Origin of the sequence: Streptomyces alboflavus, assembly GCF_000716675.1 — a bacterium.
GTDB classification, from domain to species: Bacteria; Actinomycetota; Actinomycetes; order Streptomycetales; family Streptomycetaceae; genus Streptomyces; species Streptomyces alboflavus.
On sequence record NZ_JNXT01000014.1, the window covers coordinates 56,990 to 113,637 of the forward strand.

The following is a 56,648-nucleotide window of genomic DNA, read 5'->3' on the forward strand; positions in this document are numbered from 1 at the left end:
GTCCGACTCGGCCACTGACGGCGAGTCGGACGGCCGCTGGCCGGTACACACCTCACTGGTTGACATGCCCACGCCTATCTTGGTGGGTCGGAGCGGTCGTACCCCCCAGCAGTCCGCTCCGAGCCGAACCCCCACGGAGGCAACCGTGTTAAGACGCATCATCGTGGCCGCCGCACTGGTGGCTACGACTCTCCTGGTCCCCGTCGCCCCCACCGCGGCGGGCGACGCCTCGCCACCCCGTGCCGAGGCCGCTCCGATCCCCACCGTCGGCGAGGAGAAGGCGGTGGATCTCGTACTCGGGTCGTCCGGGAACCCCGCCCGGCAGCAGATCCGGCACCCCGGAGCGGCCTACGTCAAGGTGCACTTCGCCCGCCTCGACCTCGCCCCCGGCGACTACGTGACCGTGGCCGACCCGGACCGACGCGAGGTGCACACCTACCACGGCGACCCGACGCGCGGGTCCGCCGCGCGCGACGACGCCGGATTCACCCGGCATGGCCGCACCGGCTTCGCCGCGATGTCGGTCGACGGCGACACCGCCGTGGTCACCCTGCACACCCGCGGCAAGCGGGGCTCGACGGCCGCGATCGACGGCTACTGGCGCGGCTACAGCGAGACGGAGATCACCGCCAGGAACCCGCGCAGCGTGTGCGGCGCCGACGGCCGCAGGGACGCGGTCTGCTACCGCACCAGCCATCCCGCGCAGTACGCCGCGTCGCGCGGCGTGGCCCGCATGCTGAAGAACGGCGGCGGCTGGTGCACGGCCTGGCGCGTGGGCCGGGGCAACCACATGATGACCAACAACCACTGCGTCAAGAACCAGGCCGAACTCGACACCATGGAGGTGCAGTTCGACTACGACTGCGCCACCTGCGGCGGCAACAACCCGCGTCCCGGAACCAAGGTCGGCGCGAACGCCCTGCTCCGCACCTCGCCCGCGCTCGACTTCTCCCTGTTCAGCGTGGACAACTTCGACCAGATCACCCAGTTCGGCACCCTGTTCCTCGAGACCCGCGCGCCGATCGCGGGCGAACGGGCCTACATCGCCGGGCATGGCGACACCAAACCGAAGCGCATCTCCCTGTTCGAGGAGAACGACGGCGGCGCCTACTGCGGGATACGCGCCCCCCAGCTCGGCACCGAGGACGTCGGGTACAACTGCGACACCTCCGGCGGCAACTCCGGCTCCCCGGTCCTCGCCAACTCCTCGCACAAGGTGATCGCCCTGCACTGGGGCGGCTCCTGCCCCAACAACGTGGGCACACGCATGGACAAGATCTATCCGCAGATCCAGGACCTGGTGGACAACCGCCCCTAGCCGACTCTGCCGGACCGTGGCACTCCACGGTCCGGCAACAGGGCGGAACAAGCCGGTGTCCGGATTCTTCGGCTTGAGGGCGAGCACGGTCTCAGGGGTTACTTGCGTCAAGAGACACGGGCGCGACTCGCCCCGCGGCAACGGGTTCCACCCCACCGTCCAAAGGAAGACCGGCGTGACTGATGCTGACGCTGAGGATGTGTCCGACGTCCGTACGGAGTGCGGGACGGTCCGCGGGTGCCGGGAAGGCGGGGTGACGGTCTTCCGGGGGATCCCGTACGCGCGGCCGCCGGTCGGACCGCTGCGGCTCGCGGCGCCGGTGCCCGCCCTGCCGTGGGAGGGCACGCGGCACGCCGACGCCTTCGGCGAGTCCCCGCCGCAGTCCCGTGCCTTCGGCCCCTTGGGCGGGCCCGAGGACGACGCGGGGGCCGGGGACTGGCTGACGGTGAACGTCTGGACGCCCGACCCAGGCGCGGCGCGGCTGCCCGTGCTCGTGTGGATCTACGGCGGGGTCTATCTGTTCGGCACCAGCGCGGGACCGACCTACGACGGCACGGCGCTGGCCCGGCGCGACACGGTGGTCGTCACCTTCAACCACCGCGTGGGCGCGGAAGGGTACGGGCACTTCGAGGGTGCGGTGCCCAACCGCGCCCTGCTCGACCAGATGGCCGCGCTCCAGTGGGTGCGGGACAACATCGCGGCCTTCGGAGGCGACCCGGACCGCGTGACGGTCTTCGGGGAGTCCGCGGGCGCGGGTGCGATCGCCGCGCTCCTCGCCATGCCCCGCGCGGCCGGGCTCTTCCACCGGGCGGTGGCGCAGAGCGTGCCGGGGCCCTTCTGCAGCACGGCGCTGGCCGCGGACATCGGGACCGCCGTCGCGGCCGAGCTGGGATCGGCTCCCACCGCGGCCGAGGTGGCGGCGTCGACCCCCGAGGCACTGCGGGACGCGGCCGACGCCGTACTGCACAAGATCGCCCAGCACGAGCCGCGGTGGGGGCGGGCCGCCCGCGCACGGATGCCGTTCGCGCCCGTGGTCGACGGCGAGGTGCTGCCGCGCTCGCCCTGGGAGGCGCTCCGGGCGGGCGCGAGCGCCGGGGTGACGCTGCTGGCCGGTCATACCCGGCACGAGACACGGCTGTTCACCGCGCTGTCGGGTCAACTCGGCCTGGTGACACCGGAGGAGGCCGCGGACACCGTGGCGTGGTTCGCCCCCGGGGACGCCGGCCGGCGCGCCTACCTCGCGGCGCCGGCGGCGGCCGACCCGACCACGCTGCGGGACCTGGTGACGTCGGACTGGCTGTTCCGGATGCCCAGCCTCCATCTGGCCGAGGCGCACGCCGAGGGCGGCGGCACCGCGTACGCCTACGAACTCGCCTGGGAGGCGACCGGCATGGGAGGTGCACTCGGCGCCTGCCACGCGCTCGACGTGCCGCTCGTCTTCGGCACGCTGCGCGACGGGATCGGGACACTGCTCCTGGGCGAGGAACCGTCGGGGGAGGCCGTCGCGCTCTCGGACCGGATGGGGGCCGCGTGGACGGCGTTCGCCGCGACCGGCGACCCGGGCTGGGCGCCGTACCGGACGCGGGAGCGGCTGACCCGCGTCTTCGACACGGAACCGCACACGGCCCCCTACCCGGCGGAGGAGTCCCGTCTGATCTGGGCGGAGCACGTGTTCGCCACGCTCGATGTGGCCCCGGCGGCGGACTGGCGGCGGGTCAGGGCGCGTCCTTGGGCGAGGCCTCGGCCTGCCGCACCCGGGGCAGGCCCTTGAAGAGCGTCAACTGCGGGAGCAGCTCGGAGAGTTGGAGGTGGACGCGGGCGAGCTGTGCGTGACCGCGGTTCCGCTCCGCGACGACCGTGGCGAGGACCAGGGAGGTCAGGGCGGCGGAGCCGTTCAGGGCCTGCAGGACGAGCATGCGCGTCGCGACGTCGTGCCCGGCGAACGGGCCGGTGCCCGCCGCGGCCGCGGGGACGGCGAGCACGGACACCAGGAGCGCGCAGGCGACGCCGCCGACGATCTGGAAGCGGTAGGCGGCCCAGATGAGGAACGGGAAGACCAGGAACGACAGATTGAGGGACGTGCGCGTCGCGAGCAGCGTGACCGCGGCCGTGGCCGCCACGAGGGCCGCCGCCTCGGCCCAGCGCGCCACGGGGATCCGCCGCGGCCACGAGGAGCCGAAGAGCACGAGGAGCAGCGGGGTGACGAGGAGGACCCCCATCGCGTCGCCCGTCCACCACACCGACCAGGTCGCCCAGGTGCGGCCCGGACGCAGCGCGCCGGTGCCCGCCAGGACCGCCGTGCCGACGGTGGCGCTGACCAGCATGCCGGTCAGCGCGCCCAGGAAGACCAGGGACAGCGTGTCCCGCAGCGCCGTGAGCGTCGGGCTGAAGCGGACCTGGCGCAGCAGCAGGACCGCGCACACCGGAGCCAGCGTGTTGCCCGCGGAGATGCCGACGAGCGCCCAGAGGGACGGTCCGAAGGGCCAGTTGACGAGAACGGCGCCGAGCGCGATCGCGGGCCACATGCGCAGCCCCCACAACAGCAGTGCGGCCACGGCGATCCCGGTCGGCGGCCACAGGGGCGTGACCTGTCCGCGCACCACTTCCAGGAGCAGTCCGCAACGGCCCGCGGCGTAGTAGGCCGCCGCCACGGCGGCCAGGCGCAGGATGCGGTCGGCGTGGTGGCCGAGCGGGTCGGATGCGCTGCACCGCAGTGCCAACATGGGCTCCGGGGATGTGCTGCCGCCGGGCGGGGACCGAACCGGCGCTGTGCGTACGGGATGTGAGGATTCCACGCTAGCGCCCTTGTGAACCGTACTTCCCCACAATGCGTCGACCCGTCGCGGTTCGGCACGTACGGCGACGTGACGCGCCGGGTCGACGGACCGGTACGTTCACACGTCGCGCCGCCGCAGGCGCCAGGCGGCGAGGCCGAGGAGCAGCGCGCTGTAGACCGCCACCAGGACCAGGGACGGCCAGGCGCCCAGGGAGCCCACCGCCTCCGGTCCGGCGTCGGAGGTCTGGGTCAGCTTCTCCAGCGCGGCGGTCGGGGAGGCGCCCGCGACCCACCGGCGGGCGTCACCGAAGAGGGGGCCGAACAGGGAGGGCAGCAGCAGGACGGCGACCACGGTCGTCACCGAGCCGACGGAGGCCCGCAACAGGGTGCCGATCGCGAGGCCCAGGACGCCGACGACGGCGAAGAGCGCGGCGATCCCGAACAGCGCGGGCAGCGGTTCGCCGCGTGCGTACGCGCCGTCCTCGAGGATCGCGCCGCCGAGCAGGTACGCCACGGTGCAGGAGACGAACGCGACCCCGTACAGGAGGACGGCGAGCAGGACCGCCTTGGCCAGGAGGACCCGGCCGCGGCGGGGGACGGCGGTGAACGTGCTGGTGACGGTGGCGGCGGCGTACTCGCCGCACACGGTCAGGGCGCCCACCACGCCCGCGATCATCAGGGACACGATGCTGAGGGTGAGGCTGCCGCCGAGGACCGTGTCGTCGGGTTGCAGGCTCCCGCTGACGCCGACGAAGACCGCGCCCGCCACGGTGACCAGACCGGTCGCCGCCATGGTCCAGCGGGTCGAGCGGAGGCCGGCGAACTTCGTCCATTCGAAGGCCAGGGCCGTACGGAAGCCGGGTGTCCGGCCGGTGAGGGTGCTCATCCCGCCGCTTCCTTCCCGTGGGAGGTCGTGCCGGGGACCCTGTCCGCGCCCATGTCGCAGGTGGCTCCCCGGTACTCGACCGAGGACCGGGTCATGGCCGTGTAGACGTCCTCGAGGGAGGAGAGGACCGGGGTCAGCTCGTGGACGGCCAGATGGTGCGCGCGGGCCAGCTCGCCGATCTCGGCGGGCGGGATGCCGGCGACGCGCCAGCCGCCCCGCGCGTCCAGGCGCACCTGCGCGCCGTGCGCCTCCAGCAGAGCGCGCAGACGCTGTGCCTCGCCGTCGGGGGTCCGCACCCGGGTGCCGCCCTTCGAGTGGTCCTCGATGAACGTCCGCATGCCGGTGTCGGCGAGCAGCCGTCCCTGCCCGATGACGATGAGCCGGTCGGCGGTCAGCTCCATCTCGCTCATCAGGTGGCTGGAGAGGAAGACGGTGCGGCCCTCGGCGGCGAGCCGTTTGAGGAGGTCGCGGATCCAGCGGATGCCTTCGGTGTCGAGCCCGTTGACCGGCTCGTCCAGGATGAGGACCGCCGGGTCGCCGAGCAGCGCGGCGGCGATGCCGAGCCGCTGGCCCATGCCCAGGGACAGGCCCTTGGCCCGCCGGTCCGCCGCCGTCTCCAGGCCGACCTCGCCGAGGACCTCGTCCACGCGCCGCCGGGGCAGGGCGTTGGAGCGGGCCAGGCCGAGCAGGTGCCCGCGCACGGTGCGCCCGCCGTGCACCGCGCGCGCGTCCAGGAGCGAGCCGACCTCGCGCAGGGGCGCGGCGAGGCGGTCGTAGCGGTGTCCGTCGACGGTGACGGTGCCCGCGCTCGGGGCGTCCAGGCCGAGGATCGCGCGGATGGTGGTCGACTTGCCGGCGCCGTTGGGGCCCAGGAAGCCGGTCACGACGCCGGGTCGCACCGTGAAGGTCAGCCGGTCGACGGCGGTCCGCGCGCCGTACCTCTTGGTCAGTTCCCGTGCTTCGATCATGCGGCCGACGCTACGGACGCCGGGTGGCCCGGACATCCGCCGCGGGGAGTCGGCCGCTACTCCCCCGGGAGCAGCCGCTCGGTGTCAGTCTCGCCGGGCCGCACCAGGGCGGTCTCGTACGCGAGCACGACCAGTTGCGCCCGGTCGCGGGCGCCGAGCTTGGTCATGGTCCGGCTGACGTGGGTCTTCGCGGTGAGCGGCGACATCAGCAGGCGGGTGCCGATCTCGTCGTTGGACAGACCGCGTCCGACGAGCGCGAGCACCTCGCGCTCGCGGTCGGTCAGCGGCGCGAGCCGTTCGCGGGCCGCGGCCCGCGGGCCCTGCAGCCGGGCGAACTCCTCGATGACGCGCCGGGTCACGGCGGGCGCGAGCAGGGAGCGTCCGGCCGCGACCGTGCGGATGGCCTCGCGCAGGTCGTCCGGGTCGACGTCTTTCAGGAGGAAGCCGGCCGCGCCCGAGCGCAGGGCCTCGAAGACGTACGCGTCGGCCTCGTAGGTCGTCAGGACGAGGACGCGGACGCCGTCCAGGGAGGGTTCGGCGACGATGCGGTGGGTCGCCTCCAGGCCGTCGACGCCGGGCATGCGGATGTCCATGAGCACGACGTCGGGCCGGGTGGTGCGGGTCAGCTCGACCGCGGCCGCCCCGTCGGCGGCCTCGGCGACCACCACGAGATCGTCCGTGAGGTCGAGCAGCGCGCGAAAGCCCGCCCGGACGACGGTCTGGTCGTCGGCGAGCAGGACCCGGATCACGGCGCCTCCAGGGGAAGCACGGCACGTACGCGCCAGCCACCGCCCGGAACCGGGCCCGCAGCGGCGCTCCCGCCCGCCGCGGTGGCCCGCTCCCGCACGCCGATCAGGCCGTAGCCCTCGGTGGCGGCGGCCCGCGCGGGTGTTCCGTCGTCGGTCGCCTCCACGATCAGGGCGTCCCCGTCCGGGCGGCCCGCCGCCAGGACGACCGAGACGGCGACGTGCCGGGCCTCCGCGTGCTTGATCACGTTGGTCAGTGCCTCCTGGACGATCCGGTACGCCGCCAACTCCACCATCTGCGGTACGTCCCGGCCACCGGTGTCCACGTGCAGCGACACCTGAAGTCCCGCTCCCCGCACCCGCTCCACCAGGTCCGCGAGGCGTTCCAGGCGGGGCGCGGGCCCGCGTTCGGGCCGCTGTCCCTCCCGCAGCACGCCGACCGTGGCCCGCAGCTCCCGTACCGCTTCCTTCCCGGACGCCCGCACCTGCCGCATGGCGTCGCGCGCCACGTCCGGCCGCTTGTCCAGCGCGTCCAGCGCCAACCCCGCCTGCACGGTCATCGCCGATACCGTGTGCGCCACCACGTCGTGCAGCTCCCGGGCGATCCGCACCCGCTCCTCGCGCACCTTGCGCCGGCCCTCCCGCTCCCGCTCGGCCTCCGCGCGGACCGCCCGCTCGGCGTACTCCGCGAGGAGTTCCCCGCGCCCGCGCACCACTTCGCCGAGGAGCAGCGGTACGAGCGGCCAGAGCATCTCCAGGAGGGGCGCGCCCTGGGGCTGCGCCACGTCGATGCCCGCGACCACCGACACCACGCCCGAGGCGAGCGCGGCGACGGCCCCCGCCTTCAGCGTCCGGCGTCGGTCGCCGCGTACGGCGAGCGTGTACAGCGCCACCATCACCGGCAGGTTCAGGAGTTCCCCGATGTGCCCGTACAGCGCCCAGCCCGCGCACGCGGCCCCCGTGACGACGCTGACGGCCACCGGCCACCGGCCGCGCACGAGGAGCGCCACGACGGAGACGCCGAACAGGAGCCAGGTCAGCCAGTCGGCCTGGCGGTGGGAGGGGTCGTTGACCGCCGCGTCGGCGCCGGTGAGCACCGCGACCACGGCCGCCACCGCGAGGTCCGTCGTGCGCGGGGACAGCGGCCGCAGGGGCCACCGGACGCGGCGCGGGCCGGGGAGAGCGGGGCTCGGAGAGGGCACGTTCCGAACGATAGGCCGCCGGTCGGCGGCCCGCGTACGCCCTCAGGAGTACGCGTCCCCGGGCACGCTGTCGCAGCCGTACTCGGCGATGACGCCCTCCGCGAGCCAGCAGTGCGTCTGCCCCAGGCTCGGCCCGGGGGCGGTGGTGAGGACGTCCAGGTGCTGCCAGTAGCGGCGGACCAGGGGCACGGTGGTCCGTACGCCCGCGGCCATGAACGCACGGAAGTCGGCGGTGTCGTCCATGTCGAGGGCGCGGGCGCAGGCCCGGCAGAAGGCGTCGAGCGCCTCGCACCTGTGCGGTGCGCGCCCGGCGGCGACGGCGGGCGCGGCGCCGTCCGAGGCGTCGAGCAGCGCCGCGTACATCGATGCCTTGTCCCGTACGTGGGCCGCGGCCCAGTAGTCCAGGAACGCGGGCTCCGCCACGAGCAGGTGCAGCTCGGCGTAGGCCAGTACGGCGTCGGGGGTGGGATCGAGCGGCAGCTCGGGAACCGCCTGCGCGGTGACGGCGGCGGCCAGGCGCGGCGGCAGGCTCGCGGGCAGGGCGCGCTGCCACGCCCGGGTGAGGTCGGCGGTGTCCTGGGGCCGCCGCTGCACCCGGGCCAGCAGGCGAAGTCGTCGCAGCCGCTCCGGGCCCTGGCACTCCGCCAGCGCCCGCAACGCCGCCTCGCGCCAGCGCAGTTCCGCCAACTGGGTGCGGGTGCTGTCCAGTTGCTCGGCCACCAGGTCGCCGAGGCCGGACTCCCCCGTCGCCACTTCGGTGATGGCGGCGATCGGTACGTCCAGCGCGCGCAACTGCCGTACCAGCCGGAGTTGTTCGAGCGCCTGCGGCGGATAGCGGCGGTGGCCTCCCTGGCTGCGCGGGGCCGTCGGCAGGAGGCCGATGTCGGTGTAGTAGCGGATGGCCTTCACCGAAAGGCCCGTACGCCGGGCGAGTTCTCCGATCGACCAAGTGCCGTGCATCCCAGCCCCTTGAATCTCCCGTGCGGTGGAGGTCCTAGCGTACGAAGCACCGGACCACGCCTTTTCTCGGACCGAGCCGCACACATTGGAGGAGCCCATGGTGCTTCCCCCGGGCCAACGTGCCGTCGCCGGATTCCCGCGCTTCGGCACCCATCTCCATCATCCGCCGCCGCCCGTCCCCGCCGACCCGGTGATCACGATGGTCGGAGCCCTGTCCAAGGACGTCACCCTGTCCGTGGCCGACCTCGCGCTGCTGCCACGACAGGAGCTCGCGGCCGACTTCCACTGCGTCGCCGGATGGTCGGCGACCGGCCTGCGGTGGGAAGGAGTGAAGTTCGGGGCCGTGTACCGCAACCGGGTCGAGCCGCTGCTCACGCCGGACGCGGCCGTCAGCCACGTCGTCTTCGAGGGGCTCGACGGCCACCGGTCGGTCGTGTGGCTCGAGGACGCCCTGGCCGACGACGTCCTCATCGCCGACCGGCTCGACGGGCGGCCGCTCGACAGCGACCACGGTGCTCCGGTGCGGCTGGTCAGCCCCAGCCAGTACGGCTTCGTCAGCACCAAGCACCTCTGCCGCGTCGAGTTCCACACGTCCCGGCCCCCGGACCCCGACCGGTGGTCGCTCATCGCGGCGCACCACAGGGCGAGGGTCTGGCAGGAGGAACGGCACCGGCACCTCTCGGGACGTGTGGTGCGGCCGGTGTACCGGACGCTGATCCGGCCGATCCGCGCGCTCAGCGCGCGAGGCAGCCGGACCGGGACACGGGGATAGCGCTCACGCCGGTCGGTGCGCGACGAGCGGGCTCCGGAGGGGTTTTCACGTCCCGTTAGGATTCGATCACCTGAACCCCCCGGCCCGCCGCGCACCCGAACCGACTTCGTTCCTGGAGACGACATGAGCAGCGCCCTTCTCGTGATGGACGTCCAGCAGGCCATCGTGGACATCGTCGACGACGGCTCCGGGTATGTGCCACGGGTGCGCAGGGCCGTCGACGCGGCCCGGGCCGCGGACATCCCCGTGATCTACGTGGTGATCGCGTTCCGCCCCGGCTTCCCGGAAGTCGGCACGCGCAACAAGCCCCTCGCGGCCATCGCTGAGGCAGGTCTCTTCGTCGAGGGCGCCCCGGGCACCGAGATCCACCCCGGGGTCGCGCCGCGGCCGGGCGAGGTGGTGGTCACCAAGAGGCGGGCGAGCGCGTTCTCGGGCAGCGACCTCGACGTGGTCCTGAGGGCACGCGGCATCGACGGCCTCGTGGTCACCGGCATCGCCACCAGCGCCGTGGTGCTCTCCACCGTGTGCCAGGCCAACGACCTGGACTTCGGCCTCACCGTCCTGTCCGACGCCTGCCTGGACCCCGACCCGGAGGTGCACCGGGTGCTCGTGGAGCGGCTGTTCCCGCAGTGGGCGGACGTCGTCACCGTTGACGACTGGGTCAAGTCGACGGCACCGAAGCTATCGTGATCGCAGGTCGTCTCTACAAGGCGCCGCGGCACAGCGGCGTACCGCAGTGACAGTTCCTCACCATGCTCATCATGGGGAGTGCCCGTTGCCCCGTGCGGTTCTGGCCGCTTGCGGCACCATCTTGGCCGCGCTCACCGACGCCCTCCGCACGGCCTATGCGGTGACGACCGACACTCCCGCGTCCACGAACCGCGCGGCCATGTCCGCCGGGACCGCCGTGTCGGTCACGAGCGTGTCCACGCGTCCGGTCTCGCAGATGCGCGCGAACGCGCGGCGCCCGAGCTTCGTCGCGTCGGCCGCGACCACGACCCGTGTGGCGCTCTCGCACAGCAGCCGGTTGATGGCCGCCTCGTCCTCGTCGTGCGCGGTCGCTCCGTGCGCCACGTCGAAGGCGCCGACGCCGAGCACCGCGACGTCCATCGTGATCTGCCCGAGCACCCCGCCGGCGAGCGGGCCCGTGAGCTCGTAGGACTGCGGGCGGGCCACCCCGCCCGTCACCACGATCTTGAACTGCGGGCGCACGGCCAGCTCGTTGGCGATGTTGAGGGCGTTGGTGACGACGGTCAACGCCGGTGAACCGGTGGCCAGTTCGGGCCGCAGGGCGAGCGCCCGCGCGACCTCCGTGGTCGTCGTGCCGCCGGTCAGGCCGACCGCCTCACCGGGGGTGATCGAATCCGCCACCGCCTTGGCGATCCGCTGCTTCTCCGAGGCCTGCCGGGCGGTCTTGTAGCGCAGCGGCAGCTCGTACGAGACGCCGTGGACGACGGCACCGCCCCGGGTGCGCACCAGCATCTGCTGCTCGGCGAGCTGGTCGAAGTCCCGGCGGATGGTCGCGGCCGAGACGCCGAGCTCCGTCGCCGCCTCGTCGACGTCCAGGCGCCCCCGGTCGACCAGCAGTTCAAGGAGCGCCTGCCAGCGGGCATCGCGCGACATCCACACCCTCCACATCCGTTCCCACTCACTGTCCGTAGTGACCTTAACCCACAAGTTCATGCTTGATTGTGATTGAAACCTGGCTATAGATTGCAGAAAACTGCATCCTGGCGCCGAGGGGCGCCCGACCTCCAGGGTGGAAACCGGCCATGAGCCATGCCGAGAACGAACTGACGACCCAGCCCGAGTGCTGGATCCGCGCCGCCGACCTCGCGGTGCGCCACAAGGACGCGCTGGCCTCGCCCGGCGAGCGGGTCGCCGTGGTGGGCTGCGGGACCTCCTTCTTCATGGCGCAGGCCGTCGCCGCGCTCCGCGAGGGCGCGGGCCTCGGCGAGACCGACGCCTTCGCCGCCTCCGAGTTCCCCGCGGCGCGCTCCTACGACCGGGTGATCGCCCTGACCCGTTCCGGCACCACGACCGAGGTCCTCGACCTGCTCGCGCGGCTGCGCGGCAGCGTCCGCACCACCGCGATCACCGCCGACCCCGAGACCCCGGTGCTGCGCGCGGCCGACGACCTCGTGGTCCTGGACTTCGCCGACGAGCAGTCCGTCGTCCAGACCCGGTTCGCCACCACCGCCCTGACGCTGCTCCGCGCCCACCTCGGGCTGCACACCGAGCAGGCCGTCGCCGACGCCCGCACCGCGCTCGCCGAGCCGCTGCCCGCGGGGCTCGTGGAGTGTTCCCAGTTCACGTTCCTCGGCAAGGGCTGGACCAACGGCCTCGCGCAGGAGGCCGCGCTGAAGATGCGTGAGGCCTCGCTGTCCTGGACCGAGGCGTACCCGGCGATGGAGTACCGGCACGGCCCCATCAGCATCTCCACCGACACCACCGCGACCTGGATGTTCGGCGAGGCGCCGACGGGGCTCGCCGACGAGGTCCGGGCGACCGGCGCCCTGTGGATCGAGGGCGCCCTGGACCCGCTGGCCGAACTCGTGCGCGCCCAGCGCCTGGCCGTCGCGGTCGCCGCCCACCGGAACCTCGACCCGGACCGGCCGCGCCATCTGCGCCGCTCCATCGTCCTCGACACCCCCTGACCGGGACGGAGGAGACCTGATGCCGCTGGCACAGACCGGCGCCCTCGTCGCCGAGGCCGCCACCAAGCGCCGCGCCGTCGCGGCCTTCAACATCATCACGCTGGAACACGCCGAGGCAGTCGTCGCCGGCGCCGAGGCCGCCACGTCCCCGGTGGTGCTCCAGATCAGCGAGAACGCGGTCAGCTACCGCTACGGACGCATCCTGCCGCTCGCCCGCGCCGCGCTCGCGCTCGCCGAGGCGGCGACCGTGCCGGTCGCCCTGCACCTCGACCACGTCACGCAGGACGCCCTGCTGCGGCAGGCCGCCGACGCCGGTTTCAGCTCCGTGATGTACGACGCGTCCCAGCTGCCCTACCACCAGAACCTGACCGCGACCCGCGCCGCCGCCGACTGGGCGCACAGCCAAGGCCTGTGGGTCGAGGCGGAGTTGGGGCAGGTCGGCGGGAAGGGTGGCAAACCGCCGCTGGACGCGCACGCGCCCGGCGCGCGCACGGGCCCCGAGGAGGCCTGCCAGTTCACCGCCGAGACCGGCGTCGACGCGCTCGCCGTCGCCATCGGCAGCTCGCACGCCATGACCTCGCGCACGGCCGTCCTCGACCACGCCCTGCTCGCCCGCCTCGACGAGGCCCTGCGGGTGCCGCTCGTCCTGCACGGCTCCTCCGGCGTCCCGGACGACGAGCTGGCCCGGGCCGTCTCGGGCGGCATCGCCAAGGTCAACATCGGTACGGCCCTGAACGTCGCCATGACCAACGCGATCCGCGCGTACCTCGCCGACCACCCCAAGGCGGTGGACACCCGCAGCTATCTGACGGTGGGCCGCCAGGCCATGACGACGACGGTCACGCGTCTGATCGGGGTGCTGAACGCGGAAAGCTAACGGGCGTCGGCGACACGGCGGCGATGACCCACCACACCGGGACGGGCCCGGCGGACATGGCGGCGCCGACCCGGCTGAGGATCACCGCGGAGCCGCGCACCGACCGGTGACCGGTCGGTGCGCTCGGTCTACCGGTCGGCGGCTTCGCGAGAGGCGCTCGGGTTCGTGCGAACGACCGCGCGGCCCGCGGGCGAATGCCGCAACGCATGGACAGGTGAGGACCTGGGAGCGCCGTACGTCCGCGGGGGACCGGTTCCGGCCGCCCCGCGGACGTACGGCGCGAGCAGACTCACCGGACGGGCTCAAGCGAACGCCCGCCGGACGACGGGCGTCAGCCCAGTTCGCCCGCGGCCTTCTTGATGTCGGCCGCGAAGTGGCTCACCTCGGTGTAGACGCCCGGCTTGGACGGACGGGCGCAGCCCTCGCCCCAGCTCACGATGCCGACCTGGACGAGCTTGTCGCTGTCGTCCTTGCGGAACATGGGGCCGCCGGAGTCGCCCTGACAGGTGTCGACGCCGCCGGTGTCCATCTTCCCGGCACACAGCTCCTCGTCCGCGACCAGGTTGGAGTAGGCGCCCTTGCAGGTCGCGTCGTCCACGAACGGCACCTGGGCCTTGAGGAGGTGGCGCTGCTGGCTGCCGCCCTCCTTGTCGGCGCCCCAGCCCGCGATGGTGAAGTCGCCCTTGTCGAACGAGTTGTTCTCGGCTATCGGCAGCGTCGGCTGGTCGATGGCCTTCTCCAGCTTGATGACCGCCCAGTCCTTGCCGGTTCCGTTGTAGCCGGGAGCCTGGATGACCTTGGTGGCCTTGACCGTGACGGCGTCCGGCGACTCCAGGTCGACCACACCGCCGGTCGCCGTGATGTTGGGGTTGTCGCTGCTGCCGTCGACGCAGTGGGCGGCCGTCAGGACGACGTCCTTCTCCAGGAGCGAGCCGCCACAGCCCATCGAAAGCCGGACCATGAACGGGAATTCGCCCTGCTCGGCCGGGGTGCCGCCGACGACCCTGGTGCGGGGCCCGTCGCCGCCGGGACCGTCGGCGGGGACGGCCCAGGAGTTGGCGGGGTTCAGGCTGAAGGCGGCGAGGGTGACGGCGCCGACGGCGGCGGCCCTCTTGAGGTACGTGACCGTGTTCTTCAACGGACTTCCTCTCGGTGGGGGGATTAGCACCCTGATGGGCTCATGCCAACCCCAATGACCGGAGGCGCCCTTCGGAAAAACCGCGTGGAGAAGGGCAGTTGACCGCAAGGTGTCCGGGCCCAGTGGGGTGAGCCCGTGAAGTGCTTCCGTGATTATGGGGAACCACCGAACGGCACGGCAAGACCTTCTCGCACACCAGTCGCAGCCAACGCGGAGCGTCCGCAGGGCACTTCTGCCCCGGAAGCGCCGACTCACGCGTGCCCGGGAGGCGGTGGGTGACGCTCACCCGGGAGTCCGCGGGCCCGCGCACGGAAGGCGGTAGCCGGCCCTCGCCCGCGCGAACCGGGAACTTTGCTCCGCTCTGGTGCGCCCTGCCCGCGGCCTGCGCGTTCGTCCCGCACGGCGCTCCCGGCGCCGACGGCAATGTTCCCGAACCCTTCGATCTTCTCGCCGTCGGGGCGCGCGCGGCCCATGCTGGCTCGCAGTTCCTGGGGCGGGGGGCGCCGGTGGGCGTCACAGGAGCTGGTCCACGTACCAGGACGCACGACCATGACGTAAGCGAAGGAGCCTGATGCACAGGCCACAGACAAGCCCGCGCGCGGACGGTTTACGAACAACACCCCCGCCCGCGACCGACGCCGGGGAGGGCGCTCGGTGAGCGCACAGCCGGCGCCGAAAGGCGCCCGTCACCGACGCCCCGGGCGCAAGCTGGGGCCCATCGCCGAGGGCACCAAGCCGGCCCACCGGGCCTGGCTCGAGCACCTGCGCGGCGCCTATCACGACAGTGGCCTGACGTTCATGCAGCTGGAGAAGGAGGCGAACTGGCCACGTTCCAAGATCTCCGAGCTGTTGCGGGCCATCGGCCGCTATCCCCGCTGGCAGATCACCCGCGACCTGCTGGTCGCCCTGCGCCTGCCCGACCCGGCGCTCGCGGACATCAGGGCCCAGTGGGTGCGCGCCGCCCAGGAGGCCGACAAGCGCCTCAACTGGATACACAAGGCCCTGGCCAAGGAGCGGGAGAACGGTCTGCTCGGCCAGCGCCCCCCGCTGGACTTCCTCGCCTTCAGGGACATCCACCGCACGAACTACACCGCGTACGCGGCCACGTTCCAGCGCCGGTCCGGGGAGGCGAAGCGGTCCGTCAGCGACGTGTTCCACCTGCTCCTCATCCTCTGGCCGGACGCCCTCGCCAGTGAGCGGCCCGAGCAGTACGCGTGGCGGCTCCTGCGCCAGACCGTCATGGAGCGCGCCCCGCACTGCGACGGCCATCCCGCGCTCGCCGAGGCCGCGTTCGACACCCGCGCCCAGCGCGACGCGGCGGACCCGCTCACCCGGATCGCGAAGACCCTCGGCCTCTTCGACGCGATCCGCCGCCTGCCCGCCCTGCACCTCGACGTCATCGTGCTGCTGCACCTGCGCGGGCTGCGGGACAGCGACGTCGCCGAAGTCCTGGGCGTCCCGTGCGCCACGGTCCGTGCGGCGGACCGGCACGCCAAACGCCATCTGACGGCAAATCTCCGCACCACCACCTAGGAGGGACACCCCGGTGACCTCACCGATTGATGAGCTGCTCCAGGGCGCTCTGCTGCTCGACGAATCCCCTGCCCCCCACGACCCGGTGCCGACCCGACCCGCCCTGCCGCCGCGCCCGGCCGCGGCCGACGACCCCGGCCACACCACCGCCCGCGCGGCCGACAGCGATCTGCGGATCCTGTGCGAGGCCGTCGTGACCACCACGCCCCTGGCGTCCCTGACCGACTTCCTCACCGAGTTCCTGCCCACCCCGTCGGGCGCGCTCGTCCTCGGCTGCATGCTGCGCCTCAACGACAGCGCGCACACCGCCCGTTTCCTGTGGCAGTACGCCGCCGGGGCCGGGGAGACGGCGGCGGCCTACTGCCTCTATCTGCACCACCTCACGCTCGGCGAGACCGACGACGCGGCCTGGTGGAAACAGCAGACCCCGGACGCCGCCCTGCCCGCCCCGGAAGCCGACGCCCCCCTGCCCGGCCGCGCTCCCCGCCCCGAACGGGGCGCCCCCCTGCTGAAACTGGAGTGGCCCACGGAGCCGCCGGCCGTCAGCGTGGCAGCCACACTGCGGATGCTGGGCATCCTCAGGATGACCAATCGGGCGACGTTACGGTCCTGGCCTCCCGTCGCCCTCGCCGTCATGGAGTACGCCGCCCTGGCGGTGCGGTTCGTCGACGACGACGTCGAACTCCCCCTGCCCGTGGGCGGGTTCCACGACCGTGTCCGTCATCTGACCGCCCGGCCCGGTCACGCGCTCGACCCCGCGCCGCGCGCCGACCCCGCCCCCGACGAACGCGACGAACTCCCGCCCCGGCCCGCGCGGCCGGGCCCCTGGCTCCCGGGGCCCTGGCAACAGCACCCCACGTACCGCAGGCGAGGACGCGGCAACCGCGCCTACGTCGTCGAGTACAAGCTCAAGTGCGGCGCGTGACCGGCGACTTCGGGGCCAAGGTTCCCGGGGCCGTGCGCGGCGGTGACGCCGGACGCGTACGTGTCGTGGGCCTTCGGCCGCACGAGCGTGCAAGCGTCGCGCGGCTCCGGGCGCCCCCTGGACACACGGCGTCGACCAGTGATGGAGTCGCGGGCATGACCGGGAACACCCCAGCGGCACCGACGGGCCCCAGCCGGACGGAGCGGGTCCGTCTCGCCGTCTACCAGGGCTTCGCCCGCACCGGTCGCGCGCCGGGCGTGCCGGAGCTCGCCGCGCTCACCGGGCTCGCCCCCGACGAGGCGCGTCAGGAGCTGCGCGCCCTGCACGAGAGCCACGACGTGGTCCTGGACCCGCGGGACCACGACCGCGTCGTCATGGCCCACCCCTTCGCCTCCGTGCCGCTCGGCTTCTCCGTCATGGGGGCGCGCACGCTGTGGTGGGGCGGCTGCGCCTGGGACTCGTTCGCCCTGCCCCACCTGCTCCGGGACGAGCCCGACGTCCTAGTCGCCACCCGCTGTCCGGCCTGCGACACCCCGCACGCCTGGGTGGTGGGCCGCGACGCGCCCCCGGACGGCGGCCAGGTGGCCCATTTCCTCACCCCCATGGACCGGGTCTGGGACGACGTCGTGCACACCTGCGGCAACCAGCGCCTGTTCTGCTCCACCGACTGCGTCGAGAGCTGGCTGCGGCAAACAGGCCTGCGACGCGGTCACGTCATGGATCTGGGCACCCTGTGGCGCCTCGCCGGCGACTGGTACACCGGACGCCTCGACCCGGGCTACACCCGCCGCGACCCGGCCTCCGCCTCCGCCTACTTCGCCGGGGTCGGCCTGCGCGGATCCTTCTGGGGACTGCCCGACTGAGGCCCGGGCCCCCGCCCGCCCCGGCGCGACGCCGTCAGGGTGACCCGGCGGCGGAGCCCCTGCCCCGTCACCTGCGGAGCCAGGCGCCGGCCGCCTCCCGCCACTCCTGAAACAGCTCCCGGTCCCCCACGATCTCCACCGCGTCGTCCAGGACGGAGTCCCGCTGGTACATGAGCATCAGGAGCGCCGCGGCCGAGCCGCGCAGGCTCACGGCCGCTTCCCCCGGGGTACGCTCCCCCGCCCCGGAGCGCCGCACGGCGGGGGCGTCGCCGGTGAGGTCGATCAGCCAGTCGCCCTCCGTCCCGGGGGCCGTGTCCGTGGTGTGGAAGTGGACGGTCCTGCCGGGCCCGAGCAAGGCGCGCATCGCCTCGACGGACTCATAGACCTGCGGCAGTTCGAGGAAGCCGAGCCACTCGGCCAGGGCGTCGAGGGCGACGTCGTGGTCCAGGGTGTACGTCCCGTCGACGGCCCCGACCGCGTCCGCGCGGTGCACCACCGTCTCCACCGTCATGCGGCGCGCCCAGAACACCGGGGTGCCGCCGGGCGCCACCGTCCACACCTGCGCGTCCGGTCCCGCCTTCCGCAGGGCGTCCGCGTACAGCGCCGCGCCCTCGGTCAGCCAGGCGCCGAGCGCGGCGACGTCCGCCCGGTCGTCGCCGGACACGTCGTTCACCTGGTCGTCGGGGACCGGGCCCGTCGCCCGGGTGCGGACGATCTCCTCGGCCCAGCGGTGCGCGCCGCCCAGGTGCCGCAGGAGGTCGCCGAGGCTCCACCCCGCGCAGGTCGGTACCGGGGCGGCGAGGTCCGCGCCCTTGATCGATGAGGTCAACTGCTCTGTCTGGGCGACGATTTCGGCGGCGTAGCGATCCAAGGTCAAGTCGGTCATGGGGTCACGATAGCGAGGGGTCGGCGCCGGGGCCCGGCAGTTTTCAGGGGCGTGGGGCGTCGGGTTCCGGGGGTCGTGGAGCGCAGCGTTCCGCGAGCTCGGAGTGCCGCGTGCGCCGCGCGCGGGGCGCCGCCCGCACCGGGCCCGTGGGCGCGGCGGGGCAGGGCGGCCGCGTGCGCCGCGGCCGCCCTGCCCGCACCGGTCAGGTCCCGTCCACGCCCCCGCTCAGGACGACGTCGCCAGGAACTGCGTCGCGGCCAGCTCCCCGTACAGCGGGTCCCCCTCGACCAGTTCGTCGTGCGTGCCGACCGCGCGGACCCGGCCCGCGTCCATGACCACAATCCGGTCGGCCAGCGTGACCGTCGACAGACGGTGCGCGACGACGAGGACCGTGACGGTCTTCGACACCTCGGCGACGACGTCGCGCAGCGCCAGCTCGTTCACGGCGTCCAGCTGCGAGGTCGCCTCGTCGAGGAGCAGCAGCCGGGGCTTGCGCAGCAGGGCGCGGGCGATGGCCACGCGCTGGCGCTCGCCGCCGGAGAGCTTGGAGCCGCGGTGGCCGACCACGGTCTCAAGGCCGTCGGGAAGCTTCGCCACGAGGCCGTCGAGGCGTGCCTGCACGAGGACGTCGTGGACCTCGGCGTCCGTGGCGTCCGGCGCGGCGAACAGCAGGTTCTCGCGCAGGGTGCCCGCGAGGACGGGGGCGTCCTGCTCGACGTACCCGATGGTCGCGCGCAGTTCGGCGAGCGGCCAGTCCTGTACGTCCCTGCCGTCGACGAGGACGCGGCCGCCCGTCGCGTCGTAGAAGCGCTCCACGAGTCCGAAGACGGTGGTCTTGCCCGCGCCGGACGGGCCGACGAAGGCCGTCATGCCGGGGCCGGGGACGGCGAAGGTCACGCCGTGGTGGACGTGGGGCAGGTCGGGGCGGTAGCGGAAGGTGACGTCGTCGAAGAGGACGGACGCGGGCCGCTCCACGGCGGCGCGACGGCCCGCCGCCCGCCCCGGCACACCGGCCTGGTCCTCGACGACGGCCGCTTCCTCGGTCTCCATCCGCTCCGCCTGCACGATGCGGGCCACGGCGGCGGAGCCCACCTGGTACTGGGTGACGGCGTCGACGAGACGGCTCACCGGGTCGATCAGATAGAAGAGCAGCATCAGGAACGCCACGAGGGTCGCGACGGAGATCGCCTCGGAGGCGACGCGGGCGCCGCCGACGCCGAGCACCGCGAGGAATGACACCTGGATCGCGAAGCCCATCGAACTCCACGCCACCGCCTGCCACTTGGCCGACTTCACGCCGTGCCGCCAGGCCTCGCGCGCCGCCGCCTCGACCTTGACGACCTCGCGCTCCTCCGCGCCGGACGCCTTCAGCGTGCGGAACGCGCCGAAGGCCCGCTCCAGGGCGGTCGAGATCATGCCCACGGCTTCCTGGGAGCGCTGGGTGGCCTTGGAGATCTTCGGCATGACCAGGCCGGTGGCGGCGCCGATGAGGACGATCACGCCGAGCGTGACGCCGAGGAGCACCGGGTCCATGAAGGCCATCATCACGATGGTCGCGACGACGGTGAGCGCCCCGGAGAACGCGGACACCACGGCCTGCGTGGTGACGGCCTGGAGCAGCGTGGTGTCCGAGGTGACACGGGACATCAGGTCGCCGGGCTGCACGCGCTCGATCTCCGCGACCTTCAGGCGCAGCAGGCGGCCGACGAGAGCGCGACGGGAGTCGAGGACGACGGACTGCGCGGTGCGTTCCAGGATGTAGCTGCCGACGGACTCGACGGCCGTCCCGATCACCAGGAGCCCCGTGAGCAGCACGAGGATCGAGGTGATCGACTCGTCGTCCTGGAGCCGGCTCACCAACTGCTCGACCGCGACCGGCTGCGCGAGGCCGGTGGCGGCGCCGACGAGCGTGAACAGCGCGCCGAGCGCCACGATGCCGCGGTGCGGCTTGAAGTGGCGGTACAGGACGGTCCAGGTCTCCCGCGCGGGAAGCCGCTCGGGCCCGCCCCCCTTCTCGGAATTCTCGGAGTTCTCGGAATTCTCAGAGCTCTCGGGGTTCTCGGATTCCTCCGTGTTCTCGGCCGCCTCGGCGTCCACCGGCTCCTTGGCCGGGTCCGTGTCGGGTCCGGCCCCGCGCGGGCCGGTGGGGTCTCTCTCCGCGTGAGGTTGTTTGTCGAACGTTGGTTCTGAACTGGTCACACACGACAGGACGCGTCAGGGCGCGTTCTGCCTGACTGGATTTCGCGGTCGGCCGCGGGGGCTTCGGGCGGGGACGTGCGGGTCAGGTGTTGGTGCCTCGTGCGGTGACCTGCCAGCGGTCGACCACCTCGCGGTCCCGGACGACCAGCAGCTCGTCGGCGAGGTTCACCGGCGTGCAGATGTGGTTGGGGACGACGGCGACCGACGACCCGAGGCGCGGCCCTCGCACCCCCTCCGGGAGCCGCACCACGGCGTGGTGCTCCCACAGTCCGGTGACGGTCCCCTCGGGGAACAGGGGCAGGTATCCGTGGCCCGTCACCCAGGGCGACCGGTCGGAGCCGAGGACCTTGCTGCCGACGTCGAGGACGAAGCGTTCCGGGGCGGGAACGCTGATGACCGTCGCCACGGCGGCCAGCGCGAGGTCCTCCACCCCGCAGGTGCCGATGGCCAGCTGGGTGGCGTCGTTGAAGACGTAGACACCGGGCCGCAGCTCGTTCACCGCGCCGGGCCGCCACTGCCCCACGGTCGGGGTCGACCCGCCGCTGACCACACGGACGTCGAGCCCGATGTCCCGCAGCCCCTGCGCGGCCTCCCCCAGCGTGCGCTCCTCGTCCCGTGCGGCCCGCTCCCGCGCGCGGGCGTCGTGGCCGTAGCCGTGCCCCGGGAAGGTGAAGACGCCGACCACGTCCAGGCCCTCGTCGGCCGCCGCCTTGCCGACCTCACCGGCGGCGTCGGGCCGCACCCCCGTCCGACGGCTCCCGCTGTCGACCTCGACGAGCACCCCGACCGCCCGGTCGCTGCCGCGCAGGGCGTCCCCAAGACGCCGCGCGCCCTCGACCGACTCCACGCCGACCCTCAGGGCGACGTCGTCCGCCAGTCGCCGCAGCCGCCGCGCCTTGTCGGCGTCGAGCCACACGGGGTAGGCGATGAACAGGTCGTCCACGCCCGCGCGGGCGAACGCCTCGGCCTCGCCGATCGTGGCCACCGAGAGTCCGCGCGCGCCGGACCGGAGCTGACGGTCCGCGATCCGCGCGCACTTGTGACTCTTGGCGTGCGGACGCAGGGCGAACCCCTGGGCGCGCGAGGCCTCGGCCATCCGCGCGATGTTCCGGTCCAGCACGTCCGGATCGACGACCAGCGCCGGTGTGGCCAGCCCGTCGGGCAGCGGTATCGCCATTTCTTGCCTCCCACCTCGGAACACGACGGGATGATCATGACAGGTGGGCGCACGCCGGCCGCAGGGCCACCGCCGACGGCCCCCGCACCGGTCGGGAAGAGCGCCTAGGACCGCCGCCCGCCCAACTCCGCGGCCCGGGCCCCCGCGTTCACCGTGATCCTCCGCAGCGCCCCCTGCAGCGCGGCGATCTCGGCCTCGTCCACGCCCATCGCCTCGCCGATCGCCGCGGGCACGTGGGCCGCCTGCTGCCGCATCGCGCGCCCGTCGGCCGTGAGGACGACGGCGACCGAGCGCTCGTCGTCGGGGCGGCGGCGGCGCTCGACGAGACCCCGCGCCTCAAGGCGCTTCAGGAGCGGGGACAGCGTGTTGTAGTCGAGCCGCAGCTCCTCCACCAGCTCCCGGACCGTGCTCTCGTCCCGTCGCCACAGCACCAGCATCACCAGGTACTGGGGGTAGGTGAGACCCAGCGGGTCGAGGAGCACCCGGTACACGGACGTGACGCTGCGCGAGGCCGCGTAGAGGTCGAAGCAGAGCAGTTCGGCCAGCGGTGACGTGTCTTCCCTCGTGCCTTCCATGAGGACCACTGTAAGGCAGAGCACAGCGCAGACGATTGCATCGTGTGCGAGGTAATCGTGTACGCTGCTTCTGCGTCGGCAAGCGAGACGACCAGAGGGAACGAACGAGAGGGACTGCCATGCCGTACATCACCGTCGGTACCGAGAACAGCGCGTCGATCGACCTCTACTACGAGGACCACGGCACCGGCCGCCCCGTGGTGCTCATCCACGGCTACCCGCTGGACGGGCACTCCTGGGAGAAGCAGGTGCCCGCGCTCCTGGAGTCGGGGCACCGCGTCATCACGTACGACCGCCGCGGCTTCGGCCGGTCCAGCCGGCCGACGACCGGCTACGACTACGACACGTTCGCGTCGGACCTCGACATCCTGATGCGGACGCTCGACCTGCGCGACACGGTGCTCGTCGGGTTCTCGATGGGCAGCGGCGAGGTCACCCGCTATCTGTCGGCGTACGGCACGGAGCGCGTCGGCAAGGCCGCTTTCCTGGGTCTGCTCCAGCCCTTCCTGCTCAAGACGGACGACAACCCGCGCGGCGTCGACCAGTCCGTGTTCGACGGCATACTCGCCGCGGTGAAGGCCGACCGGTACGCCTACTTCGACGCGTTCTACGCCGACTTCTACAACACCGACGAGACCCTCGGCTCCCGCCTCAGCGAGGCGGCGCTGCGCGCGAGTTGGAACGTGGCCGCGGGCTCGTCCGCCCACGCGTCGGTCGCGGCCGTCCCGACGTGGACCACGGACTTCCGGGCCGACTCGGCCGCGATCGCCGCCTCCGGTGTCCCCACGCTGCTGCTGCACGGCACCGCCGACCGGATCCTGCCGGTCGACGCCACCGCCCGGGCGTTCCGCGAGATCCTGCCGGACTCCACGTACGTCGAGATCGAGGGCGCCCCGCACGGCCTGCTCTGGACGCACGCCGAGGAGGTGAACGAGGCGCTGGTCGCCTTCCTGGCGAAGTGAGCGAGCCCGTGCGGAGATGACCGGGCCGGGGGTCGGGTCAGAGCGCCGCCCGCGCCGCCGGGCCGAGCAACGGCCCGGCCCCCGGCGCCTCCCCGGTCTCCTCCCGCCGCCGCCCGCCCCGCGCCAGGAAGTCCGCGAGCGGCAGCGTCGCCGCGCCCACCGTCACCGCGTCCGGGCCCAGCTCACCGAGCACCACGGTGACGCGGGCCGCGGGGTGGCGCAGGGAGTACGCGGCGGCGTGCTCGCGGACGGCGGGCAGCAGGTGCGGGCCGAGGGCGAGGCCGGCCCAGCCGCCGACGAGGACCCGTTCGGGGCCGAAGAGGTTCACCAGGCCGGAGATGCCCGCGCCCAGATACTCGGCGGTCTCGTCGAGCACGGCCCGTGCCACGGGGTCCCCGGCGCCGCCGCCCTCGGGGTGGGCGGCCGCGAGCAGCGCGGCGACCCCGCTCTCCTCACCGGTCGCGGGCGGCTCGCCCCCCGCCTCGCGCCAGCGGTCGAGCAGCGCCTCCGCCCCCGCGTACGCCTCCAGGCAGCCAAGAGCACCGCACCGGCAGCGCCGCCCGCGGACGTGGACGGTCAAGTGCCCCCATTCGCCCGGCCCACCGTGGGCGCCGCCGTGGATGACGCCGTCGGTGACGATGCACGCGCCGACGCCGGAGCCGAACAGGACGATGACGGCGTCGCGCACGCCGCGGCCGCCGCCGAACCACATCTCGGCCTGGCCGAGCGCGCGGGCGCCGTTGTCGATGAAGTACGCCGTGTCCGCCGGGAGTCGGACGGCCTCGCGGAGCAGGGACTCCAACGGCACCGCGTCCCAGCCGACGGTCTGGCCGTGGACGAGGGCGCCGCCGGGGGCGGTCGTCTCGACGATGCCGGGGACGCCGACGCCGACGCCGATCAGGCCCTCGCCCGCCGTGAGCCCGGCGGCGGCGGTGACTTCGGCGATGCCGTCGCGGATGTGACCGACGACGGCCTCGACGTCATGGCCGGTCGGGGTCAACGGGCGGTCGGTGCGGGCGAGTTCGGTGAGGGCGAGGTCGAAGGCCTCGACGCGGACGCGGGTCTCGCCGACGTCCACGCCGATGAGGTGCCCGCTGCCGGGGGCCACCCGCAGCAGGGTGCGGGGGCGGCCGCCGTCGGACTCGACGACGCCGGCCTCCTCCAGGAGGTGGTCCGCGGTGAGTTCGGCGACGACGTTGCTGACGGAGCCGGAGCTGAGCCCGGTCGCGCCGCCGAGCGCCTGGCGGCTCATCGGCCCGTGAAAGTACAACCGGCGCAGCACCGAAGCCCGGTTGCCCAGGCGCAGGTCACGCACGGTTCGGCTGTTCCGCTCGGCCATGTGGCTCCTCTCCCCGTTCGCAACATACCCGTGCCGAACCTCTTGACGCGACTTGTCTTCAGGATTTAACTCACGTCCTAAATTAAGTCGTGAAGCTCGTTCAAGCACTGAACACAACCGTCACGGGGACCCCTCGCGCCACTCATCGGGTTCCCCGACACGGCCGTGCTCGCAGGGACTTGGGCGCAGCCACCGCCGAGATCCTCCCCGGAAAGGGGCGTATCCGTCATGCGCAGACTCCGAGCCGCAGCCGCCGTCGCCGCGCTCACCGCTCTCACCGCCACCGCGTGCGGCGGCGGCACCGCCACGGGCGGCGGGAGCAACGACTCGCCGAAGACGCTCACGTACTGGGCGTCGAACCAGGGGCCGAACATCGAGGCCGACAAGAAGATCCTCACGCCCCGGCTCGAGAAGTTCGAGGAGCAGACCGGGATCAAGGTCAAGCTGGAGGTGATCCCCTGGTCCGACCTGCTCAACCGCATTCTGACCGCGACCACTTCGGGCCAGGGCCCGGACGTCCTGAACATCGGCAACACCTGGTCGTCCTCGCTGCAGGCGAGCGGCGCGCTCTTGCCGTGGGACGCGAAGCGGTTCGGGCAGATCGGCGGCAAGGACCGGTTCGTGTCCGCCGCGCTCGGCTCGACGGGGGCGCGCGGCAAGGATCCCGCCGCGGTGCCGCTGTACTCACTGGCGTACGCCCTCTACTACAACAAGAAGATGTTCGAGGACGCGGGCATCGAGAGGCCGCCCGCGACCTGGGAGCAGCTGGTCGCCGACGGCAAGAAGCTCTCCAAGGGCGGCAAGTGGGCACTGGGGGCGGAGGGCTCGAACCTGGTGAACAACATTCACCAGGTCCATGTCCTCGGCAAGCAGCACGGCGCGGACTTCTTCGACGCCGCGGGGAAGCCGACGTTCACGTCCCCCGGCGCGGTCGCCGCCGTGAAGCAGTACGTCGACTTCATGGCCAAGGACAAGATCATCGCGCCGGGCAACGCCGAGTACGCGCGCAACCAGTCCCTTCAGGACTTCGCCAAGGGCAGGACGGCGATGGTGCTGTGGCAGGCGGCCGCGACGACCTTCGCGTCGCACGGCATGAAGCCCGCCGACTGGGGCGTGGCACCGGTGCCGGTGCCCTCGGGGACGCCGGGCGTCGGCAAGCAGGTCAACTCGATGGTCGCGGGCATCAATCTGGCCGTCTTCAAGAACACCGACAACCTCGACGGCGCGGTGAAGTTCGTGAAGTTCATGACGAGCGACGCCGAGCAGACCGGGCTCAACAAGGCATACGGCTCGATCCCTCCGGTGAAGGCGGCCCAGTCGGACCCGGCGTTCGCCCGCCCGGAGACCGCCGTGCTGCGCGACACACTCGCCGAGAGCGCGGCGCCGCTGCCCCAGGTGCCCCATGAGTCGCAGTTCGAGACGACGGTGGGCACCGCCGTCAAGGAGCTGTTCGCCGACGCCGCCGAGGGCCGTCCGGTGACCACGGACTCGGTCAAGTCGGCGCTCACCAAGGCGCAGCAGCAGATGCCGAAGGGCTGAGCCGCGCCATGACCGCTCTGACCACCGCCCACGACGAGCACGACAAGCACGACGAGCACGACAAGGCTGTCGCGGCGCCCGTGCGCAAGGAGGGCCCCGGTACGCGACCGCGCGCACGCCGTCCGCGTGGACGGCTGCGCCGCCTCGCCCTGCCGTACTTCCTGCTGCTCCCCGCGCTCCTTCTCGAACTGCTCGTCCATCTGATCCCGATGGCCGTGGGCATCTTCATGAGCTTCAAGGAGCTCACGCAGTTCTACATCCGCGACTGGGGCGCCGCGCCCTGGGCCGGGCTCGACAACTACTCCCTGTCGGTCGACTTCGACGCGCCCGTCGGCGAGGCGCTGCTGCACTCGTTCTTCGTCACCTGCGCGTTCACCGTGGTGTCGGTGGGCCTGTGCTGGCTGATCGGCACGGCCGCCGCGCTGTTCCTCCAGGACCACTTCCGGGGCCGGGGCCTGCTGCGCGCCCTGTTCCTCACGCCGTACGCGCTGCCCGTGTACGCGGCCGTGATCACCTGGGCGTTCATGTTCCAGCGCGACAACGGCCTGGTGAACCACGTCCTGCACGACCAGCTCGGGATCACCGACGGCCGGCCCTTCTGGCTGATCGGCGACAACAGCTTCTTCGCGCTCGCCACCGTGTCGGTGTGGAAGCACTGGCCGTTCGTGTTCCTCATCGTCACGGCCGGGCTGCAGAACATTCCCAAGGAGCTGTACGAGGCGGCCGCCATCGACGGCGCCGGGATGTGGCAGCAGATCCGCCGCATCACGCTGCCCTCGCTGCGGCCGGTCAACCAGGTCCTGGTCCTGGTGCTCTTCCTGTGGACCTTCAACGACTTCAACACGCCGTATCTGCTGTTCGGCGATGCGGCGCCGGAGTCGGCGGACCTCATCTCGATCCACATCTACCAGTCGTCGTTCGTCACCTGGAACTTCGGCACGGGCGCCGCGATGTCGGTCCTGCTGCTGCTCTTCCTGCTCGTGGTGACGGCCGCGTACCTGCTCCTCACCTCCCGTGGAAGGAGGGCCGTTGATGGCTAGCGCGACCAAGGCCCCGCCGGTGCCCGCCACCGCGCGACGGCGCTCGCCGATGGCGCCGCCCCGCTCGTTCCTGTGGCTGCGCCGCGTCTTCCTCACGCTGCTCGCCGGGTTCGTCCTGGTCCCGGTGTACGTCATGGTGTCCAGCTCCCTGAAGCCGCTCCAGGACGTCGCGGGGAGCTTCCGCTGGCTACCGTCCACCGTGACGTTCCGCCCGTACGCCGACATCTGGACGACGGTGCCGCTCGCGGACTACTTCATGAACTCGCTGATCGTGGCGGGCGCGGCCACGGTGTGCTCGGTCGTCGTCGCGGTGTTCGCGGCGTACGCGGTGAGCCGCCACCGCTTCCGCGGCAAGCGCGTGTTCACCGTGACCGTGCTGTCCACGCAGATGTTCCCGGGCATCCTCTTCCTGCTGCCGCTGTTCCTCATCTACGTCAACGTGGGCAACGCGACGGGCATCGCGCTGTTCGGCTCCCGCGCGGGGCTCATCCTCACCTATCTCACGTTCTCGCTGCCGTTCTCCATCTGGATGCTGATCGGCTACTTCGACTCGGTGCCCAAGGAGCTGGACGAGGCGGCGCTCGTCGACGGGTGCGGTCCGCTGGGCGCGCTGTTCCGGGTCGTCGTCCCGGCCGCGGTCCCCGGGATCGTGGCCGTCGCCGTCTACGCGTTCATGACCGCGTGGGGCGAGGTCCTCTTCGCCTCGGTGATGACCAACGACACCACCCGCACCCTCGCCGTGGGCCTCCAGGGCTACTCCACGCAGAACGACGTGTACTGGAACCAGGTCATGGCCGCCTCGCTGGTCGTCAGCGTGCCGGTGGTCGCCGGATTCCTGCTGCTCCAGCGCTACCTCGTCGCCGGGCTCACCGCCGGAGCCGTCAAGTGACCGCTTCCGCGCCCGTCCCGCCCCGCACTCCCCCTGCCGAAAGGACCTCCGTGACCGACGCCTCCGACCTCGCCGCGCTCCCCCACCCCTTCACCTGGGGGGTCGCCACGTCGGCGTACCAGATCGAGGGGGCCGCCGCGGAAGACGGCCGCTCCCCGTCCATCTGGGACACCTTCTCCCGCACCCCCGGCAAGGTCGCGGGCGGCGACACCGGCGACGTGGCCTGCGACCACTACCACCGCTGGCCCGAGGACATCGCCCTGATGCGGGAACTCGGCGTCGACTCCTACCGCTTCTCCGTGGCCTGGCCGCGCGTCGTGCCGGGCGGCGACGGGCCGGTCAACGCGGCCGGGCTCGCCTTCTACGACCGGCTCGTCGACGCCCTCCTCGAAGCGGGCATCACGCCGAACGCCACCCTCTACCACTGGGACCTGCCGCAGGCCCTCCAGGACCGCGGCGGCTGGCCCGCGCGCGACACCGCCGGACACTTCGCCGCGTACGCCGCCGTGGTCGCCGAGCGCCTAGGCGACCGCGTGCCGCAGTGGGCGACGCTCAACGAACCGCTCTGCTCGGCCTGGATCGGCCATCTGGAGGGCCGCATGGCCCCCGGACTCACCGACATCAGCGCCGCCGTGCACGCCTCGTACCACCTGCTGCTCGGCCACGGCCTCGCCACCCAGGCCATCCGCGCCGCCGCACCCGAGGCCGAGGTCGGCATCGTCAACAACCTCTCCCCCGTCGAGCCCGCCACGTCCCGCCCCGAGGACGTCGCCGCGGCCCGGCGCGTCGACGGCCACACCAACCGCTGGTGGCTCGACCCGCTGCACGGCCGGGGCTTCCCCGCGGACATGCGGGAGGTGTACGGCGTCGAACTCCCGGAACAGCAGGGCGACCTGGACGTCATCGCGCGGCCCCTGGACTGGCTGGGCCTCAACTACTACTTCCCGGCCCACGTCACCGACGACCCCGCGGGCCCGCCCCCGCACGCCCACCAGATCCACCGCCCCGGCCGGCGCCACACCGGCATGGACTGGGAGATCGACGCGAACGGCCTGGAGACCCTGCTCCTGCGCCTCACCGAGGACTACGGCGCGCGCAAGCTGTACGTCACCGAGAACGGCTCGTCCTACCCGGACGTGGTCCGCGCCGACGGCTCCGTCGACGACCCCGAGCGCGCCCGGTACCTCCGCGAACACCTCGCGGCCTGCGCCCGCGCCGCCCACCGGGGCGCGCCCCTCGCCGGGTACTACGCCTGGTCCCTCCTGGACAACTTCGAGTGGGCGTACGGCTACGACAAGCGCTTCGGCCTCGTCCACGTGGACTACGCGACGCAGCGGCGGACGGTGAAGGGCAGCGGGCGCCTGTACGCGGACCTGATCCGGCGGCACCGGCTGCGGGCGCGGCGGGCGGCCTGAGACTCAGGAAGGCCCGGGGCGGGCCGCGTCGGTGAGGGCGGTCGCGGTCTGGGTGAGGTGCTGCGCCAGGACCTCGGCCGCCGTGTCGGCGTCGCGGGCCAGGGCCGCTTCTTCGAGGCGGCGGTGTTCACCGAAGCCGTCCCGGTCGGGGTCGCGCAGGGCCGACCAGCGGCGGGCCAGCTCGCTCGCGGTCCACATGCGGTCGAAGGTCTCCAGGAGGACGCGGTTGCCGCAGCCTTCGAGCAGGGTGCGGTGGAAGACGCGGTGGGCCTCGGACCAGGCGCTGCTGTAGTGCTCGCCCTCGCCCGGTTCGTACGCCGGGGTGCGGGCGAGGCGGTGGTGGGCGGCCCGTACGCGGGCCTCCCAGTCGACGTCGCCGCGCTCGATGGACATGCGCAGGACGACGGGTTCGACGGTCCTGCGGGCCTCGGCGATCTCCTGCCAGCGGTGGTCGGAGAAGGCCGGGACGGCGAAGCCGCGGTTGTGCAGGCGGTCGGCGAGGCCTTCGCCGACAAGGCGCACGAGCGCTTCGCGCACGACGGCCAGGCTCACGCCCTGGTCCTTGGCCAGGTCCTGCGGTTTGAGGGCGTCGCCCGGGGCGAAGTCCCCGCGCATGATCGCGTCCCGCAGGTGTGCGTGGACCTGCTCGGAGAGCATCTGCTTCCCGGGCGGGGGTGAGGTGGGGGCCGTCTGCGTCATGCCGTCAGCATAGACGATCCCTTCAATAATCGATTATCGGTGCTATGGTCGATTCATCGGCGGCGAGAAGCGGCGGCGCGTCGGCACGACGCCGCGTGCCCTCCGCCTGCCACCTCGTCGCCATCCCCAGCACGGCTTGAAAGGAACGACGCGATGAACGCCAACAACCCGTTCGCCCGCCTCCCCGAGGCGGCCACCTTCACCGTCACCAGCGCCGACGTCACCGACGGCGCCGCCTGGTCGCCCGCGCAGCTCTCCGCCGGTGTCCCCGGCGGCAAGGACGTCTCCCCACAGCTGTCGTGGAGCGGCGCCCCGGAGGGTACGAAGAGCTACGCGGTCACGGTCTACGACCCCGACGCCCCCACCGGGTCCGGCTTCTGGCACTGGGCGGTCGCCGACATCCCCGCCACCGTCACCGAGCTGCCGGCGGGCGCGGGCGACGACACCGGCTCGGGCCTGCCGGAGGGCGCCTTCCAGCTGCCCAACGACGCCCGCCTGGCCCGCTACATCGGCGCCGCCCCGCCCGCCGGGCACGGCCCGCACCGCTACTTCGTCGTGGTGCACGCCCTCGGCGTCGAGTCCATCGGCGTCCCGGCGGAGGCCACCCCGGCCTTCCTCGGGTTCACCATCGCCGGCCACATACTCGGCCGCGCGGTCCTGACCGCCACCGCCGAGACGTCCGCCTGACGCACGGCATGACCCGACTCATCGACGCCACGGAGATGTACCTCCGCACCGTCCTGGAGCTGGAGGAGGAAGGTGTGGCCCCGCTGCGGGCCCGCATCGCCGAGCGGCTCGACCAGAGCGGCCCCACGGTCAGCCAGACCGTGGCCCGCATGGCACGCGACGGGCTGCTGCGTGTGGCCGCCGACCGGCGCCTCGACCTGACGGAGGAGGGGCGGCGCGTCGCCACACGCGTGATGCGCAAGCACCGGCTCGCGGAGTGCCTGCTCGTCGAGGTGATCGGGCTCGACTGGGAGCAGGCCCACACCGAGGCCTGCCGCTGGGAGCACGTGATGAGCGAGGCCGTGGAACGCCGCGTCGTGCGGCTGCTGCGGCACCCGACCCAGTCGCCCTACGGCAACCCGATCCCCGGCCTTGAGGAGCTGGGCGAGGGGGGCGCCCCACGGCCGGCCACCGACGCCGGCATGGTCAGCCTCAGCGACCTCGCCCCCGGTCCTGACGGCGCGCGTGCCGTCGTCCGGCGCATCAGGGAACGCGTCCAGACCGACCCGCAGTTGATGGACACCCTGTGGCGTGCGGGGGTGCGGCCCGGCGCGGTCGTGAGCGTGACCTCGGCACCCGGCGGCGTGCTGGTCGGCAGCGGCGGGGCGACCGCCGAACTCCCCGCGCGCACTGCCGCGCACGTCTTCGTGACGGAGCACTGAGCCCGGCGGGGCACCGCCGCGGACGCACACCGGGATGGCTCCCGACCACCGTGGTGGTCGGGGGCCATCCCTGTCCCTGGCCGAAGGCTGTCCGTCTCCGGCTCAGCGCAGGACGCGCAGCCGAAGCTCACCGACCCTCAGCAGCCGCGCGAGCAGCACGTATCCGGCGATCAGGGCGGCGGCACCCGCCGCGAGCGCGAGGGCCGTCGTCGCCGTGTTCGCGGCGCCCGCCCGGTCTGCGCAGGCACGGGCCACCAGCCAGGCGAGGGCCCCGGCGGGGGCGGCGGCCAGGGTGAGCTTGCCGTACGTGCGCACCAGGCGTTTGCCGTCCATGCGGCCGTCGAGACGCCTGCGCAGCAGGCGCGCGGTGAGCAGCAGACCCGCGGCGTACGACAGCGTGTACGCGGCGGCCATGCCGACGACCGCCCAGCGTGCGGGCAGGAGCTGATAACAGGCGGCGGCCAGGGCGATGTTCACGGAGGCGATCCAGGCCACCGTCCAGAACGGCGTGCGGGTGTCCTCGTACGCGTAGAAGCCGCGCAGCAGCAGGTACTGGGCGGAGAACGGGATCAGGCCGAGGCCGAAGGCCTGGAGCATCTGGCCGAGCGGGCGTGTGGCCGCCGCGTCGGCGGCTCCGTGGCCGAACAGCAGCGCCGCCGTCTGCGGGCCGAGCGCCAGGAAGAAGAATCCGGCGGGCACGATCACGACTCCGGTCAGGCGCAGCGCGCGGGACAGTTCGCCGCGCAGGTCGTCGGTGCGGCCCTGCGCCGCGGCCTTGCTGAGCCGGGGCAGGAGCGCGGTGACCAGCGAGACCGTGACGATGGACTGCGGCAGGAGCCAGATGGTCTGTGCGTACGTGTACGCCGTGTACCCGGCTCCCGCGTGCGGAAGGCGCTGGTCGGTGGCGTTGGCGTAGTTCGAGACGACGGTCAGGGCGACCTGGTTGACGAGCACGAACAGCAGGGTCCAGCGGGCGGCCCGGGCGCTCTTGCGCAGGCCCGTGCCGCGCCAGTCGAAGCGCGGCCGGAAGCGGAACCCCGCCTCGCGCACGTACGGCACGAGCGCGAGGGCCTGCAGCGCGATGCCGCAGGTGGTGCCGACACCGAGGAGCCTGACCTGCTCGGCGGTGATGTCGCCGACGCTGTCCGGCGTCGCCATCAGCCCCAGGTAGGCGCCGAACATGGCGATCAGGACGACGTTGTTGAGGACGGGCGTCCACATCATCGCGCCGAACTTCTCGCGGGCGTTGAGGACTTGGCCGAGCATGCCGAACATGCCGTAGAAGAAGATCTGCGGCAGCAGGAAGCGGGCGAAGACGACGGTGAGTTCGAACGCCTCGTGGTTCTCCGCCGTGTCCCGCATGTACAGGCCGACGATCTCCGGCGCCGCCCACACGGCGAGCGCCGTGCCCGCCGCGAGGACGCACAGCACCAGGGTGACCAGGCGCTGTTCGTAGGCCCGGCCGCCGTCGGCCTGGGTGGCGCGGGCCCGGACGAGCTGCGGCACGAGCACGGCGTTGAGCGCGCCGCCGATCAGCAGGGTGTACAGGCCGGTGGGCACGGTGTTCGCGGTGTTGTACGTACTGGCGAGCAGGCCCGTGCCGAGTGCCGCCGCCTGGAGGACCTGCCGGATGAGGCCGGTCGCCCGCGAGACGACGGTCCCGGCTGCCATGAGCAGCGAGGACCGCGCGAGGCTGCCCTCTTTCGCACTGTTCTTCTTGTGTTTCGCGATGGTGTTCCCCTCCCCGATCCCGCCACCCTAGGCGGTGAAGATCAAGTACGGGCAAAGGGCGCATCGCCCTCAAGGGCTGCTGAGACGGACGGTGTCGCCCCCTTTCCCACCCCCGATCACGGTGATCCGCGCCCCGGCGTCGGGGTCGGTGAAGGTCTGGCCGGGGGTGTGGGCGGCCAGGTCCAGTGGTGTGCAGCCGGGCGGCGGGGTGGTGGCGGGTGCGGCGTTCATGACGCGGACGGGGCCCTCGCCGGTCGGGGTGGCGGAGTCGACCTTGTAGATGAGGACACCGGTGGAGCAGGCGTTCCGGTCGTGGCCCTCGGCGCGACGGGACTCGGCGACGTACGCCGTCGTCTCGCCGGTGCGCAGGACGGCGATCTGCGTGCCTCCCCCGCGCTCCACAGGGGTCAGGCGCACCGTGCGCCGCCCGGCTCCGGGCAGGCAGGCCACCTGCCGGTCGCGGATCCAGCCGAGCTTCCAGGAGTGCCAGCCGAGGTACTGCGGCGCGCGTCCCGCGATGTCGCCCATGACGTCCCAGCCGCCGGTGTACCGGTGGGTGTCGCCCGTGAACGCGTAGAGGTCGGGCAGGCCGAAGGTGTGCCCGGTCTCGTGGGCGGCGACCTTGTGCCCCCAGCGCCACAGGTCCTGGCCGAAGGTGACGCCCCACTTGACGCGCCTGCCGTCGGCGCTGACACCGGACGTGTCCGGGTCGAAGAGGTAGGTCGGCGAGAAGGTGATGGCGGCGGCCGCGCGGGTGGGGACGACATAGACCATGTCGTAGCGGGAGAAGTCCGCGTGCGGGTCGGCGGCGGCGACGGCGTCGCGTACGTACTTCTCGTGCGCCTCGAAGGTCAGACCGCGCTCGAACCCGTACGAGGTGGAGTCCGCGGGCATCCGGATCCAGCGGTGCAGCGAGGTGAGGGCGAGCCGGGAGCGGCCGTGGCTGGCCTGCTTCAACCATCGTGCGGCAGGCGCGAGTTGAGCGGCGTAGGCGCGCGTCGAGTCAGTGGCGGGCGCGTCGGGGAAGTCGACGAACAGGGTCAGGACCTTGCGGGTGCCGGTGGCGCGCTGGAACTGCCGGGTGTCGGTGTCGTGGCCCTCGTCCGTCCAGCCGGTGCGGCCGGGCAGGGCGCAGTCGGCGGCGGGGGCGGCGGGCCGGTGCGGGGTGGCCGCTTCGGCGGCGGTGGGGGCGGCGAGGCAGGCGACGAGGGCGAACGCGGCGGTCAGCGGCAGCGGGCGGAGGGGCTGTGCGGGCATGGCTCTCCCGAGGGTGCGGAACGGCCCGAGGGCGGAAGGGGACGGCGTGCGTGGGGGGGGGCGGCACGTACGGGGGGTGGGGCGGAGCGTGCCGAACGGGCGGAGCTAGGCGCGGCCTGCGGCCATCGCCGTCAGGCGTTCGAGGACGCGGCCACCGGAGGCGGTCACGCCGTCGTGCTCCCACTCGTTGGTGACCCAGACGCGGGCGGCGCCGACCTGGCACGCGGTGCGCAAGGAGAGTCCGGCGTCCACGTACATGTCGTCGTGGTAGACGATCGCGGCGAGGGGGACCTGGTTGGCCGCGAGGCGGTCGAGGTCGTACAGCGGGGGCCAGTCGGCGCGGTCGGCAAGGAGGTCGGCGGCGGCCGCGAAGGGGCGCAGGCCCGCGATGTCGCGGAACATCCAGGGGTAGATCATCTCGCCGGTGAGCAGGAGCGGGTCGGCGTCCTCGGTGAACTCGGCGAAGTCCGCGAGGGCGCGGGACGCGGCCCATCCGGTGGGGCCCGCGCCCTGGCCGTACAGGGTCTCCTGCATGACGGCGAACAGGGGGTTGTCGGTGAAGCCGGTCACGGCCATCACCGCACGCAGGAACGTGTCGCTCAACTCCCCGTCGTCGTCGAGGGAATCCTCGAGCAGCCAGTGGATCCTCTCGTAACCGTCGCCCATGCCCAGGGCGAGCCCGAGCGTGCGCAGTCGGCGGACGGTGAGGCGGTCGCCGTCGGGCAGGCGGACGTCCTTGACCGCCAGGAGGTCCGCGATCCGGCGCAGGCGGGTGGCGTCCTGCGGATAGCGGGCATAGAGGCCGTGGACGCGGTCGCGCACGCGCGGGTAGGTGCGGGCGTAGACGTCGTCGGCGGTGCCGGTGAGCCCGGGCAGGCCCCCGGTGACGTAGCAGGCCTTCAGACCCTCGGGCGCACGGGACAGATAGGTGAGGGTGATGAAGCCGCCGTAGCTCTGCCCGAGGGTCTCCCAGGGTTCGTCCTCGCAGAGTTGACGACGTATCAGCTCGGCGTCGGCGACGATCGCGTCGGCCCGGAAGCACCCGAGGTACGCGGCGAGCCGGGCCGGGTCGGCGAAGCGGGCGGCGACCCGCGCGGTGACAGGAGTGGAGCGGCCGGTGCCACGCTGGTCGAGCAGAAGCACCCGGTGGGTCTTCAGCGCCTCGTCCAGCCACCCCGGCGAACCGGCCGAAGGACGCGGCGACTTGCCACCAGGACCACCCTGGAGATAGAGCAGCCACGGCAGCCGCTCATCCGCACGGCCCGGGTCGACGACCTCGCGGGCGAAGACCTGAAGGGTCTCCCCGCCGGGAGCGGAGTGGTCCAGGGGGACGGTGAAGAAGTGGTCGACGGTCGAGTAGGCGGGGTTCATGGACCTTCTCCTGGAGGGGACGGCGCTGGGCGCCGTCGGGGACGCGGGGGCCGAGGGGACGACACCGGGACCGGGCCCCGTATGGGGCGCGGGGAACTGCGCGACCAGCCCCCACCGGACCCGCAGGAGACACACCACGGACCGCGGCGTCACGCCACCTTCGCGGGCGCCAACGTGTAGGTCCGGGTGGCCGCATAGAACTCCAGGGCCACCCGCCCCTGCTCACGCGCCCCATGGCTGGAAGCCTTCGTCCCACCGAACGGCAGGTGGAAGTCGACCCCGGTGGACGGAGCGTTGATCCGCACCATGCCGGTGTCGAGCCGGTCGAGCCCACCCAGGGCAGCGTCCAGGTCGGCGGTGTGCAGCGAGGTGACAAGACCGTGCGGCACGGAGTTGCTGATCCGGACCGCGTGCTCAAGGCTCTCCGCGGGCAGCAGAGCCGCGACGGGCCCGAAGACCTCCTCGCACAGCAGCCGATGACCGGGGGGAGCACCCTCCACCAGGGTCGGCGCCGCGTGCCACCCGGCCCCGTCCGGCACGGTACCGCCCGCGAGCACCCGCAGGCCGTGCACGGCATCGACGACCTGATCGCGGGCGCGCGCGTCGATGAGCGGCCCGCACACGGTCGCCACGTCGGCCGGGTCACCGACCGGCACGGCCCGCAACGCCTCGGCGAGAGCCTCGCGCAGCGGGTCGAGCGCCGCGCCGACGGCGATCACACGGCTCGTGGCGGTGCACTTCTGACCCGCGTACCCGGCGATCGCGGCGGCGATGTGCGCGGCCGCCCGCTCGACGTCCGCGTCCGGCAGGACGACGGCCGCGTTCAGGCCGCCCATCTCGGCCTGGACGGGGATGCCACGGGCGGTGGCGGTGCGCACGACGGCCTGTCCGACGGTGGTGGAGCCGGTGAAGGAGACCACGTCGGAGGCGGAGACGAGCGCGTTGCCCTCGGTGGCGTCGCCGGGCAGGACGGTGAACACCCCGGCGGGCAGCGCCTGTTGGACGATCTCGGCGAGGCGCTGGGCGCAGGCCGTGGCCTGCGGGGCGGGCTTGAGGACGACCGCGTTGCCGACGGCGAGCGCCGGGGCCGCCTTCCAGCTCGGGATGGCGAAGGGGAAGTTCCACGGGGTGATGAGTCCGGCGACGCCGTGCGGCCGACGGCGGCTCAGAAGGAGCCCGGCACCGGCGGCCGTCTCGTGGACGGCGCCGACGGGGTCGTAGGGGGTCTGGGCGTAGTACCGCCAGATCGCGGCGGTGCGCGCGACCTCGGCCCGGGCCTCGGTCAGGGGCTTGCCCACCTCGCGCACGGCGAGCGCGGCCAGTTCCGCCGCCGCGGCCTCGACGGCGGCGGCGACGGCGCCGAGGGCGGCCGAGCGGGCGGCCGCCCCGGCGAGCAGCCAGCCCGCCTGGGCCGCGCGGGCCCGCTCGACGGTGTCGACGGCGGCGAAGGCACCGGGGGCGCTGAAGCGCAGGACCACGTCGTCGGGGTCGGCCGGGTTGACGGAGCGGTACGCGGTCGCGGACAGCGGGGACACGGCGGTCACAGCAGGAATCCTCCGGGGAAGGGGTCGTCCGGGTCGAGGAAGTACTGGGCGGTGCCGGTGACCCAGGCGCGCCCGGTGATGGTCGGTACGACGGCGGGCACCCCGCCGACCTCGGCCTCGGCGACGAGCCGGCCGGTGAACCTCGTACCGATGAAGGACTCGTTCACGAAGTCGCGGTCCAGGGGCAGTTCGCCGCGTGCGTGCAGCTGGGCCATCCGGGCCGAGGTGCCGGTGCCGCACGGGGAGCGGTCGAACCAGCCCGGGTGGATGGCCATGGCGTGCCGCGAGTGGTGGGCGTCGGAGCCGGGCGCGGCCAGGTAGACGTGCTTGACCCCGGCGATGTCGGGCCGCTCGGGGTGGACGGGGCGGTCCGGTGAGGCGTTGATGGCGTCCATGAGGCCGAGCCCCGCGGCGAGCAGGTCGTTCTTGCGGGCGCGGTCGAACGGCAGGCCCAGGGCGTCGAGTTCGACGAAGGCGTAGAAGTTGCCGCCGAAGGCGAGGTCGTAGGTGACCGTCCCGAAGCCCGGGACCTCCGCCTTGTGCTCCAGGCCGACGCTGAACGCGGGCACGTTGGTGAACGTGGCGGACCGGGCGACGCCGTCCTCGACGCGCACGTCGACCGGGACGAGCCCCGCCGGGGTGTCGAGGCGCACCGTGGTGACGGGTTCGGTGACGGGGACCAGGCCGGTCTCCACCAGGACGGTCGCGACGCCGAGGGTGCCGTGGCCGCACATCGGGAGGAGGCCGGAGACCTCGATGAACAGCACGCCGTGGTCGGCGTCGGGGCGGGTGGGCGGCTGCAGGATCGCCCCGCTCATCGCGGCGTGGCCGCGCGGCTCGTACATGAGGAGCGTGCGGAGGTGGTCCATGTGCTCGATGAAGTGCAGCCTGCGCTCGGCCATGGTGGTGCCGGGGATGACCCCGACACCACCGGTGATCACGCGCGTGGGCATGCCCTCGGTGTGCGAGTCGACGGCGTGGAAGACGTGACGCGTACGCACGGAAGGTCCTTTCGGAAGCGGGCGGTTGCGGTCGGCTCGGAGCCGGTCGGTCGAGGCCGGTGCCGCGCCGTCACGGTCAGCGGTGGCCGTGCGCGACGGCCTTCTCGGTGGCCTCCCGCACGCGCCTCGCGTCCTCGCCGGAGAGCGGGGAGCGCGGCGGGCGCACGGGGCCGCCGGGGCGGCCGACGATGTCCATGGACAACTTGATGGCCTGGACGAACTCGGTCTTGGAGTCCCAGCGGAGCAGGGGGTGCAGGGAGCGGTAGAGGGGCAGGGCCGTGGCCAGGTCACCGGCGACGGCGGCGTGGAAGAGCTCCGCGCAGGAGGCGGGCAGGGCGTTGGGGTAGCCCGCGATCCAGCCGACCGCCCCGGCCACGGCGAGTTCGAGCAGCACGTCGTCCGCGCCGATCAACAGATCGAGTTCGGGGGCGAGTTCGGCGATCTCGTAGGCCCGGCGCACATCGCCGGTGAACTCCTTGACGGCGACGATCGCCCCGTCCCGGTGCAGTTCGGCGAGCAGGGCGGGGGTGAGGTCGACCTTGGTGTCGATCGGGTTGTTGTACGCCACGACGGGCACCCCGGCCTTGGCGACCTCGGCGTAGTGGGCGCGCACGGCGCCTTCGTCGGCGCGGTAGGCGTTGGGGGGCAGGAGGAGCACCGAGCCGCAGCCGGCCGCGGCGGCCTGCTCGGCCCAGCGCCGGGCCTCGGCGCTGCCGTACGCGGCGACGCCGGGCATGACGCGGGCGGCGTCACCCGCCGCCTCGACGGCCGTGTGCACCACGCGGGCGCGTTCCTCGTCGGTGAGGGTCTGGTACTCGCCGAGCGAGCCGTTGGGGACGACGCCGTCGCAGCCGTTGTCGATGAGCCAGCGGACGTGCTCGGCGTACGCGTCGTGGTCGACGGATCGGTCGTCCCGGAGCGGCAGGGCGGTGGCGACCATGATGCCGCGCCAGGGGCGGGTGGTGTTCCAGGCGGTGTCGGTCATGACGGACGACCTCTCTATAGTGTGTGACATTTTATTGAGGGAAGTGCGGTGGCCACAAGGGGGTGCGGGCAGTGGGTGGGCGGTCCGGCGGCGGTTGTCGCCGCCGGACCAAGTGACGGTTCTCGCCGCCGGGGCAGGTGACGGTTCTCGCCGCCGGGGCAGATGGCGGGCCGGTCGGCGGGTCAGGCGGCAGGCCCGTCGCCGGGTCCGGCCGAGGGTCCTTCGCCGACCGGCCCGACGGCGGCCCCGTCGAGCGCGGCAAGCGCCCCCAGCGGCACCGGCACCGCCAGCGGGCGGCGCTCGGCGGGCGGCTCCCCCGGCCCCGCGCCCGCCGCGAGGCAGGCCACGCCCGCCCCGCACATCCGCCCCTGGCACCAGCCCATGCCCGCGCGGGTGAGGAGCTTGACGGTGCGCGCGTCGCGGGCGCCGAGGTCGGCGACGGCCGCCCGGACGGTGCCCGCGGTCACCTCCTCGCACCGGCACACGTCCGTGTCGTCGGTGAGCCAGCGCGACCAGCCGGGACCGGGGGCGTGCGCGGCGGCCATGGCGTCGGCGAAGGCGCGCATGCGGTCGCGGCGCCGCTGGAGCTTCCCGACGCGACCGCCGCGGGCGGGCCGCCCGCGCAGCCGGGAGACGATCGCGAGACCAGCCAACTCCCCCTCGGCACGCGCCAGTTGTGCTCCGCCGATGCCGCCGGCCTCCCCCGCCGCCCACAGGTCCGGCACCGAGGTCTCCTGCAGGTCGTCCAGGACGAGGGCCGTGGTGCGGTCGGGGGTGGCGCGGGTCGCGCAGCCGAGGGTCGTGGCCAGTTCGATCTGCGGTACGAGGCCGTGGCCGACAGCGAGCGCGTCGCACGCGATCCGGCGCGAGGTCCCCGGCAGCGGCCGCCAGTCGCGGTCGAGCCGGGTGACCGTGACGGCCTCCACCCGGTCGCGGCCGTGCACCTCGGTGACGGCGCTGCGGGTGCGGAGCCGCACCCGGTGCCGCAGCAGGATGCCGCCGTGAAGCGCCGCCTCGGCCAGCTTGTGCGGGTTGGCCGCGAGCACCCTCGGGTGCCGTACGTACGCCAGATAGCCGGACGCCTCGACGACGGCGGGCACCCGCGCCCCGGCGGCGGCCAGCGAGGACGCGACCGCGAGCAGCAGCGGACCGCTCCCGGCCACGACGACCCGCTTGCCGGGCAGCACGAGGCCGGACTTGAGCATGGCCTGCGCTCCCCCGGCGCCCACCACGCCCGGCAACGTCCAGCCGGGGAAGGGGAGTTGACGCTCGTACGCGCCGGTGGCGAGGAGTACCGCACGGGCCCGCACCCTCACCGGCCGCTCGGCGCACCCGTCGGCGCCGGTGACGGCGTGCACGGTCCACGGCCCCTCGCCGCCCGCAAAGCCGCCCGCAGGGCCGCCCGCGGAACCGCTCTCCCTGGAGTCGGAGCCGCCCTCCCGGGACACCGTCCACACGTGGTGCCCGCCGAGGCGGGTCACCGTGCTCGCCTCCAGGCGTCGGCGGAGCCCGGCGTAGGCGGACCAGTCGTGGTGCAGGGCTTCGGGACGCAGGGCTCCGGCGGCCGGTGCCGGGTGGCGGTAGAACTGCCCGCCGGTTCCGGTCGCGGTGTCCAACAGGGCGACGGACAGGCCGAGTTCGGCGGCGGTGACCGCCCCGGCGAGACCGGCGGAGCCCGCGCCGATCACCGCGAGGTCGTACAGACCGGACGGCTCGGCGGGCCCGGCCGCTTCCGGGGCCGCCGCCGGGTCAGACGCCGAGGTGCTCATGGCCGTGTCCTTCCTGGGTCGTGATCGCGTCGCCGGGGCGTGCGGGCACCAGGCACGCCCGGCGGTTGGGCGAGCCGTTGATGGTGGCGAGGCAGTCGTAGCACTGTCCGATGCCGCAGAAGGCGCCGCGCGGCCTGCCGCCCACGCGGGTGGTGCGCCAGGCGAGGATGTCCGCGGCCCACAGCGCGGCGGCGACGGACTGCCCCGGCAGCGCGGACACGGGGCGGCCGTCGAAGGTGATCTCGAACGGCGGTCCTGGCTGCGCGCCGACCAGGTCGGCGGGGGTACGGGCACGGGCCACGGCGGGCCTCCTCTCGACGTGGTGACGGCTCAGGTGGTGGGCATGAAGCGGCCGGGGTCGAACGGGCTCGCGTCCAGGGGCGGTCGGCCGCCGGTCAGACAGCGCGCCACGATCAGGCCGGTCGCCGGGGCGAGCCCGATGCCCGCGCCCTCGTGCCCGCAGGCGTGCAGCAGGCCGGGGACGCGCGGGTCGGGTCCGATGGCGGGCAGGTGGTCGGGGAGGTAGGGCCGGAACCCCGCGTACGTACGCATCGCCCGGACCCCGGCGAGGACCGGGAACAGGGCGGTCGCCTGGGCCGCGAGGCGCCGCAGGACCTCCGTGGACAGGGTGCGGTCGAAGCCGACCCGCTCCCGGCTCGCGCCGATCAGGACGGGGCCCGCCGCGGTGCCCTCGACGACCGCCGAGGTCTGAAGGGCCGCCGAGCCGCTGGCGACGTCGGCGACGTAGTCGGCCGCGTACACCTTGCGCCGCACCACGCGCGGCAGCGGTTCGGTGACGAGGACGAAGCCGCGGCGGGGCAGGACCGGCAGGTCCACGCCCGCGAGCGCGGCGACCTCGCCGCCCCAGGTGCCCGCGGCGTTCACCACGTACCCGGCGTACAGCTCCCCGGTCGTCGTCGCGACCCCCCGCAGTTCGCCGTGGCCGCCGGCGAGCAGGCCGGTGACCTCCTCGCCGAGCCTGAGGCGCACCCGGTCGCCGCCCGCCTTGAGCAGGTGGGCGGCGGCCAGGGCGGGCATGACCTGGGCGTCCTGGGGATAGAGGAAGCCACCCGCGAGGCCGGGGGCCAGATGCGGCTCCAGGTCGTGGAGCCGGTCCGGCGCGACCTCCTCGGCCCGCACCCCGGCCTTCTCCTGTCCGGCCGCGAAGTCGCGCAGGGCGCGCATCCCGTCCTCGTCGGCGGAGACGACCAGGCCGCCCTTGGTCTCGTACTCGATCTGCGGCGGGAGCAGTCGGGTCAGCTCCCGCCACAGCTCGGTGGAGAGCAGGGCCAGTTCGAGCTCGGGCCCCGGCTCCTTGTCGGAGACGAGGAGGTTGCCCTCGCCCGACCCGGTGGTGCCGCCCGAGACCGGGCCGCGGTCGACCACGGTGACGGTGAGACCGGCCTGCGCGGCGTAGTAGGCGCAGGCCGCGCCGACGACGCCCGCGCCGACGACGATGACGTCCGAGGAGTTTCTCGTGAGCACGTCAGTAATATTTCACATGGCACTGACGATGCCAAGGGTTTCGCACGAGCCGTCCCCGGTTCGGCCGTCCGCCCCGGGGCGCAGGGCCGCCCCTGCGCCCCGGCGACCGTTGAGCCACCCGGCCCCCGCCGCCCCTGTCTCAGCCCTCCATCAGCGCACCCATCCACTCCTCCACGCCGTCCGGTGTCCGCGGCAGCGCGCCGGACATCAGGCGGGCCCCGTCCGCCGTGATGACGAGGTCGTCCTCGATGCGCACGCCGATGCCGCGCAGTTCGCGCGGCAGGGTCTCGTCGTCCGGCTGGAGGTAGAGGCCGGGCTCGACGGTGAGCACCTGGCCCTCCTCGAGCACCCCGTCGAGATAGGCCTCCGCCCTGGCCTGGGCGCAGTCGTGCAGGTCGATGCCGAGCATGTGGCCGCTGCTGCACAGGGTGTAGCGCCGGTGGAACTCGCCCTCGGCGTTCTTCAACACCCCCCATTCCGCGAGCCCTTCGGCGATGACGCGCATCGCGGCCCGGTGGAAGTCGCGGAAGGCGGCGCCGGGCCGCAGCGCGGCGATGCCCGCGTCCTGCGCGGCGAGGACGAGTTCGTAGACCTGCCGCTGGACCGGGGAGAAGCGCCCGGACAGCGGCAGGGTGCGCGTGATGTCGGCGGTGTAGAGGGTGTCGGTCTCCACGCCCGCGTCGAGCAGCAGCAGTTCGCGGGCGTCCAGGGGGCCGTCGTTGCGTATCCAGTGCAGGACGCAGGCGTGGGCGCCGGACGCGGCGATGGTCTCGTAACCGGTGCCGTTGCCCTCGGCGCGGGCGCGCAGACCGAAGACCCCCTCGATCCAGCGCTCGCCGCGCGGCTTGCCGAGGGCGCACGGCAGGGCGCGCACGACGTCCTCGAACCCGGTCGTGGTGTGGTCGACGGCGAGCTGCAGCTGGCCCACTTCCCAGGGATCCTTGACCAGGCGCAACTCACTGAGCACGGTGGCGAGTTCGCCGTCGGAGGCGGCGTTCCTGCCCGGCGGCAGTTCGGCGAGCGGCACACAGCGGACGCCGGTCATCCGCTCGGCCTCCGCGAGGTCGGCGCGCCGGCCCACCCAGAACTCGCCGTAACGGCGGTCCCGGTAGAAGCCGTTGTCGGTGCGCGGCGACCGGGGACGCAGATGAAGCACCGCCTCGTGGCCGCGCGGCCCGTCCGGTTCGAGGACCAGTACGTGACCGGCCTGGTCCTCGCCGGTGAGCCCGGTCAGCCAGGCGTACGCGCTGTGCGGGCGGAAGCGGTGGTCGCAGTCGTTGGAGCGGACCCTCAACTCCCCTGCCGGGACGATCAGTCGCTCGCCGGGGAAGCGGGCCGAGAGGCGGGCGCGGCGGGCCGGGGTGAGGTCGGCGGCGGGCAGCCGGATGCCGTCGGGCAGTGGGCTCGGGGCCCAGTCGCCGGCCATGAAGGACGCGAACTCGGGGGATTCGGGAAGGTCGTGGCTGACCGTGCGGATGCCGGTCGACGCGGGCTCGTTCACTGGGACCCCTTCGGACACAGGTGAGTAACGGACGAGTCGATGCCTTGCCAGTACAATTTCACATTACTATGTTACCGGTCACATTCCAGCCACCTCGGGGCTGGCCGACTGTTCTCGGAGTGACCACTGATGAACAAGCGCACCCTCACCGCTGTCGCCGCCGTCCTGGCGACGGCCGTCACCCTAGGCACGGCGGGCTGTTCCGGCTCCACGGCGGGCAAGGGACGGGGCGGCAAGAACCCCGCGACCCTCAACGCCGGGGCCGTGGTCGGCGGCACTCCGCAGCGCGGCGGCACCCTGACCGTCCTGTCCAACCAGGACTTCACCCACCTCGACCCGGCCCGCAACTGGGTCATGAGCGACATGGACTTCGGCACCCGGCTGCTCTACCGCACCCTCGTCACGTACAGGGCCGCCCCCGGCACCGCGGGCGGCGAGCTGGTCCCCGACCTCGCGGCGGACCTCGGCACCCCCTCCAACGGGGCCAGGACCTGGACCTTCCGCCTCAAGAAGGGCATCAAGTACGAGGACGGCACGCCGGTCACCGCCCAGGACATCAAGTACAACGTCGAGCGGTCCTTCTCCCCCGACCTGCCCGGCGGCGCCGACTACGCCGCCCGCTACCTCGCCGGGGCCAAGGGCTACCAGGGCCCGGCCGAGGGCGAGCACCTGGACTCGGTCAAGACCCCCGACGCCCACACGATCGTCTTCGAACTGCGCAAGCCCTTCGCGGAGTTCCGCAACGTCACGGTCATGCCGACGTTCGCACCGGTGCCCAGGAAGCGGGACAACGGGCCGCGGTACGACAACAGGCCCTTCTCGTCGGGGCCTTACAAGATCCAGTCGTATCAGCGCGGGAAGAAGCTGGTGCTCGCCCGCAACCCGCACTGGAAGGCCTCGACCGACGCGGTCCGCAAGGCCCACCCGGACAAGCTCGTGATGGTGATGGGCCTCAAGGCCAACCAGATCGACGACCGGCTCATCGCCTCGCAGGGCGCCGACGCCTCCGCCGTCTCCTGGGGTGCGGTGCGGCCGGAGAGCGCCGCCAAGGTGCTGCCGAGCGCCGAGGTCAAGAAGCGGCTCGTCGCCGAGTCCACGAACTGCACCGACATGGTCCAGATGCACACCGGGCGCGGTCCGTTCACCGATGTGAAGGTCCGTCAGGCCGTGCAGTACGCCCTCGACCGGGAGTCGGTGCTCACCGCGTCCGGCGGCCCCGCCTTCAACGACCCGTCCACCGCCTACATGCCCGCGTCCCTCTTCGGCGGCAAGCAGCCCGACACCCTGAAGATCCCTGTCGCGGGTGACGTCGACAAGGCCAAGCAGTTCCTGAAGGAGGCGGGCAAGCCGGGCGGCTTCAGCACCAAGATGACCGTCTCCACCGGCGACAAGGGCCGGGCCGAGGCGATACAGGAGTCGCTCGGCAAGGCCGGCATCAAGGTGACCATCGAGACCGTCGACCCGTCCGCGTTCTACGCCACGATCGGCGACACCGAGAACCGCACCGACCTCGTCTACACGGGCTGGTGCCCGGACTACCCGTCCGGGTCGACCTTCCTGCCCTTCGTCTTCGACGGCCGCTACATCAAGGAGAAGGGCAACACCGGCAACCACTCGCTGTTCCGCGACAGGCCGACCATGAAGCGCATGGACGAGATCGCCGCCATGACGGACGCGAAGAAGGCGGGCGCGGCCTGGCGGGAGCTGGACGGCGAGATCCTCGCCAAGGCCCCGGCCGTCCCGGTCCTGGTGCGCCGCTGGCCGCTGGTCCTCGGCAGCAACGTCGCGGGCGCGTACGGCCAGACGTCGTTCGGCGGCCAGCTCGACTACGCCACGGTCGGCCTCAAGGACCCGTCCAAGAGCAACGGCTGAGGGGCACCCGCGACCATGACCACCCTCACCCCGAAGACACCCGAACCCACACCCGAACCCGCACCGGCACCCGACCCCACACCGGCACCGACACCGGACCAGGAACCGGCACCGGCCACCGCGGGCAGCGGCCCCTGGCGCCTCGCCCGCGCGGAACTGCGCCGCCGCACCTCGGCGAAGGTCTCCCTCGTCATCGTCGCGCTGTTCGCCGTCATGGCGATCGCCGCTCCCCTGCTGAGCGCGCTCGGCGGCTGGTCACCCGAGGAGTTCGACAAGACCGCGGTCGACCCCTATCTCGGCGGGCAGCCCATCGGGCCGCTCGGCGGGATCTCCGCCGACCACTGGCTGGGCGTCGAACCCGTCACCGGACGCGATCTGTTCGCCCGGGTCGTGCACGGCGCCCAGGTCTCGCTGCTCATCGCCTTCGCGGCCACGGCGATCGTCGTGATCGCGGGCACGGCGGCCGGGGTCGCTGCCGGTTACTTCGGCGGCCGCGTCGACGCCGTGCTCAGCCGGATCATGGACCTGACGATGTCCTTCCCCTCCCTCATCTTCATGATCGCGATGATGTCGGTGGCCAAGGACGTCAACCGGGTCCTCCTGATGACCGCCGTGATCGGCCTGTTCGGCTGGCCCGGCATCGCCCGCGTGGTGCGCGGCCAGACCCTCTCGCTCAAGCACCGCGAGTACGTCGACGCGGCCCGCGTGGGCGGCTCGGGGCCCTGGCGGATCCTCACCCGCGACATCCTTCCCGGCGTCGCCGGGCCCGTCATCGCGTACACCACCCTGATCATCCCGGGCATGATCGCCACCGAGGCGGCGCTGAGTTACCTCGGCGTCGGCGTCCGGCCGCCCACGCCCTCCTGGGGCCAGATGATCGCCGAGAGCGTCGCCTTCTACGACACGGACCCCATGTACTTCGTCATCCCCAGCACCTGTCTGTTCCTGACCGTGCTCGCGTTCACCCTGCTCGGCGACGCGCTGCGGGACATCCTCGACCCGAGGGGCAGCCGCACATGATCCGCTACATCGGCCGCCGCCTGCTCGGCGTGACCGGCGTGCTCGTCGCCGTCGCCGCCGTCACCTTCACCATCTTCTACGTCCTGCCGTCCGACCCGGCCGCCGCGGCCTGCGGCAAGTCGTGCAGCGCCGACCGGCTCGCGGCGATCCGCGCCAACATGGGCCTGGACCAGCCGATCTGGCGGCAGTTCTGGGACTTCCTCTCGGGCATCTTCACCGGCCGCACCATCGGCACCGGCCAGTACGCCCTGCGGTGCGACGTCCCGTGCCTCGGCTACAGCTACGAGAACAGCGAGGCCGTGTGGGGCCTGCTTATGGACCGCCTGCCGGTCTCCGCCTCGCTCGCGCTCGGCGCGGCCGTGCTGTGGCTGGCGCTCGGCCTGACCGCGGGCGTGACGGCCGCGCTGCGCAAGGACACCCTCACCGACCGGCTCCTGATGGTCGGCGCGGTCGGCGCCGCATCGCTTCCCGTGTACTTCACGTCGATGATGCTGATCTACGGCCTGATCCGCACGGCCGACCTGCTGCCCTATCCGAGTTACGTGCCCTTCGGCTCCGACCCCGTCGACTGGGCGTCCAACCTGCTGCTCCCCTGGCTCGCGCTCGCCATCCTGTACGCGGCCATGTACGCACGCCAGAGCCGCAGTTCGATGATCGAGACGATGGCGGAGCCGTACATCCGCACAGCCCGCGCCAAGGGTCTGCCGCGCCGTAAGGTCGTCGTCAAGCACGGCCTGCGGGCGGGGATGACGCCGATCCTCACGCTCTTCGGCATGGACCTGGGCGGGCTCCTCGCCGGCGCCGTCATCACCGAGTCCATCTTCGGCCTGCCGGGCATCGGACGGCTCTTCCACGGCGCCCTGTCCACCGGCGACCAGCCGGTCATCCTCGGCGTCACACTGCTCGCCGCCGCCTTCATCGTCGTCGCCAACCTGGCCGTCGACCTGCTGTACGCCGTCGTCGACCCGCGAGTGAGGTTCTGATGACCCTGCCCTCCCCCGAGGACGCGCCCACGCCGGTCGAGCGGGACGAACCCCTGTTGTCCGTGCGGGATCTGGGCGTCACGTTCACGACCGGACGCGGCCGGGTCCGGGCCGTGGACCAGCTCTCCTTCGAGGTGCGCCGGGGGCGGACGCTCGGCATCGTGGGCGAGTCCGGATCCGGCAAGTCCGTCACCTCCCTCGCGATCCTCGGCCTGCACACCGGCGCCGACGTCACCGGCTCCGTCCGGCTGCACGGCCAGGAGCTGGTCGGCCTCGACGAGCGCGGCCTCAACCGGCTCCGCGGCCGCCGCATGGCGATGATCTTCCAGGACCCGCTGTCCAGCCTGCACCCCTACTACACGGTCGGCGAGCAGATCGCCGAGCACCACCGCGTGCACTTCGGCTCCCGGCGCGCGGCAGCCCGTCGGCGTGCTGTGGAGATGCTCGCCGAGGTCGGCATCCCCGAGCCGTCGCGCCGGGCGGGCGCGTATCCGCACCAGTTCTCCGGCGGCATGCGTCAGCGCGTGATGATCGCGATGGCGCTCGCGTGCGAGCCCGAGCTGCTCATCGCGGACGAGCCCACGACGGCTCTCGACGTCACGGTGCAGGCGCAGATCCTGGATCTGATCGTCCGTCTGCAACAGGACCGGGGGCTCGCCGTCGTCATGATCACCCACGATCTGGGCGTGGTCGCCCGGGTCGCCCACGACGTACTCGTGATGTACGGGGGCCGGGCCGCCGAACAGGCCCCGGTGGACGCGCTGTTCGCGACCCCGGCGCACCCCTACACCCGGGGCCTGCTCGACTCCCTGCCGCGTCTGGACGACGCCGACGACGAGCCGCTGCGGGCCATCCCCGGCAGCCCGCCATCGCTGCTCGCCCCCGCCCCCGGCTGCGCGTTCGCACCCCGGTGTCCCCGGGCCACGGCCGCCACCGCGGACGAACGGCTGCGGTGCGAGACCCAGCGGCCGCCGCTCGGCGGCCCGGCCGGCCATCCGGCCGCCTGCCACTTCCCCTCGTACGAAGGCGCCCCCTCATGACCCCAGCGAACCGGCCCACCACGACGGACCAGCACCCGCTCCTGTCCGTACGGGACTTGACGAAGTCCTTCCCGGCCGGGCGGCGCGGCACGGCTGCCGTGCGGGCCGTCGACGGCGTCAGCTTCGACGTGGCCGAGGGCGAGACACTCGGCCTCGTCGGTGAGTCCGGTTGCGGCAAGTCCACGACCGGCCGCACCATCGTGCGGCTCCTGGAGCCCACCACCGGCACCGTCCACTACGACGGCCGCGACATCAGCCATCTGTCGCAGCGCGAACTGCGGCCGCTGCGCCGCGAGATCCAGATGGTCTTCCAGGACCCGCACTCCTCCCTCAACCCGCGCCAGACCGTCGCCCGGATCATCGCCGATCCGCTGCTGGTCCAGGGGAGTCCGGCCGCCGACGCCCGCAGGCGCGCCCTCGAACTCATGGAGCTCGTCGGGCTGATCCCCGAGCACGGCGACCGCTATCCGCACGAGTTCTCCGGCGGCCAGGCCCAGCGCGTCGGCATCGCCCGGGCGCTCGCCACCGGTCCTCGCCTCGTCGTCGCCGACGAGCCCGTCTCCGCACTCGACGTCTCCGTCCAGGCCCAGATCGTCAACCTGATGGAGCGCCTGCAGCGGGAGCTCGGCCTCGCCTACCTCTTCATCGCCCACGACCTGTCGGTGGTCAAGCGGGTCTGCGACCGGGTCGCCGTCATGTACCTCGGCCGCATCGTCGAGATCGGCGCCAAGGAGCGCGTGTACGCGGCCCCCGCGCACCCCTACACCCGGGCGCTGCTCTCCGCCGTGCCGCTGCCCGACCCGGCGGCCGAGCGGGCCAGGGAGCGCATCACGCTCCTGGGCGACCCTTCCCCTAGCTCTCAGCTTCGTTCGAGCAGGGGAAGCCCCCGTCGCCCGGCCGCGCCCCCGCCGGGCTGCACGTTCCACCCCCGGTGTCCCAAGGCGCAGGACATCTGCCGGGCCGAGGCACCGGTCCTGCGCATCGGGATGCCGGGCGAGGCGCGGGAGGTGGCCTGCCACTTCCCCGAGACGGAGGCGGCCGTGACCGTTACGCCCGGAACGTCGCCGGGCGCTCGGGGGACGCCGCCGCGAGCGCGTCGGTGACGGCGGCGACTCCGGCCCGCAGACCGTAGACGGGGGTGTCGGGCTGCTGGCGCCAGGACTCGTCGATGCCGCCCGCGTCCACGGTGTCGAATCCGAGCTCGTCGATCAGGTCGCGGACGACCTTCTTGGCGGCCTCGTCGTCACCGGCGACGGGCAGCGCCATGCGCTCCGGGTCGCCCGCGGGCAGCGGCTTGTCGAGGATGTCCTGGGCGTACGTGCCGTTGAACGCCTTGATGACCGGGTGGCCGATGTGCTGCTCGGTCCAGCGGCTCTCCGTGACGCCGTCGTCCTCGATGGCGTCGATCCTGCCGTCGCGCCCCGGGTAGTAGTTGCCGGTGTCGAGCACCGCGAGTCCGTCGGCGGCCCCGTCGAACAAGCCGGACGGCAGGTCGGGGACGTTCTTCAGCGGGATGGTGACGACGACGAGCTCGGCGCCGCGCGCGGCCTCGGCGACGGTCACGGGCGTGGCGCCGGTCTCCTCGGCCAGGGCGGTGAGGGTCGCGGGCCCCCGGGAGTTCGCCACGGACACCTCGTGCCCGAGCTTCGTCAGGCGCCGGGTGAGATTGCCGCCGATGTTGCCCGCGCCGATGATGCCGATCTTCATGAGGTCCTCCAGGGCCATGGCGCGACGGGGGTGCCGCTGCCGCATGTGTGCACCCAACCCCGAGGTCACCGGCACTATTTCCGCCGAGCCCCGGGAATATCCGGCGCCCCCGCGCGACGGCGGGGCGCCGTGGCGGGTGGCCTTTGGGGGGCTTGGAGGAGGCGTGGATATTCCCCGCCGATCATTGGATATCGAATGGCTGTCAGCGGACTTCTCATGGGATCCCTATGGCACGGGGCAGCTTCCTTCGGCGCCCGACGCCCGGCGCCCGAGGCCGACGACGGGCAGGAACGCGCCGACCGGGTTGGCGCCCTGTTCTCGCCCTCTCCCACCAGCGGCTTAGGTCCTGTCCTGTCCGACGTGACGCCGGGCGGCCGCGGCTGCGAGGGGTGCCGGGCGCCCGCCTTTCCGACGTCACGTCGGACGGCTGCCCCCGCACGGCCGAATCCGTTGTTCGCGCGTTCTTGCACATAGGTTCGGAGTCACACATCTTGTCGTACGCACGCCGTGAAAGGACCGCTCCCATGAGCACCTCGAACACCTCGCGCCCCGCCGACGCCTCGGGCAGCTTCGCCCTCGGCGGCGACCTGCCCGTCAACCGGCTCGGCTACGGCGCGATGCAACTCACCGGACCGGGCGTCTGGGGCGAGCCCAAGGACCGGGACGAGGCCGTTCGCGTGCTGCGGCGCGCCGTGGAGCTCGGCGTGACGTTCATCGACACCGCCGACTCCTACGGCCCGATCGTCAACGAGGTGCTGATCCGCGAGGCCCTGCACCCCTACGCCGACGACCTGGTCATCGCCACCAAGGCCGGTCTGACCCGGTCGGGGCCGGACGACTGGCGCGCCGTGGGCCGCCCCGAATACCTGCGCCAGCAGACCGAGTTGAGCCTGCGCCACCTCGGCGTCGAGCGCATCGACCTGTTCCAGCTGCACCGCATCGACGCGCAGGTCCCGCTCGCCGACCAGCTCGGCGAGCTGGTGCTGCTCCAGAAGGAGGGCAAGATCCGCCACATCGGCGTCTCCGAGGTGACGGTGGATCAGCTCAAGGAGTCCCGCGAGCACGCCGAGATCGTGTCCGTGCAGAACCAGTACAACCTGGTCAACCGCGGCTCCGAGGACGTCCTCGAGTACGCCGAGCGCGAGAACATCGCCTTCATCCCGTGGTTCCCGATGGCCACCGGCGAGCTGGCCCGCCCGGGCGGCCCGCTCGACGCCGCCGCCAAGGAGCACGGCGCCTCGCCGTCCCAGCTCGCCCTCGCCTGGCTGCTGCGCCGCTCGCCGGTGGTCCTGCCCATCCCCGGCACGTCCAAGGTGGCCCACCTGGAGCAGAACACGGCCGCCGCGGAGATCACCCTGACCGACGCGCAGTTCGAGGCGCTCGCGGCCGCCGTCTGACGGTCGCCGGGGCATGGGGGGGCCGGCGCTCACCGCCGCATGGTGGGCACCGCCACCCCTGGTCTCCGCGCGGCGGGCCCCCGGGTCACCGCCGCAGCCCCACCGCCACCACCCCGACCGCCGCGGTCAGCCCGCCGAGCACCATCACCGCCGACGGCGTCGCCCCGTCCACCACGGCGCCACCGGCCAGCGCCCCCAGCGAGATCGTCGCCTGGAACGACGCGGTGAAGAGCACCGACGCCGCCTCCGGCGAACGCGGCACCGCCGCCGCGAACCAGGCCCCCGAGCACACCGGCACGGCGCCGTACGCGACCCCCCACACGACGAGCAGCGCCACCGCCCCGCCCGGCCGTTCCCCGAGCACGGGCAGGAGCAGGGCCGCGGCAGCTATCAGCCCGGCGGCCACCGCGAACGCGGCGCGCGGGCGGCGGGCCACCGCGGCGCCCCCGAGGAAGTTCCCGGCGATCCCCGCGGCCCCGTACGCCAGCAGGAACACGGTGACCACGCCCGGGCCCACGTCCGTGACCTGCCGCAGGAACGGCGTGACGTACGTATAGGCACCGAAGTGCGCCAGGACGACGAGGAAGGTCACGAGCAGCGCCCAGCGGGTGTCCGAGCCGCGCAGCGCGGCCCGCAGGACGCTCGCGCGAAGGGCCTTCTCCGGTGCCAGCGGCGGCAGCACCAGGACCATGGCGCCGCAGCCGACCACGCTGAGAACTCCCATGACGGTGAAGGCTGTTCGCCATCCTGCGGCCTCCCCCAGGAAGGTGCCGAGCGGCACGCCGAGCACCGATCCGAGGGGCACCGCGGAGAAGATCACCGCCGTGGCCCTGCCGACGGACTCCGGCGGCACGAGCCGCCCCGCGAGCCCGGCCCCGATCGACCAGAACCCGCCGATGGTCACGCCGACCAGGACCCGGGAGACAAGGACGAGCCAGTACGCCGGTGCCACCGCCACGACGAAGTTCGCGAGCGCGAGCAGCGCCATGAAGGCGCACAGCATGACCCGCCGGTCCACGCGAGCCGTGGCCGTCGTCACCAGCGGCGCGGACAGCGCGGCCAGGAAGCCCGGCATCGTCATCGTCAGTCCGGCCGTGCCGTCCGTGACGTCGAAGCTGCGGCCGATCTCGGGGAGCAGGCCGATCGGCAGGATCTCCACCGTGACGATGGCGAAGAGCCCCGCCGTGACCGAGCAGACGGCGAGCCAACTGATCAGTGGGGAGCGGGGATCCGCGCCGGAGCGCTCGGCGGTGGTCGTGCGGGTGTGCGGCATGGGTGGGTCCGTCCTGGCGGGGAGTTCCTGCGGGATTCCTACGGGGTTCCCGCGGGATTCCTGCGGAGAAGACACATCGATGTATCGACACATCGATGTGGGCGCGCTGAGTGCGCGCCTCAGTCCACCAGGGGGCGGGGTCCGCGGTCTGGCAGGTAACCGACCCCGTGGTCGGCCCCGGCACGTACCCGTCGGCGCTGCCCGGCGCCCCGTACCCGACGGAAAACGACAGGCCCGGCCGCGCACCGCGCTGCTAGCATCCCCGCATGATCACGCCAGAGTTCCGCGTCGCCATGATGCCCCGCCGACGGGGCTGCTGACACCGGACACGAGCGTGCCCGAGGCCCCGAGACGGGGCCTCGACCTGTGACACGGCACGGAGCCCCGCCTCTCCCGTCCGGAGATCGCACGGAGATCCTGGAGGCTCCCATGACCACACCCCGTACGACCTACGTCACGACGACCATTCCGTACGTCAACGCCCGCCCCCACCTGGGCTTCGCCCTCGAACTCGTGCAGGCCGACGTGCTGGCCCGGCACCGCCGCCACCGGGGGGACAGGGTCCGCTTCCTCACCGGCACGGACGACAACTCCCTGAAGAACGTCCTCGCCGCCGAGGCCGAGGGCGTCCCCGTGCAGGACTTCGTCGACCGCAACGCGGACGCGTTCGCCGCGCTGCGCGACCCGCTCGCCCTGTCGTTCGACGACTTCATCCGGACCAGCCGGGACCCGCGCCACCGGGTCGGCGTGGAGCGGCTCTGGCGGCGGTGCGCAGCCTCCGGCGACCTGTACCGCAAGCACTACGAAGGCCTGTACTGCGTCGGCTGCGAGCAGTTCTACACCCCGGCCGAACTCGTCGGCGGCCGCTGCGCCGAGCACGGCACGGCGCCCCGGCCCGTCGCCGAGGAGAACTGGTTCTTCCGCCTGTCGCGGTACGCGGACCAGCTGCACGCACTGATCACGTCCGGCCGTCTGCGCATCGAGCCCGCCGTCCGCCGCAACGAGGTCCTCGCCCTGATCGAGGGCGGTCTGCACGACTTCTCGGTGTCGCGCTCGCAGACCCGTGCCCGCGGCTGGGGCATCCCCGTGCCCGACGACCCGGACCAGGTCGTGTACGTGTGGTGGGACGCGCTCGGCAACTATGTGACGAGCCTCGGGTACGGCACCGACGACCCCGCGTACGACCGGTGGTGGACCGGTGCGACGCGCCGCAGCCACCTGCTCGGGAAGGGCGTCGTCCGCTTCCACGCCGTGTACTGGCCCGCGATGCTCCTGTCGGCCGGTCTGCCGCTGCCCACCGACATCCTCGTGCACGACTACCTCACCGTCGACGGCCGCAAGATCAGCAAGTCCGGTGGCACGACCGTCGATCCGGCCCAGCTGGCGGCGGAGTTCGGCACGGACGCGGTCCGCTGGTGGCTGCTGCGCGAGGTGCCCCGGGTCGGGGACGCCGACTTCACCCGGGAGCGGCTGGTGGCGCGCGCGAACGCCGACCTCGCGGGCGGGCTCGGGAACCTCGTCAACCGGGTCGTGACGATGGCGCACCGCTTCCGCGACGGCCGGGTGCCGGAGCGGAGCACGGCCGAGGGCGCCCCGGCCGAGGGCACGGAACGCCTGGCGGCCGTCTGTCGTGAGGTGCGGGGCCAGGTCGACGACGCCCTCGCGGACTTCGACTTCCGGCGGGCGACGGCCGCCGTGTGGCGGATCGTCCAGGAGGCCGACCGCTGTGTCGACGGTACGCGGCCGTGGGAGCTGGCCAGGGCCGAGCGCGCGGGCGACCGGGCTGCGGGCGACCGGCTCGACGAGGTCCTCGCGGCGCTGGTCGGGGCGTGTCGCACGGTCGCGGACCAGCTCGGCCCGTTCCTGCCGGAGTCCGCGGCGCGGGTGGCGGCGCAGTGCGCGCCGACGGACGGCCGCCTCCCGGCGGCGCGCCCGCTGTTCGCGCGGGTGGGCGAGGCGTAGGGGACTGCGGCAGGGGGGCGCGGCAGGTCTGGCCTACGCCCCGCCCTCCACCCGCCCCTGCCCGGGCCCACTCCCCTCACCTCTCACCGACCCTGGGCTCTGTTCCCGCCGTTCGGCATCCCGTACGAGATCCAGAGCGCGGCCCAGGGTGGTGAGGCGGTCGGCGAGGGTGGCTCCGGCCGGGTAGAGGCGGACGGTGGTGACTCCCGCCGCCCGCCACACCCGCAGCCGTTCGCGCACCCGGTCCTCGGTGCCGATGAGCGTCGTCGCGAGGACCATGTCGTCGCTGATCAGCGCCGTGGCGCCGTCCCGGTCGCCGGCCTGCCAGCGGTCGCGCACCGCGGCGGCGACCTCGCTCCAGCCCTGGCGGCTGTACGCGTCGTTGTAGAAGTTCGTGGCCGCCGTGCCCATGCCGCCCAGGCTGAAGGCGAGTTCCTTCTTGCGCCCGCCGACCAGCGCGCGCAGGCCGTCCTCGTCGTCGGCGAACGCCACTTCGGCGCCCTGACAGATGTCCAGGTCGGCGCGGGTCCGTCCCGCTTCGGCGAGCCCGGCGTCGAGGTGGTCGAAGTAGGCCTCCTTGGCTCCTTCGGGTACGAAGCCGGTGCCGAGCCAGCCGTCGGCGACGCGGCCGGTGAGGCGGAGCATGCGGGGTGAGAGCGTGGCGAGGTGGACGGGCAGGTCGTGCTCGGCGCGGATCGCCAGGCGCATGGGCCGGGCGTCGCCGCCCGGCAGCGGCAGGGTGAACTCCCGCCCCTCGTAGGCGAGTTTCTCCCCGGCCACCGCCTGCCGGACGATCTCGACGGTCTCCCGCATCCGTGCGAGCGGCCGGTCGAAGGGGACCCCGTGCAGCCCCTCGACGACCTGCGGTCCGGACGGCCCGAGGCCCAGCAGGAACCGGCCGTCGGAGATGTTCGACAGGGTGATCGCGGCGCGGGCGATGGCCACGGGCGTGCGGGTGCCGAGCTGGATGACGCCGGAGCCGAGCCGGATGCGGTGGGTGCGGGCGGCCAGATAGCCGAGC

At 73.1% G+C, this 56,648-nt stretch carries 50 protein-coding genes (1 of these 50 cut by a window edge); 23 read left to right on the plus strand and 27 right to left on the minus strand.

Features of this window, described 5'->3' with window-relative positions:
* Positions 1-145: 145 nt before the first annotated feature.
* Both OO63_RS12830 and OO63_RS12835 read left to right on the plus strand, forming a co-directional pair.
* A complete protein-coding gene (locus OO63_RS12830) occupies positions 146-1,318 on the plus strand; it encodes a trypsin-like serine peptidase (RefSeq protein WP_234311238.1) in 1,173 nt (390 codons plus the stop codon).
* A gap of 175 nt (positions 1,319-1,493) precedes the next feature.
* Positions 1,494-3,089 (plus strand): carboxylesterase/lipase family protein, encoded by a 1,596-nt coding sequence (locus OO63_RS12835; protein WP_078619100.1) that lies wholly within the window; start codon positions 1,494-1,496, stop codon positions 3,087-3,089.
* Here the strand turns inward: OO63_RS12835 and OO63_RS12840 are convergent.
* The 6 genes from OO63_RS12840 to OO63_RS12865 form a co-directional block, all read right to left on the minus strand.
* Positions 3,034-4,041: an MASE1 domain-containing protein gene (locus OO63_RS12840; RefSeq protein WP_078619101.1), complete on the minus strand. Its 1,008-nt coding sequence runs from the start codon at positions 4,039-4,041 to the stop codon at positions 3,034-3,036. The two genes, OO63_RS12835 and OO63_RS12840, sit on opposite strands and share 56 nt — an antisense overlap.
* Positions 4,042-4,212: 171 nt before the next feature.
* Positions 4,213-4,980 carry an ABC-2 transporter permease gene (locus OO63_RS12845; RefSeq protein ID WP_030359537.1) on the minus strand — a complete coding sequence of 256 codons (768 nt, stop codon included), beginning with the start codon at positions 4,978-4,980 and terminating at the stop codon, positions 4,213-4,215.
* Complete coding sequence (locus OO63_RS12850) at positions 4,977-5,948, minus strand: ATP-binding cassette domain-containing protein (protein WP_030359538.1); 972 nt, start codon at positions 5,946-5,948, stop codon at positions 4,977-4,979. Before OO63_RS12850 ends, OO63_RS12845 begins: the two co-directional genes overlap by 4 nt.
* A 56-nt stretch (positions 5,949-6,004) precedes the next feature.
* Complete coding sequence (locus OO63_RS12855; protein WP_030359539.1) at positions 6,005-6,697, minus strand: response regulator; 693 nt, start codon at positions 6,695-6,697, stop codon at positions 6,005-6,007.
* The gene (locus tag OO63_RS12860) at positions 6,694-7,896 is read right to left on the minus strand and encodes a histidine kinase (protein ID WP_078619102.1); all 1,203 of its coding nucleotides are present in this window, start codon (positions 7,894-7,896) and stop codon (positions 6,694-6,696) included. The genes OO63_RS12855 and OO63_RS12860 overlap by 4 nt, the downstream gene beginning before the upstream one ends.
* 42 nt (positions 7,897-7,938) lie before the next feature.
* Positions 7,939-8,856, minus strand: coding sequence for a helix-turn-helix domain-containing protein (locus OO63_RS12865; RefSeq protein ID WP_030359541.1), 918 nt, complete (start codon positions 8,854-8,856; stop codon positions 7,939-7,941).
* Between the two features lie 97 nt (positions 8,857-8,953).
* On the opposite strand from OO63_RS12865, the gene OO63_RS12870 reads away from it, so the two are divergent.
* Both OO63_RS12870 and OO63_RS12875 read left to right on the plus strand, forming a co-directional pair.
* The gene (locus tag OO63_RS12870; RefSeq protein ID WP_030359542.1) at positions 8,954-9,628 is read left to right on the plus strand and encodes a molybdopterin-dependent oxidoreductase; all 675 of its coding nucleotides are present in this window, start codon (positions 8,954-8,956) and stop codon (positions 9,626-9,628) included.
* 123 nt (positions 9,629-9,751) lie between these two features.
* The gene (locus OO63_RS12875; RefSeq protein ID WP_030359543.1) at positions 9,752-10,318 is read left to right on the plus strand and encodes a cysteine hydrolase family protein; all 567 of its coding nucleotides are present in this window, start codon (positions 9,752-9,754) and stop codon (positions 10,316-10,318) included.
* 153 nt (positions 10,319-10,471) lie between these two features.
* Here OO63_RS12875 and OO63_RS12880 read toward each other — a convergent pair whose 3' ends face one another.
* Positions 10,472-11,251 carry a DeoR/GlpR family DNA-binding transcription regulator gene (locus tag OO63_RS12880; RefSeq protein ID WP_030359544.1) on the minus strand — a complete coding sequence of 260 codons (780 nt, stop codon included), beginning with the start codon at positions 11,249-11,251 and terminating at the stop codon, positions 10,472-10,474.
* A 149-nt stretch (positions 11,252-11,400) separates the two neighbouring features.
* On the opposite strand from OO63_RS12880, the gene OO63_RS12885 reads away from it, so the two are divergent.
* Together OO63_RS12885 and OO63_RS12890 are read left to right on the plus strand one after the other, a co-directional pair.
* Positions 11,401-12,285, plus strand: coding sequence for an SIS domain-containing protein (locus OO63_RS12885; RefSeq protein ID WP_030359545.1), 885 nt, complete (start codon positions 11,401-11,403; stop codon positions 12,283-12,285).
* Positions 12,286-12,304: 19 nt separating this feature from the next.
* The gene (locus OO63_RS12890) at positions 12,305-13,162 is read left to right on the plus strand and encodes a class II fructose-bisphosphate aldolase (RefSeq protein ID WP_030359546.1); all 858 of its coding nucleotides are present in this window, start codon (positions 12,305-12,307) and stop codon (positions 13,160-13,162) included.
* A gap of 331 nt (positions 13,163-13,493) precedes the next feature.
* Here OO63_RS12890 and OO63_RS12895 read toward each other — a convergent pair whose 3' ends face one another.
* Positions 13,494-14,300 carry a S1 family peptidase gene (locus OO63_RS12895; protein WP_030359547.1) on the minus strand — a complete coding sequence of 269 codons (807 nt, stop codon included), beginning with the start codon at positions 14,298-14,300 and terminating at the stop codon, positions 13,494-13,496.
* Positions 14,301-14,954: 654 nt separating this feature from the next.
* Between OO63_RS12895 and OO63_RS12900 the strand changes: the two genes are divergently transcribed.
* The 3 genes from OO63_RS12900 to merB all read left to right on the plus strand — a co-directional run bounded on the left by OO63_RS12900 (position 14,955) and on the right by merB (position 17,621).
* Entirely contained in the window at positions 14,955-15,833 is an 879-nt protein-coding gene (locus OO63_RS12900; RefSeq protein ID WP_051810804.1) for a sigma-70 RNA polymerase sigma factor region 4 domain-containing protein, read from the plus strand.
* Between the two features lie 13 nt (positions 15,834-15,846).
* A complete protein-coding gene (locus OO63_RS42180; protein WP_051810805.1) occupies positions 15,847-16,758 on the plus strand; it encodes a hypothetical protein in 912 nt (303 codons plus the stop codon).
* Positions 16,759-16,913: 155 nt separating this feature from the next.
* Positions 16,914-17,621, plus strand: coding sequence for an organomercurial lyase (merB, locus tag OO63_RS12910; protein WP_030359550.1), 708 nt, complete (start codon positions 16,914-16,916; stop codon positions 17,619-17,621).
* A gap of 67 nt (positions 17,622-17,688) precedes the next feature.
* Here merB and OO63_RS12915 read toward each other — a convergent pair whose 3' ends face one another.
* The 4 genes from OO63_RS12915 to OO63_RS12930 form a co-directional block, all read right to left on the minus strand.
* Positions 17,689-18,507, minus strand: a complete 819-nt coding sequence (locus OO63_RS12915) for a maleylpyruvate isomerase family mycothiol-dependent enzyme (protein ID WP_030359551.1) — start codon at positions 18,505-18,507, stop codon at positions 17,689-17,691.
* A gap of 225 nt (positions 18,508-18,732) precedes the next feature.
* Positions 18,733-20,472: an ABC transporter ATP-binding protein gene (locus OO63_RS12920; RefSeq protein WP_234311242.1), complete on the minus strand. Its 1,740-nt coding sequence runs from the start codon at positions 20,470-20,472 to the stop codon at positions 18,733-18,735.
* A gap of 316 nt (positions 20,473-20,788) precedes the next feature.
* Positions 20,789-21,883 (minus strand): alanine racemase, encoded by a 1,095-nt coding sequence (locus OO63_RS12925; RefSeq protein WP_030359553.1) that lies wholly within the window; start codon positions 21,881-21,883, stop codon positions 20,789-20,791.
* 104 nt (positions 21,884-21,987) lie between these two features.
* Positions 21,988-22,458, minus strand: a complete 471-nt coding sequence (locus OO63_RS12930) for a MarR family winged helix-turn-helix transcriptional regulator (RefSeq protein WP_030359554.1) — start codon at positions 22,456-22,458, stop codon at positions 21,988-21,990.
* Positions 22,459-22,577: 119 nt separating this feature from the next.
* On the opposite strand from OO63_RS12930, the gene OO63_RS12935 reads away from it, so the two are divergent.
* Positions 22,578-23,420 (plus strand): alpha/beta fold hydrolase, encoded by an 843-nt coding sequence (locus OO63_RS12935; RefSeq protein ID WP_030359555.1) that lies wholly within the window; start codon positions 22,578-22,580, stop codon positions 23,418-23,420.
* A gap of 37 nt (positions 23,421-23,457) precedes the next feature.
* Here OO63_RS12935 and OO63_RS12940 read toward each other — a convergent pair whose 3' ends face one another.
* On the minus strand, positions 23,458-24,759 hold the full coding sequence (locus OO63_RS12940; RefSeq protein ID WP_030359556.1) for an ROK family transcriptional regulator: 1,302 nt from the start codon (positions 24,757-24,759) through the stop codon (positions 23,458-23,460).
* Between the two features lie 228 nt (positions 24,760-24,987).
* On the opposite strand from OO63_RS12940, the gene OO63_RS12945 reads away from it, so the two are divergent.
* From OO63_RS12945 to OO63_RS12960, 4 genes are read left to right on the plus strand one after another with little or no spacing between them, the layout of a single operon-like run.
* Entirely contained in the window at positions 24,988-26,298 is a 1,311-nt protein-coding gene (locus OO63_RS12945; protein ID WP_030359557.1) for an ABC transporter substrate-binding protein, read from the plus strand.
* A gap of 8 nt (positions 26,299-26,306) precedes the next feature.
* Entirely contained in the window at positions 26,307-27,338 is a 1,032-nt protein-coding gene (locus OO63_RS12950; RefSeq protein ID WP_078619104.1) for a carbohydrate ABC transporter permease, read from the plus strand.
* On the plus strand, positions 27,331-28,227 hold the full coding sequence (locus tag OO63_RS12955) for a carbohydrate ABC transporter permease (protein ID WP_051810806.1): 897 nt from the start codon (positions 27,331-27,333) through the stop codon (positions 28,225-28,227). Before OO63_RS12950 ends, OO63_RS12955 begins: the two co-directional genes overlap by 8 nt.
* Positions 28,228-28,277: 50 nt before the next feature.
* A complete protein-coding gene (locus tag OO63_RS12960) occupies positions 28,278-29,642 on the plus strand; it encodes a GH1 family beta-glucosidase (RefSeq protein ID WP_030359560.1) in 1,365 nt (454 codons plus the stop codon).
* A 3-nt stretch (positions 29,643-29,645) separates the two neighbouring features.
* On the opposite strand, the gene OO63_RS12965 is transcribed toward OO63_RS12960, so the two are convergent.
* On the minus strand, positions 29,646-30,341 hold the full coding sequence (locus OO63_RS12965; protein ID WP_030359561.1) for a GntR family transcriptional regulator: 696 nt from the start codon (positions 30,339-30,341) through the stop codon (positions 29,646-29,648).
* A 153-nt stretch (positions 30,342-30,494) separates the two neighbouring features.
* Here OO63_RS12965 and OO63_RS12970 point away from each other — a divergent pair, with 153 nt between their 5' ends.
* Positions 30,495-31,028 (plus strand): YbhB/YbcL family Raf kinase inhibitor-like protein, encoded by a 534-nt coding sequence (locus tag OO63_RS12970; RefSeq protein WP_030359562.1) that lies wholly within the window; start codon positions 30,495-30,497, stop codon positions 31,026-31,028.
* A gap of 8 nt (positions 31,029-31,036) precedes the next feature.
* Positions 31,037-31,729: an iron-dependent transcriptional repressor DtxR gene (locus OO63_RS12975; protein ID WP_030359563.1), complete on the plus strand. Its 693-nt coding sequence runs from the start codon at positions 31,037-31,039 to the stop codon at positions 31,727-31,729.
* 102 nt (positions 31,730-31,831) lie between these two features.
* On the opposite strand, the gene murJ is transcribed toward OO63_RS12975, so the two are convergent.
* The 10 genes from murJ to OO63_RS13025 form a co-directional block, all read right to left on the minus strand.
* Positions 31,832-33,400, minus strand: coding sequence for a murein biosynthesis integral membrane protein MurJ (gene murJ, locus OO63_RS12980; RefSeq protein ID WP_030359564.1), 1,569 nt, complete (start codon positions 33,398-33,400; stop codon positions 31,832-31,834).
* A gap of 129 nt (positions 33,401-33,529) precedes the next feature.
* On the minus strand, positions 33,530-34,717 hold the full coding sequence (locus OO63_RS12985; RefSeq protein WP_030359565.1) for a M6 family metalloprotease domain-containing protein: 1,188 nt from the start codon (positions 34,715-34,717) through the stop codon (positions 33,530-33,532).
* Between the two features lie 105 nt (positions 34,718-34,822).
* On the minus strand, positions 34,823-36,088 hold the full coding sequence (locus OO63_RS12990; protein ID WP_030359566.1) for an alpha/beta fold hydrolase: 1,266 nt from the start codon (positions 36,086-36,088) through the stop codon (positions 34,823-34,825).
* A gap of 149 nt (positions 36,089-36,237) precedes the next feature.
* A complete protein-coding gene (locus OO63_RS12995; protein WP_051810808.1) occupies positions 36,238-37,632 on the minus strand; it encodes an aldehyde dehydrogenase family protein in 1,395 nt (464 codons plus the stop codon).
* Positions 37,629-38,633, minus strand: coding sequence for a proline racemase family protein (locus tag OO63_RS13000; RefSeq protein WP_030359568.1), 1,005 nt, complete (start codon positions 38,631-38,633; stop codon positions 37,629-37,631). Before OO63_RS13000 ends, OO63_RS12995 begins: the two co-directional genes overlap by 4 nt.
* 76 nt (positions 38,634-38,709) lie before the next feature.
* Entirely contained in the window at positions 38,710-39,618 is a 909-nt protein-coding gene (locus OO63_RS13005; RefSeq protein ID WP_030359569.1) for a dihydrodipicolinate synthase family protein, read from the minus strand.
* Positions 39,619-39,800: 182 nt separating this feature from the next.
* Positions 39,801-41,387: an NAD(P)/FAD-dependent oxidoreductase gene (locus OO63_RS13010; protein ID WP_051810809.1), complete on the minus strand. Its 1,587-nt coding sequence runs from the start codon at positions 41,385-41,387 to the stop codon at positions 39,801-39,803.
* A complete protein-coding gene (locus OO63_RS13015) occupies positions 41,368-41,688 on the minus strand; it encodes a (2Fe-2S)-binding protein (RefSeq protein WP_030359571.1) in 321 nt (106 codons plus the stop codon). The genes OO63_RS13010 and OO63_RS13015 overlap by 20 nt, the downstream gene beginning before the upstream one ends.
* A gap of 29 nt (positions 41,689-41,717) precedes the next feature.
* Positions 41,718-42,872, minus strand: coding sequence for an NAD(P)/FAD-dependent oxidoreductase (locus OO63_RS13020; protein ID WP_030359572.1), 1,155 nt, complete (start codon positions 42,870-42,872; stop codon positions 41,718-41,720).
* Positions 42,873-43,011: 139 nt separating this feature from the next.
* Positions 43,012-44,373 (minus strand): aminopeptidase P family protein, encoded by a 1,362-nt coding sequence (locus OO63_RS13025; protein WP_030359573.1) that lies wholly within the window; start codon positions 44,371-44,373, stop codon positions 43,012-43,014.
* 129 nt (positions 44,374-44,502) lie between these two features.
* Between OO63_RS13025 and OO63_RS13030 the strand changes: the two genes are divergently transcribed.
* From OO63_RS13030 to OO63_RS13050, 5 genes are read left to right on the plus strand one after another with little or no spacing between them, the layout of a single operon-like run.
* Positions 44,503-46,245 (plus strand): ABC transporter substrate-binding protein, encoded by a 1,743-nt coding sequence (locus tag OO63_RS13030; RefSeq protein ID WP_030359574.1) that lies wholly within the window; start codon positions 44,503-44,505, stop codon positions 46,243-46,245.
* A gap of 15 nt (positions 46,246-46,260) precedes the next feature.
* Positions 46,261-47,265, plus strand: coding sequence for an ABC transporter permease (locus OO63_RS13035; RefSeq protein WP_078619105.1), 1,005 nt, complete (start codon positions 46,261-46,263; stop codon positions 47,263-47,265).
* A complete protein-coding gene (locus OO63_RS13040) occupies positions 47,262-48,248 on the plus strand; it encodes an ABC transporter permease (RefSeq protein ID WP_030359576.1) in 987 nt (328 codons plus the stop codon). Before OO63_RS13035 ends, OO63_RS13040 begins: the two co-directional genes overlap by 4 nt.
* Positions 48,248-49,288: an ABC transporter ATP-binding protein gene (locus OO63_RS13045; RefSeq protein WP_051810810.1), complete on the plus strand. Its 1,041-nt coding sequence runs from the start codon at positions 48,248-48,250 to the stop codon at positions 49,286-49,288. The genes OO63_RS13040 and OO63_RS13045 overlap by 1 nt, the downstream gene beginning before the upstream one ends.
* The gene (locus tag OO63_RS13050) at positions 49,285-50,391 is read left to right on the plus strand and encodes an ABC transporter ATP-binding protein (protein ID WP_078619106.1); all 1,107 of its coding nucleotides are present in this window, start codon (positions 49,285-49,287) and stop codon (positions 50,389-50,391) included. The genes OO63_RS13045 and OO63_RS13050 overlap by 4 nt, the downstream gene beginning before the upstream one ends.
* Here the strand turns inward: OO63_RS13050 and OO63_RS13055 are convergent.
* Positions 50,336-50,995 (minus strand): NADPH-dependent F420 reductase, encoded by a 660-nt coding sequence (locus OO63_RS13055; protein WP_030359579.1) that lies wholly within the window; start codon positions 50,993-50,995, stop codon positions 50,336-50,338. The genes OO63_RS13050 and OO63_RS13055 overlap by 56 nt on opposite strands.
* Before the next feature lie 524 nt (positions 50,996-51,519).
* On the opposite strand from OO63_RS13055, the gene OO63_RS13060 reads away from it, so the two are divergent.
* Positions 51,520-52,392, plus strand: coding sequence for an aldo/keto reductase (locus OO63_RS13060; RefSeq protein WP_030359580.1), 873 nt, complete (start codon positions 51,520-51,522; stop codon positions 52,390-52,392).
* An 85-nt stretch (positions 52,393-52,477) separates the two neighbouring features.
* Here OO63_RS13060 and OO63_RS13065 read toward each other — a convergent pair whose 3' ends face one another.
* Entirely contained in the window at positions 52,478-53,665 is a 1,188-nt protein-coding gene (locus tag OO63_RS13065) for an MFS transporter (RefSeq protein ID WP_078619107.1), read from the minus strand.
* Between the two features lie 429 nt (positions 53,666-54,094).
* On the opposite strand from OO63_RS13065, the gene OO63_RS13070 reads away from it, so the two are divergent.
* Positions 54,095-55,627, plus strand: coding sequence for a methionine--tRNA ligase (locus OO63_RS13070; protein WP_030359582.1), 1,533 nt, complete (start codon positions 54,095-54,097; stop codon positions 55,625-55,627).
* Between the two features lie 33 nt (positions 55,628-55,660).
* Here the strand turns inward: OO63_RS13070 and OO63_RS13075 are convergent, their stop codons facing one another.
* Positions 55,661-56,648, minus strand: partial view of an LLM class flavin-dependent oxidoreductase gene (locus tag OO63_RS13075; protein WP_051810811.1) — the 3' portion only. 134 nt of this gene lie beyond the right edge of the window; 988 of the gene's 1,122 nt are visible here — the last part of the coding sequence; its start codon lies beyond the right edge, outside the window; it ends in the stop codon at positions 55,661-55,663.

Coding starts and splice junctions, on each gene's coding strand:
- OO63_RS12925 (WP_030359553.1), bottom strand. CDS start 21,883: ATGGCGATACCGCTGCCCGACGGGCTGGCCACACCGGCGCTGGTCGTC.
- OO63_RS12975 (WP_030359563.1), top strand. CDS start 31,037: ATGACCCGACTCATCGACGCCACGGAGATGTACCTCCGCACCGTCCTG.
- OO63_RS12885 (WP_030359545.1), top strand. CDS start 11,401: ATGAGCCATGCCGAGAACGAACTGACGACCCAGCCCGAGTGCTGGATC.
- OO63_RS12950 (WP_078619104.1), top strand. CDS start 26,307: ATGACCGCTCTGACCACCGCCCACGACGAGCACGACAAGCACGACGAG.
- OO63_RS12990 (WP_030359566.1), bottom strand. CDS start 36,088: ATGAACCCCGCCTACTCGACCGTCGACCACTTCTTCACCGTCCCCCTG.
- OO63_RS12945 (WP_030359557.1), top strand. CDS start 24,988: ATGCGCAGACTCCGAGCCGCAGCCGCCGTCGCCGCGCTCACCGCTCTC.
- OO63_RS12870 (WP_030359542.1), top strand. CDS start 8,954: ATGGTGCTTCCCCCGGGCCAACGTGCCGTCGCCGGATTCCCGCGCTTC.
- OO63_RS12955 (WP_051810806.1), top strand. CDS start 27,331: ATGGCTAGCGCGACCAAGGCCCCGCCGGTGCCCGCCACCGCGCGACGG.
- OO63_RS12935 (WP_030359555.1), top strand. CDS start 22,578: ATGCCGTACATCACCGTCGGTACCGAGAACAGCGCGTCGATCGACCTC.
- OO63_RS13070 (WP_030359582.1), top strand. CDS start 54,095: ATGACCACACCCCGTACGACCTACGTCACGACGACCATTCCGTACGTC.
- OO63_RS12970 (WP_030359562.1), top strand. CDS start 30,495: ATGAACGCCAACAACCCGTTCGCCCGCCTCCCCGAGGCGGCCACCTTC.
- OO63_RS12845 (WP_030359537.1), bottom strand. CDS start 4,980: ATGAGCACCCTCACCGGCCGGACACCCGGCTTCCGTACGGCCCTGGCC.
- OO63_RS13055 (WP_030359579.1), bottom strand. CDS start 50,995: ATGAAGATCGGCATCATCGGCGCGGGCAACATCGGCGGCAATCTCACC.
- murJ (WP_030359564.1), bottom strand. CDS start 33,400: ATGGCAGCCGGGACCGTCGTCTCGCGGGCGACCGGCCTCATCCGGCAG.
- OO63_RS13050 (WP_078619106.1), top strand. CDS start 49,285: ATGACCCCAGCGAACCGGCCCACCACGACGGACCAGCACCCGCTCCTG.
- OO63_RS12880 (WP_030359544.1), bottom strand. CDS start 11,251: ATGTCGCGCGATGCCCGCTGGCAGGCGCTCCTTGAACTGCTGGTCGAC.
- OO63_RS12985 (WP_030359565.1), bottom strand. CDS start 34,717: ATGCCCGCACAGCCCCTCCGCCCGCTGCCGCTGACCGCCGCGTTCGCC.
- OO63_RS12965 (WP_030359561.1), bottom strand. CDS start 30,341: ATGACGCAGACGGCCCCCACCTCACCCCCGCCCGGGAAGCAGATGCTC.
- OO63_RS12940 (WP_030359556.1), bottom strand. CDS start 24,759: ATGGCCGAGCGGAACAGCCGAACCGTGCGTGACCTGCGCCTGGGCAAC.
- OO63_RS13060 (WP_030359580.1), top strand. CDS start 51,520: ATGAGCACCTCGAACACCTCGCGCCCCGCCGACGCCTCGGGCAGCTTC.
- OO63_RS13010 (WP_051810809.1), bottom strand. CDS start 41,387: ATGAGCACCTCGGCGTCTGACCCGGCGGCGGCCCCGGAAGCGGCCGGG.
- OO63_RS12850 (WP_030359538.1), bottom strand. CDS start 5,948: ATGATCGAAGCACGGGAACTGACCAAGAGGTACGGCGCGCGGACCGCC.
- OO63_RS13005 (WP_030359569.1), bottom strand. CDS start 39,618: ATGACCGACACCGCCTGGAACACCACCCGCCCCTGGCGCGGCATCATG.
- OO63_RS12840 (WP_078619101.1), bottom strand. CDS start 4,041: ATGTTGGCACTGCGGTGCAGCGCATCCGACCCGCTCGGCCACCACGCC.
- OO63_RS12865 (WP_030359541.1), bottom strand. CDS start 8,856: ATGCACGGCACTTGGTCGATCGGAGAACTCGCCCGGCGTACGGGCCTT.
- OO63_RS13065 (WP_078619107.1), bottom strand. CDS start 53,665: ATGCCGCACACCCGCACGACCACCGCCGAGCGCTCCGGCGCGGATCCC.
- merB (WP_030359550.1), top strand. CDS start 16,914: ATGACCGGGAACACCCCAGCGGCACCGACGGGCCCCAGCCGGACGGAG.
- OO63_RS12930 (WP_030359554.1), bottom strand. CDS start 22,458: ATGGAAGGCACGAGGGAAGACACGTCACCGCTGGCCGAACTGCTCTGC.
- OO63_RS13030 (WP_030359574.1), top strand. CDS start 44,503: ATGAACAAGCGCACCCTCACCGCTGTCGCCGCCGTCCTGGCGACGGCC.
- OO63_RS12875 (WP_030359543.1), top strand. CDS start 9,752: ATGAGCAGCGCCCTTCTCGTGATGGACGTCCAGCAGGCCATCGTGGAC.
- OO63_RS12890 (WP_030359546.1), top strand. CDS start 12,305: ATGCCGCTGGCACAGACCGGCGCCCTCGTCGCCGAGGCCGCCACCAAG.
- OO63_RS13045 (WP_051810810.1), top strand. CDS start 48,248: ATGACCCTGCCCTCCCCCGAGGACGCGCCCACGCCGGTCGAGCGGGAC.
- OO63_RS13035 (WP_078619105.1), top strand. CDS start 46,261: ATGACCACCCTCACCCCGAAGACACCCGAACCCACACCCGAACCCGCA.
- OO63_RS12915 (WP_030359551.1), bottom strand. CDS start 18,507: ATGACCGACTTGACCTTGGATCGCTACGCCGCCGAAATCGTCGCCCAG.
- OO63_RS13040 (WP_030359576.1), top strand. CDS start 47,262: ATGATCCGCTACATCGGCCGCCGCCTGCTCGGCGTGACCGGCGTGCTC.